Source organism: Aeromonas sp. 1HA1 (genome assembly GCF_029237385.1).
Classification (GTDB): domain Bacteria; phylum Pseudomonadota; class Gammaproteobacteria; order Enterobacterales; family Aeromonadaceae; genus Aeromonas; species Aeromonas popoffii.
This window is the reverse complement of sequence record NZ_JAACGC010000037.1, coordinates 1-42081: the sequence shown is the minus strand read 5'-3', so window position 1 is coordinate 42081 and position 42081 is coordinate 1. Positions and strand designations below refer to the sequence as shown.

Sequence of the window (42081 nt, the reverse complement as noted above, 5' to 3'; positions counted from 1 at the left end):
GGCCGCACGATGAAGAGCAAAAGTTAGCATGATCGTTACCATGTTCGGGAGTCACATAGGAGATCAGATCCTGGAAATCGGGAAAAGTGCCAATCAGTTCACAATATTTGTGTATAAGAGTCAGGTGCATAACAAGAGCTGCGCATAACAAAACGAGCAGACGAGATATCCCATTGGACACGAAGCTGGCGCGCAGGCGCTGGCAAGTACAAAAACAGAGGTCACAAGAATGAGCGATGAAAAGCTGAAAGACCCGTCCCGCCGCAATCTGATCAAGGGTGTTGGCGTGGTCGCCACCATTGGCGTGCTGGCCGGTGCCACCGGTCGGGTGGTGGGCAAAGAGGTGCTGACCCACGACACCGAGCCTGACAAGGGCTATCGGGAGACCCCCCATGTTCACGACTTTTATCGCACCCTGCGCGGCACCGACTGAGCCGGATCAGTGCCGAACATAGCGAAGGAGAATTCATGAAACTGACAAAACGTGCCGAGCCGGTCAAGGCGAGCGAGCAGGGCCACTTGCAAGGCTGTTTGCAGAATAATGGGGCCGCTTGCGGCCAGGGGCTGACCCGCCGCGCCTTTATGGTCAACTCCGGTCTGGTGGCCGGTGGCGCCGTGGCCGCCGGTTGGCTGGCCCCTGCTATGATGTAGCGGGCCGAGGCCAAAACCGTGGCGGCCGAGGTGCCGGTCGAGGTGAAGCGCACCATCTGCTCCCACTGCTCGGTGGGCTGCGGCGTCTATGCCGAGGTGCAGAACGGCGTCTGGACCGGTCAGGAGCCAGCGTTTGATCACCCCTTCAACCTCGGCGGTCACTGCGCCAAGGGGGCGGCCCTGCGCGAGCATGGCCACGGCGAGCGTCGCCTCAAGTACCCGATGAAGCTGGTGGGTGGCAAGTGGCAGCGCATCAGCTGGGATCAGGCCATCGAAGAGGTGGGCAATGAAGTGCTGCGCCTGCGCAAGGAGTCCGGCCCTGACAGCGTCTACTGGCTCGGCTCTGCCAAGCACTCCAACGAGCAGGCCTACCTGTTTCGCAAGATGGCGTCGCTCTGGGGCACCAACAACGTGGATCACCAGGCGCGCATCTGCCACTCCACCACGGTCGCTGGCGTAGCCAACACCTGGGGCTACGGCGCCATGACCAACAGCCTGAACGACATGCACAACAGCAAGTCGATCATGTTTATCGGCTCCAACCCGGCGGAGGCCCACCCGGTCGCCATGCAGCACATCCTGCTGGCGAAAGAGCGCAACGGCTGCAAGATCCTGGTGGTCGACCCGCGCCGCACCCGCACTGCCGCCAAGGCGGACATGTATCTCTCACTGCGTCCGGGCACCGACGTCGCCTTTATCTGGGGCATGCTCTGGCACATCTTCAAGCACGGCTGGGAAGACAAGGAGTTCATCCGCACCCGTGTCTACGGCATGGATGAGGTGCAAAAAGAGGTGGCGCGCTGGACTCCGGCCGAAGTGGAGCGGGTGACCGGCCTTAACGAACAGCAGGTCCATGGCGCTGCCAAGCTGCTGGCCGACAACCGCCCCGGCTGCGTGGTCTGGTGCATGGGCGGCACCCAGCACACCACAGGCAACAACAACACCCGCGCTTACTGCATCCTCGAACTGGCCCTCGGCAACGTGGGCAAGAGCGGGGCGGGCACCAACATCTTCCGCGGTCACGACAACGTGCAGGGAGCCACCGACTTTGGCGTCACCTCCGACTCCCTGCCCGGATACTACGGGCTGGAAGAGGGCTCCTGGAAGCACTGGGCCCGGGTGTGGGGTGTCGATTACGAGTGGATCAAGGCCCGTTTCGACAACAAGGCCTACAACGGCAAGTTGCCGATGAACAATAACGGCATTCCGGTCTCCCGCTGGGTGGATGGGGTGCTGGAGAACGCTGATCTCATCGAGCAGGGCTCCAATATCCGCGCCATGTTCTACTGGGGCCATGCGGTCAACTCCCAGACCCGCGGCCCGGAAATGAAGAAGGCGATGCAAAAGCTCGACATGATGGTGATTGTCGACCCGTACCCCACCGTCGCCTCGGTGATGAACGATCGCACCGATGGCGTCTACCTGCTGCCGGCCACCACCCAGTTCGAGACCTATGGTTCCGTCACCGCCACCAACCGCTCCATGCAGTGGCGCGACAAGGTGATAGAACCCCTGTTCGAATCCAAGGTCGACCACGAGATCATGTATCTGCTGAGCAAGAAGCTCGGCTTTGCCGATGAGCTCTTCAAGCACATCAAGGTGGAGAACAACCAGCCACTGCTGGAAGACATCACCCGCGAATACAACCGCGGCATGTGGAGTGTGGGCTACACCGGCCAGAGCCCGGAGCGGCTCAAGGCGCACCAGCAGAACTGGCACACCTTCCACAAGACCAACCTCAAGGCCGAGGGCGGCCCGGTCAGTGGCGAAGTGTATGGTCTGCCCTGGCCCTGCTGGGGTACCCCGGAGATGAAGCATCCCGGCAGCCACATCCTCTACGACACCAGTATTCCGGTCTCGGAAGGGGGCGGCGGTTTCCGTGCCCGTTTCGGCATCGAGTATCAGGGCGTCTCGCTGCTCGCCGAAGACTCCTGGCCCAAGGGGAGTGAGGTGGAAGACGGCTATCCCGAGATCACTGCCGACCTGATGAAGCAGCTCGGCTGGTGGGATGAGCTGACCGAGGCCGAGAAGAAGGAGGCCGAGGGCAAGAACTGGAAGACCGATCTCTCCGGCGGTATCCAGCGGGTCGCCATCAAGCACGGCTTCGTTCCCTACGGTAACGCCAAGGCGCGCTGCGTGGTGTGGACCTTCCCGGATCAGGTGCCCAAGCACCGCGAGCCGCTCTATACCCCGCGCCGCGACTTGCTGGCTGACTACGCCACTTGGCCTGATTCGAAGAGCCTGTGGCGCTTGCCGACCCAGTACGCCTCGGTGCAGGAGAAGGATGTCAGCAAGGAGTTCCCGATCATCCTCACCTCCGGCCGTCTGGTCGAATACGAGGGAGGCGGCGACGAGACCCGCTCCAACCCCTGGCTCGCCGAGTTGCAGCAGGAGATGTTCGTCGAGATCAACCCGGCGGATGCCAACGATGTCGGCGTGCAGGATGGTCAGGATGTGTGGGTCGAGGGGCCGGAAGGGGGCCGGGTCAAGGTGAAGGCGCTGGTGACCCCGCGGGTCAAGCCGGGGCTCGCCTTTATGCCGTTCCACTTCGGCGGCCACTTCGAGGGCAAGGATCTGCGATCCAAATATCCGGAAGGGTCTGACCCTTATGTGCTGGGTGAATCGGTCAACATAGTCACCACCTATGGTTATGACCCTGTCACCCAGATGCAGGAGACCAAGGTCACCCTGTGCCGTTTTCGCAAAGTAGGAGCTTAGATTTCATGGCCAGAATGAAATTCATGTGTGACACCAAGCGCTGCATCGAGTGCAACGGCTGTGTGACGGCGTGCAAGAACGAGAACGATGATGCCCTCGAGTGGGGCATCCAGCGTCGCCGGGTGGTGACCCTCAACGACGGCCTGCCGGGCGAGATCTCCATCTCCGTCGCCTGCATGCACTGCACCGACGCCCCCTGCATGGCGGTCTGCCCGGCCGACTGCTTCTATCACACCGACGACGGCATAGTGCTGCACAACAAGGATCTCTGCATCGGTTGTGGCTACTGCCTGTTTGCCTGCCCGTTCGGGGCGCCCCAGTTCCCGAAAACCGCCGCCTTCGGCGATCGGGGCAAGATGGACAAGTGCACCTTCTGCGCCGGTGGCCCGGAAGAGGATCACAGCGAGGCGGAGCGCCAGAAGTACGGAGCCAACCGCATCGCCGAGGGCAAGCTGCCGATGTGTGCCGAGCTCTGCTCCACCAAGGCGCTGCTGGCGGGGGATGCACAGGTGATCTCCGACATCTTCCGCGAGCGGGTCGCCTATCGCGGGGCCAAGGATGCGGCATGGGGTAACGGCGATGAGCTGTTCCATGATGCCAGCAAGGCGGGCAAGGGAGGGGCAGCATGAAAACCTGGCTAATGGCCCTGTTTGCTGCCCTGCTGCTGGTGAGTACCGCAAGTTTCGCCGATGCCGAGCAAGAGGCGGTCGGCTTTGCTGGCGCCGATTACTGGCGGGCGGTGAAGGATGGGCAGGAGGGGGTGACCACCTCCCGCTCGCCGGAGCACGGGGTGCTGATCTCGGTGCCGGGTCAGCTCTGGTTCGAGGTGAAGACCAAGTGGGTGTCACCGCTCGGCGCTATCGCCATTTTTGGATCCTTGGCCATGTGTGGCCTGATGTACCTGGTCGTGGGGCAGACCAAGCTCTCCAAACCGCGCACCGGGCGCAAGCTCAAGCGCTGGAGCAGGCTGGATCGGGCGCTGCACTGGACTACGGCGGCCATGTTTCTGACCTTGTCCGGGTCGGGGCTGGCCATCATCTACGGCAAGTATTTTATCAAGCCGGTGGTGAGCCTCGGGGTGTGGGAGAACTGGATCTGGTTTGCCAAGGTGTTCCACAACTACGTGGGGCCGCTCTTCTTCCTCTGCCTGATGGGGGTGCTCATCAAGTGGTTCCGCCACAACATCGTCAATATGGTGGATGTGCAGTGGTTCATGAAGTTTGGCGGCATGCTCGGCAAGCACAAGGGGAGTCACCCTTCGGCGGGCTTCTCCAACGGCGGCGAGAAGGCGATCTTCTGGCTGCTAATCTGGTTTGGCGGCATTGTGGTGGCGACCGGGCTGTTCCTTGATTTCCCCATCTTCGGCCAGCTGCGCCGCCAGATGGAGTGGGCCAGCTTTATCCACATCGTCGGTGCGCTGATCCTCATCTGCGGCTTTATCTTCCATATCTACATGGGCCTGTTCCAGCTGGAAGGGGCGCTGGAGGGGATGGTGACCGGCGAGGTGGACGAGACCTGGGCCAAGGAGCACCACGACCTCTGGTATGAAGAGGTAAAGCATCAGCTCGATGAGCCCAAGGTGGGCAAGTCCGGCTGAGACGTGATGAAGGGATGAAACATGAAAGGACGCCGAGGCGTCCTTTTTTATTGTCTGTTCCTGATTGTCTCGTCAACGCAAGCCTCTTTACAGGGGCGGCTGCAGGGGGAGCCTGATCTGGTATGTCAGCCCCTGGCCGGGCGGGCTGGTGACGGTCAGTTGGCCGTGCAGGTTGTTCTCCACCAGATTGTGGATGCGGCAGGCGCTCAGGCCGCAGTGGCTGGTGCTGCCGCGCAGGGTGGTGAAGAAGGGTTCGAACAGGCGGGGCAGCTGTTCGGCCGTCATGCCGGGGCCCGAGTCCCGATAGGTCAGCAGCAGCTCGTTGCCGCTTTGCGCTATGTTCAGGCCCAAGCTGTGTGGCCCAGGCCCCTTGAAGGCGTGCTCCATGCTGTTCTTGATGAGTTCATGCACCAGATCGAGAAACAGCGACTCGGGGGCGATCCTCGTTGTTAGCACTGATGAAGAGGACGGGCAGGCACCACTGGCCCGGCAACTGCTTGATGCGGCGGCACGCTTCATAACCATTCATCACCGGCATGTTGATGTCCATCAACACCAGTGCGGGAGGGGACCGGGTGGCCGCATCCAGCGCCTGCTGTCCATCGGTCGCCTCGCGCACCGGGTAACCCGCCTCTTCCAGCAGGCAGCGCAATATGTAGCGGTTGGATGCCATGTCATCGACGATCAGGATATCACTCATAGTGCGGCTTCCCGGAATAGGGGGGAGAGAACCCCTGCTGTGGGTTTGCTGTTGAGCATAGTTGTCCGCCATATTCATTGCGTTGACAACCCTTTGGCATCGTCAAATCGTGTGGTTTTTTACGCAGGGGCGAGCAACAGTAAGGGCGGTTTCGTTTATTAACGAGGAGAACAAGGATGAAGAGAACATTGCTGGTAGCCATCTGTTCATTTGGTCTGCTGGGGGGGAATGGCATCCGGGGTCGTGCAGGCGGCCGATGACATCAAGACCCAGCAGGTGCAGTTCAAGAAAGGGGAGTCCGGTGCCATCATTAAGGGTACGATCCAGGGGCATGAGACGCTGGACTACACACTGACCGCCAACAAGGGCCAGAGCATGGCGGTGACCCTGACGGGAAAATCGAGCACCTATTTCAATATCTTGCCACCAGGCAGCACGGGGGAGGCGATATTTATCGGTTCCAGCGAGGGCAACAATTTCCAGGCAAACCTGCCAGCCAAGGGGACCTACACCATTCGGGTCTACCAAATGGGCGCTGCCGAAACCAGCAAGGCCAAGCATGCCTTCAAATTGGAGGTGAACATCAGCGATTGAGTCTTTAACTGCCATGGGAATGAACACACGGTGGCTGCGGTCGCCGTGTTTGTTTCAGGTTGTACTCCGGCTCTGCGCCCGGCCTGATCATGTTTTTGGCCGCAGGGTATGCCCGAGCTCACAAAACGAAACAACCAAACGTCATATGATTGATTTCATTATGAGTCTTGCTCTCCTGCCGAACGGCAATTTCACGTAAATCAAAGAGAACGACTATGGCTACCGGACAATATCTGCTGTGGAAAGATGCACAGGGACAGGATTTTCGCCCCGTTGCACTGACTGGCACTGATCTGCTCAACGATCGCAACCTCAACAAGGGCACAGCCTTCACCGAACAGGAGCGCGCCGACTTCGAGCTCGACGGCCTGTTGCCTCCTCAGGTTCAAACCTTTGAGGCCCAGCTGGATCGGGTCTATCAGGGCTTCTTGAGCGCCTGCAGCGACATCGAGAAGTACCAGAACCTGCGTGCCCTGCAAGATCGCAATGAAACGCTGTTTTATGCCCTGCTATCGCGGCACGTGGAAGAGATGACCCCCATCATCTACACCCCGACCGTCGGCAAGGCGTGTCAGGAGTTCAGCCACCGCTATCAGAAGGCGCGCGGTCTTTACATCACCCCGAAAAACGTCGATGACATGGGCTCACTGGCCCGTCAGCTGGATGCAAAATCGGTGCGCATCATAGTGGTGACCGACAGCCAGGGCATCCTGGGGATAGGTGACCAGGGGGTGGGTGGCATGGGGATCCCCATCGGCAAGCTCTCCCTCTATACCCTGGCGGCCGGTATCCACCCCGCCTGCTGCCTGCCGATCGCCCTTGATGTAGGGACCGACAATCAGGCCCTGCTGGATGATCCCATGTATCTGGGTCAGCCTCACAAGCGCATCCGTGGCAAGGAGTATGACGACTTCATCGACAAGTTCGTGGCCGGAGTCAAGCGCCACTTCCCGAACGCCGTGCTGCAGTGGGAAGACTTCAGCAAGTCCAACGCCTTCAACAATCTCTCCCGCTACCAGCAATCCCTGCCGTCGTTCAACGACGATATTCAGGGCACGGGCGCCGTGGTACTGGCCGGTATCATAGGGGCGGTCAAGGTCAAGGGGGAGACTCTGGGTCAGCAGAACTATCTGGTCTATGGCGCTGGCGCCGGCGGGGTAGGGGTTGCAGATCAGATCTGTGCGGGCATGATCCGCGAGGGTCTGGACCCGCAGGCGGCCCGCGATCGTATCTATATCCTGGATACCCAGGGGCTGGTGTGTGACAACCGCGATGGCCTTGACGAGTACAAGCGTCGTTACGCCAAGCCGGGTCTGCTGCTGGCTGGCTGGGATACCGAAGTGCCCGGCAGGGCCAACCTGACCAACGTGCTGCGCCATGTGCCCATCACAGTGCTGCTCGGCACCAGCGGTGCCGGTGGCGCCTTCAAGGAGGAGCACGTGCAACTGATGCAAAAGCACTGTGCCCGTCCCATGGTGTTCCCGCTCTCCAACCCGACTGCCAACTGTGAAGCATTGCCGGAAGACATCTACCGCTGGAGCCAGGGCAAGGCCATCGTCGCCACCGGTAGCCCGTTCAAGGACGTGACCTTCGATGGCAAGGATTACCGCATTGGCCAGGGCAACAACGTCTTTATCTTCCCCGGGGTGGGGCTGGCCGCCATCGTCAGCCAGCTGAGCGAGATCAGCCCGGATATCTTCACCACGGCCGCCTTTGCGCTGGCCGAGTGCGTGAACGAGGTGGATCTGGCACAAGGTTCCGTCTATCCGCGGATCCGCGAGCTGCGCAACATCTCGGTGCACGTGGCGACCTCCGTGCTGAAAGACATAGTGCGCAAGGATCCATCCCACCCGCTGATCGGGCAGGATCTGCAGCAGCATATCCTGAGCCACATGTGGGAACCGCTCTACCTGCCTTATCGCCGGGTATGACGGCCGAAAGCGTGAGATGAAAGGGGGTGGCCGTCAGGCCACCCCCTTTTTTCGTCAGCTGCGCAGCGGCAGCCAGTGCCCATCCTTGCTGCGGCAGGCGGTATCTTCCCACTGCTGGCTTTCCTGGCCTATATAGAGCTGCTCGCGATAGTCGCGACACCAGAGGCCATTGGGGTGGCGGAAGGTGCGCAGCGGCGTGACACTGCCACTGTGACGGTTAGCGGCATTGAACCAGGTGAGGCTCTGCCCTTTGGGGCGGGTTTGCAGCGCCTCTGCCAGCGCCTGATTGGCCAATACCACATCGGCCTTGTCCATCTGGTGGTAAAGCGGTGGGCTGTCGACCGTCGCGCAGCCAGTGAGGCCGAGCAGGAAAAGTGGTAACAGATAACGCATTATGGTTGCCCCTGTTCACGAAAACTGCGGTTGAGCAGAGCACGCTCCTGCTCATCGGTAAGCACTTGCTTACGATCATCGATGGTGCCATCGCCCCGCAGCTTGTTGCCGTTGGCATCGACGGTATCCACACCGTTATCATCAATGGTGCCGTCGCCCCGTAGCTTGTTGCCGTTGGCATCGACGGCATCCACACCGTTATCATCAATGGTGCCGTCGCCCCGCAGCTTGTTGCCGTTGGCATCGACGGCGTCCACACCGTTGTCGTCGATGGTGCCGTCGCCCCGCAGCTTGTTGCCGTTGGCATCGACGGCATCCACACCGTTGTCGTCGATGGTGCCGTCGCCCCGCAGCTTGTTGCCGCTGGCATCGACTGCGTCCACACCGTTATCATCGATGGTGCCGTCGCCCCGCAGCTTGTTGCCGTTGGCATCGACGGCATCCACACCGTTGTCGTCGAGGCCGTTGCCAAGGCCGCGTCCACCAGCATGATGATCCCCTCCGGCGTGACGATCTCCTCCGGCGTGTTCACCGCCGCCATTGTCATCACTACCCTGGCTACCCCCGTCGCTGCCGCCACTGTTGTCGCTGCCGCCACTGTTGTCGCTACCGCCACTGTTGTCGCTGCCACCACTGTTGTCGCTGCCGCCACTGTTGTCGCTGCCGCCACTGTTGTCGCTGCCGCCACTGTTGTCGCTGCCGCCACTGCTGTCGCTACCGCCACTGCTGTCGCTGCCGCCACTGCTGTCGCTACCGCCCCCATTCCCGCCACTACCGCTGCTGCCATCGCCATCCTTGTTGTGAACGATCAGCGAGTTGGCTATATAGCTGTGGCTGCCATCGAGGATCAGGTTGAACAGTGCCGTGGTGGGCGGGCTGTCAATCCAGTAGAGCGATTCCACCAGCAGCTCGCTCGGTTGGGGAGCCAGCGCCAGATTGCCTGCACTGGCAGCGGCTGCTGGCCAGCCCAGCAGGCGCATGCCGGTAAAGAGTGGCAACACGGCCAGGGCCGGGTTCTCGGTACGGGTCATGGCGGGCGAGATGGCCGCCCAGCCGCGAGAGGTCAAGAAGGGGTGTTCCGCCGTGAAGAAGGGAGCCAGTTGGTTGATTCCGTAGAGCTTGCGCTCCCCCAACAGCACGCGCTCGATAGCCAGGATCCGGTTGAGATGACCATGTTGATCCAGCACACATTCACCGGCTTGCAACGTCTCTATGGGGCGTTCGCTGCCGTCGGCCATGACGATCCGGGTACCGGCAATGAAGCAGGACTTGGCATAGGCCTGATTCATTTGCCACTCGTTGTGGGTGAAATCATAACTGAATGGGGTAGCAAACAGGGCCAATGCGATGGCCGATCCCACCAGTAATTTGCGCTGGCTGGGTTTGAAAGAGGGCAGTGTCATGGGGGACTCCTTGTCCGGCTGGGTTCACGCAATCAAGTATAGAGTGACCCTATGGCGGAGCAGGGGTGAGTCCTTGACAAACAAAGTAGCGTGGAAAAACGATTGGCGTCTGCCATAAAAGTGCGTAAAATCGCATACTCGATGCTTGTAGCAACGAATCCCGCCCAAAAAGCCAGTTTCACGCCCTCCCCAAGCAGTAAAAGGTAACGAATGACGCCAAGTGGCCCATTTAACACCTTGAAAACGTCTTGTGATAACTGAAAAGTGTTAAATATCCCTGTCGGTTATCAAAAAATTAAGGACATCCATGTTTTCCTTAGTCAAGCAAAGTGTCGCCGGGCTGCAAATCCTGTTTGTCGCCTTCGGTGCCATGGTTCTGGTGCCCCTGCTCACCGGACTGAACCCCTCCATGGCCCTGCTTGGCGCCGGTGTGGGAACCCTGTTGTTCCAGCTCTGCACTCGCCGCCAGGTGCCGATTTTCCTCGGTTCCAGCTTTGCCTTCATCGCCCCCATCATTTACGCCACCCAGACCTGGGGACTGCCATCCACTATGTTTGGCTTGATTGCCGCCGGTTTTATGTACTTCATCCTGGCCGCACTCATTCGCGTGCGGGGCATGGGCTTTGTGAACAAGTTGCTGCCGCCCGTGGTGATTGGCCCCGTGATCATGGTGATCGGCCTGTCGGTCGCTCAGGTTGCCTGCAACATGGCGATGGGCCGTGCCGGTGGAGAACAGGTGGTGCCTGCCACGACGGCGTTGGCGTTGGCGGGCATCTCGCTGGCGGTGACCCTGATTGCGGCCGTGTTCTGCAAGGGCTGGATCAAGCTCATCCCCATCCTGTGCGGTGTGATTGCAGGTTATGTCGCGGCCGTGCTGATGGGGCAGGTGAACTTCGATGGTCTGGTCAACACACCCTGGCTGGCGCTGCCTCACTTCGAAACCCCGGAGATCAACTGGGCCGCAGCGCTGTTCATGCTGCCGGTGGCCATCGCCCCCTGTATCGAACATATTGGCGGCGTGCTCGCCATCGGTGGCGTGACCGGGCAGGACTACACCAAGAACCCGGGTCTGCACCGTACCCTGGCCGGTGACGGCATTGGCGTCTGCTTTGCCGGTTTCATCGGTGGCCCACCCGTGACCACTTACGCCGAAGTGACCGGTGCCGTGATGATCACCCGCAACTTCAACCCTGTCACCATGACCTGGGCTGCCGTGTTTGCCATCATTCTGGCCTTCTTCGGCAAGTTCAATGCCCTGCTGACCTCCATCCCCATGCCGGTGATGGGCGGTATCATGCTGCTGCTGTTCGGCTCCATCGCAGCCATCGGTCTCAAGACGCTGGTGGAATCCAAGGTGGATCTGGGGCTGGCCCGTAACATCGCCATCGTGGCCGTGACCCTGACGGTCGGTGTCGGCGCGCTGGAGATGAAGATAGGTGACTTCGCCCTGGCCGGTGTCGGCCTGGCATCGGTTGCCGCCATACTGCTCAACCTGATCCTGCCTGCCAGCACCGAAGAGGGAGCCATGGAGAGCGCCAAGGACTAAGCAAAGATTGCTGTCAGTCAAATCGTGAGGCCACCCCCGGGTGGCCTCACTCATTTCAACGGATTTCTCGACGTCACTCGCACAAGGCCAGCACCCGCACCCACATGGCCCCGTCGCCTACCGGATGGCGTGTGAGCAGCGTCAGCTCACCGCTGCCCGGGTCTATGCGGTGCACGGCAAGTTGGTGGGAAGCTTGCCCGGCCGCCAGCAGATAGCGGCCGCTGTGATCGATGGCAAAGCCGCGAGGCATGGTCTCTGTCGGGAAGTGGGACCGCAGGGTCAGGCTGCCATCCTGCGCAGCTATGCCAAACAGGGTCAGCAGGCTGCTGGCTCGTTCGCAGCTGTAAAGAAAACGGCCATCCGGTGTGACATGCAGATCCGCCCCCCAGCGCTCTCCCTGATATCCCGCTGGCAGCATGTCCAGGCTCTGTTGCAGATGGATATGGCCATCGGCCTGCCTGTGGTAGCGGTTGATGGTGCAATCGAGCTCGTTCAGGCAGTAGATATCGCCATTGACGGGGTGCAGCGTCAGGTGCCTTGGCCCGGCACCGCTGACGGTATGCAGATCCCCCAGCGGATGGGGCGCCAGCCGCCCCTTGTCGTTCAGGGTGAAGCGGCGGATGGCATCTTCCGTGAGACAGGCGACCATAACCTCCTGCTCGCCCTGCTCATCTGCGCCCAGCAGAGTGGCCGAGTGGGCGGCCTGCAAGCCATCTAGCTGCTGATGGGGCGCTTCTACCCGGCCGCCACTACCGATGGGGGAGACGGTGACATGGTTGAAGGCGTAGGAAGCCGCCAGCAGGAAGCGGCCGCTGGCATCGATGGCGGTGTGCGAGGCACTGCCCGCCAGCGGCGCCGAGCCCTGTTCGCTGAGCCGGCCATCCAAGCCAATCCGGTAGCTGATGACTGCAAAGTCGGGTCGCACGGCGGCATAGAGCCAGCGCCTGTCGGGACTTATCACCAGCGGTTGTACCTGACCCGGCGTGCTCACCAGCTGCAAGAGTTGCATCTCTCCCGTGTCGGCCAGGGCAAACACATGGATCTGCTGGCTGCCGGGGCTGGCGACATAAACGACCTGCTGCATCTGATATCAACTCCTTGTCATGGGTAACGGCAGGCCAATTTTATCTCCATCCTTCGGGGTTTTGCTTACTCTTTTGCCCGGGCCGGGCACACCACCTGATGGGCCTTCAGGCGATAGCTCGCCATCTGCGGGTAGCGGAAGAAGCCCACTTCCCACGGTTTTTTCTGCAAAAACGCGGCGTGAACGGCTTCGAGGAGGGGATGATCCTGTGGGATCTGGTAGGCATCGGCGGTGATGATGGTGTCATTCCATTTGGTGGCCAAACCGGGCCCGCGAGTCGCTGGCGAAATGGCAGCGGCCGTCATGCGTGAGCCGTTGGGATTTGAAGGTCTCGGGGAAGGGGATGAAGAAGCGGTTAGCGTTATCCGAGGATAGAAAGAACCGCGCGTGGTGTGCGACTGTGACCGGTCACGGGGGACCTACACCCCTATCCGATTCTCGCCTCGCCATCACACAACCGCCAACCCGGTTCTGGCAGGTTGATCCCGGACCATAAAAAAGGCCCCGTCACGGGGCCTTAGGGAGTGGTTGTCGTCCGGCATCAGGCGGGCTGCTGGCCCGGCAGGGCATCGGAGTTGGGCTCCACCTTCAGCTCTTCACCCTTCATGTTCTTGATGTAGACATCCATCTGGTTGAACGCGATCTCGATGCCGTTCGCCTTGAACAGGGCGTCTATCTTACGGTTCAACTCGTCCACCGTCGGGTTGCGATCGCTGAGCTCACTCACGAAGAAGCGCAGCTCATGTTCCAGGGTGCTGGGACCGAAGGTGAGGAAGTAGACGATGGGAGCCGGATCCTTCAGCACGCGGCTGTTCTCGTCGGCCGCCTGTTTGAGCAGGGTGCGGGTCAGCTCCAGATCCGAGCCGTAAGCCACCCCCACCCGTACGATTACCCGGGTGACTGTGTCACTCAGCGACCAGTTGATCAGTCGCTCGGTCATCAGCACCTTATTGGGGATGATCACCTCTTTACGGTCGAAGTCGGTGATGGTGGTAGAGCGGATACGGATCTTGGAGACGGTGCCGGAGAAGGTACCAATGGTGACAGTGTCACCAATCCGCACCGGACGCTCGAACAGTATGATGATGCCGGAGATGAAGTTACCGATGATTTCACCCAAGCCAAAACCGATACCGACGGTCAGACCTGCAGCCATCCATTGTAGTTTTTCCCACTGCATGCCGAGCATGGAGAGCGCCGTCAGGGTACCTATCCCGATGAGCAGATAGTTGAGCATGGTGGTAATGGCGTAGACAGTGCCTTGGGCCAGGCTCAACTTGGAGAGCACCAGCACTTCCAGCAGACCTGGCAGGTTACGAGCCAGTGACCAGATTGCCCCCAGCATGAAGATAGCGGTCAGAGCGTCGCTCAGGCTGATCGGGAAGAGCACGGCATTTGCACCGGTCCCTTCACTGCGGTACCACAGCACCATGCTGTCGAGGTAGGAGAAGACCGCCACCAGATCAGACCAGAGCCAGTAGAAGGCGACACCGAATACCAGCAGCAACACAGTGCGGGTCAAGCGCAGGGATTGCTGGCTGACCTCTTCCAGATCCATGGGCTGCTCTTCGATGGACTCGCCACCTTCTGCATCTTCCACCGATCTGTGTTCACGCTTGGCGACGGCGCGGCGGTAGGCCAGGCGACGGGCCGCCAGCTCCAGACCACGCAGTGAGGTGCGATAGACCAGGCGCCAGATGATCAGCAGGTAGAAGGACTCCACCAGACGGCCAGTCAGTTTCAGCGCCGTGTAGTAGTAGCCCAGTCCGACCAGCACCATCAGTGCCACCGGCGCCAGCGCCAGGGCGCCCGCGGTGATCGACTGTTGCAAGCTGCCCTCGCCCTTGATAATGGCGCGAGAGATGGGGAACACCAGATAGGTGGTTAGGCCCAGCAGCAGCAGGGTCAGCGCCTGGCCGATAACATCGTTGCCCAGCGACGAGGGCTCTACGACCGCCTTGGTAGAGAGCATGATGAGTGGCAGCAGCGGCAGCCACAGGTAGCGCATGCTGGTGCGCTTGGCCTGCAACACGGCCTTCGGAATGCGGAAGTGCGATTCGGCAATGCCACCCGGGCGCATCACCGTCAGATAGACGCTGAACACCAGATAACCGAGGGCGAGGTTGAGGGTGATCTGGAAAATCAGTTTGGGACTGAGCAGGCCACAGTAAGCGAGCCAAAGACCGGCCGCCAGTATGAACAGGCTACCCGGCAGGCGCTGCAGCACGGTATAGAGCAGAGCGCGCGGGGTATGCCACTGGCTGTCTTGGCGGAAGCGACCAAGGTCTTTGGTGATCTTCTTCTCGCGCTCAATCAGGGTCGGGCGCCGCCATACCAGCAGACCGCCGATCAGCAGTAGCGGAAAGGCCAGCAGGGAGACCCCCAGCAGCTTGGCACGCCAGCTTTGCCAGTCCGGCTTCAGCACCCAGTCAGAGGCTTGCTTGTAGGCCAGGGCTGGCCAGTTGATGAACCACTTCATGTCGATGGGTTTGTTACTGCTGACCCAGAAGATGTGTTGCTGCAGGGTAAATTCGATGGAAGCGTAGATCCGTGCCAGCTGCTGCTGGGTCAGTTGCAGGCTGATGGCGTTGGTCAGCTGACTGTCGAGTTGACGGTTGAGCTGGTCGAGCAGGTTGATGCGGGTGTCGAGCAGGGTGGCGAGGCTGGCTCTGTCCTCTGCACTGACCGGCTCTCTGCTGTTGGCGATCAGGTTGTCCAGATATTGGTTTTTCTGAAACAGTTGATCACGTTGCTGACTCAGTTCGAACTGGGCCAGATGCAGGTCGGCGATCTGCTCTTCCAGATTTTTGACCAGAGTGGAAGGGGCGGACTCCAGCTGTTGGTAGAGCTGATAGAGGATGCGGGAGAGCAGCAGGTTGCCCTTGAGCATCTGTACCTGTTCGTTCAGGTTGCGCTCTGTCTGGGTGCCGCGTTCCAGCCAGCTCTTGGCTTGCAGGTTCTTCTGCACCAGTTTGTTGAGATTGGCGGTGGCGCTGACCAGTTGCTGGCTGAGCTGATGGTTGAGTTCCTGCTCTTTTTGTACCAGTGGGTTATCGTCGATGGCGACCAGTTCGCCGGTTTGTTCGGCCGTTTTTTCGGTATCGCCCAGACGTTTGGCACTGCTCTGTTCTTGCAGCAGTTGCAGCTTTCTCTCCTCGTTGGCGAGGCGGGCATTCTGGTAGTCCCGTTGCTTGACCGCCAGATCCTGCATGCTGGTGCGGTTATCCAGCTGTTGTTGCAGGTTGGCAAGTTGCAGCTCCAGCAAGGCCAGTTCCGCGCCCAGCTTCATCTTCTCTGCGCTGCTCACCCCGTCACCTGCGTTGAGGCGGGTACGGATCTTCTGGCTGTCCTGGTAAGCGCGGCTCATGTTGGCCTGTGCGCGCTCCGGCAGGGTCTGCAGGCTGGTCAGCTGGCTGCTGATGGTGCCGAGGGCCTCCTGGGCATTCTGCATGTTGGCCACGACATCTGGCTGGCGACTCTCCAGCTCGCTCAGGCTCATACGGGCGTATTCGCTCGTGATCTGCTCGTCGCTCTTGTTCTGGGCCAGGGCATCGAGTTTGGCGCTGATATCCCTGAGCTCGCCGGGCAGCGCGCGAATGCGTTGGGCCTGGCTCTTGGCCTTGGCCTGCTCCTTCTCGATACTGTCGAGCAGGCTGAGGGTCTCGGTCAGAAACTTCTGGTCTGTCTGTTGGCTGACGGTGAGGGTATCTGACTTGCCGATGGCATCGAGCGCACGCTGTACGCTGGCCCGTTGGGGCAGCTCTTGCGCCATGGCTTGCGGTACGCAGAGGCTGATGAATATGCAGAGCAGCGGCAACAGGGTGGCCGAGGCTCTTTTAAAACGTGTTGAGAGCATAAAACTTCCGGGTTATTACGCGATATTTGGGACATTTCCCATTTGAATTCAATCCGCGTGGATTCTAACACCGGGCTTGCACGGGAAGCAGGGGGACAGATAAAAAAAACGGCGCCCGCAGGCGCCGTTTCATCGGTTCAGTACGAATTAGAGTACGTGAACGGAGGCGGTGTTGGTGGTGCCGCTCGGTACCAGGGCACCGGAGACCATGACGACCACGTCACCCTTCAGACCCATGCCGCTGGCCAGTGCCGCTTCTTTACCGATGTGATAGAAATCGTCGGTAGAGGCGATGCTGTCAACCACGTGAGCAACCACACCCTTGGTCAGAACCAGCTGGGCAGCGGTCTTCTTGTTGGTGGTGATGGCCAGGATCCAGGCTTGCGGGAAGTACTTACGAATGGCCTTGGCAGACTTGCCGCCTTCGGTGGCAACCACGATCAGCGGGGCATCCAGCTTCTCGGAGGTCTCGACCGCGCCTTTACATACGGCTTCGGTGATGCGCAGCTTGTTGCTGTCGTTGGCAGCAGACAGGTTGGACGGCATCACGGCGTCGGTACGCTCGCAGATGGTGGCCATGATGGTCACGGCTTCCAGCGGGTACTTGCCCTTGGCGGACTCACCGGACAGCATGACTGCGTCGGTACCGTCCAGGATGGCGTTGGCTACGTCGCCGGCTTCAGCGCGGGTCGGACGCGGGTTCTTGATCATGGAATCCAGCATCTGGGTGGCGGTGATGACCACTTTACGTGCCTTGTTGCACTTGGTGATGATCATCTTCTGGGCGAAGATCACTTCTTCAACCGGAATTTCCACGCCCATGTCGCCACGCGCAACCATGATGCCGTCGGAGACCGCCAGGATCTCGTCGAAGTTATCCAGGCCTTCCTGGTTTTCGATCTTGGAGATGATCTGGATGTTCTCGCCACCGTGGGCTTTCAGGTGCTCACGGATTTCCAGCACGTCTTCTTTCTTGCGAATGAAGGACGCCGCAACGAAATCAACGCCTTGCTCGCAGCCGAAGATGAGGTCGCGCTTGTCTTTCTCGGCCAGGGCCGGCAGCTTGATGGAGACGCCCGGCAGGTTGATGCCCTTGTTCTCGCCCAGATCACCGTTGTTCAGCACTTTACAGATGACTTCACGCTCGGTGATTTCGATCACGTCCAGGCCGATCAGGCCGTCATCCACCAGGATGCGGTTGCCGACGCGCAGGTCGTTGGCGAAACCGGCATAGGTCACGGCCACTTTGTCTTTGTTGCCAACCACGGTCTGGTCGGTGGTGAAGGTGAACGTCTGGCCAGCGACCAGGGCAACGTCGTTGCCGCCTTCCAGTTTGATGGTACGGATTTCCGGACCCTTGGTGTCGAGCAGGATGGCTGCATGCTTGCCGGTTTCGGCCATGACAGCGCGCAGGTTGCTGATACGACCGCCGTGCTCGGCGTAGTCGCCGTGGGAGAAGTTCAGGCGCATGACGTTCATGCCAGCATCCAGCATTTTAGCCAGCATTTCTTTAGATTCGGTCTTGGGGCCGATGGTGCAGACGATTTTGGTCTTTTTCATGTCAGTCTTCATGGTTAAGGAGTTTCCGCCGTGCAATATACACCAGTTTTTGGATACTTTTTATGATCCAGAAACAACGTTTTGACCAGATAACGTTTTCTTTTCAAGGATAACGTTTTCCTCCCGGCTACTTTTTAGGGCATAAATTAACTGGTCCGCGCAGATTTGGCATAAATGTTGCCATATGTATCCAGGCGCCGGCCCGCCTCATCAGATGTGGTAAAATGACGATCCCATCCTGTCATCAAGCCGTCATCAGTCCCGACAAGAATAGACCCGGTGACGGAACATGAGAGCCCCAAGATGACGCCCTATCTGTTGATACTTTCCCTTGCCCTGCTGGTCATGCCGGCACTGCCTGCCGCCTGCTGGCCGGACGATCCTGCCCCCCGGGCTGCCAGTGCCCTTGAGCTTATCGAATTGAAGCAGATGCTGGCCGCCAGCGAACCCGGCCTCTCCCGTGACGCCTAGCGGCAATTGCGCCAGGACAGCCTGCTCGGCTGGCAACAAAGGCCGCACTGAACGGGGGCTGTTAACAAGAGAAGGGAGGCCAAGCCTCCCTCTTGTTATCCTGTTTTCAACGGCGCCTTGCTCAGTTGATCTTGCCCATCTCGATGGCGAAGCTGGTGGCCAGCTGGGCAAACTTGAGGGCGTGGCCGGCGGAGGCGTCCGAATTTTTCAGGGTATCCTGCGCGGTGTGGATATTGGGGTTGTAGTCGTTGAAGCGCGACTCGAACGGCATGGCGGCGGGATAGCCCTGATTGTGCCAGGAGGCGTGATCCGAGCAGCCGTAGCCACAGCTGTCGTAGCCATAGCTGATCTGCGGCAGGTAGGCATCGAGCAACTGGGCGAGATAGCCAGTCAGTCCCTTGTCCGTGTAATCGGTCATGAAGACGATGTCCTCGGCCGAGCCCTGGTAGTTGGTCATGTCCAGCTGCAGCGCGGCCAGTACCTTGGTGTTGGCTGCCTTGTAGCGGCTGGCGATGTCCTTGGATCCGCGCAAGCCCACCTCTTCTGCCGCATAGCCGATAAATTGCAGGGTGCGTTCCGGCTGGCGCCCCTGCTCGGCGATGACTCTCAGCACTTCGGTCAGCGTGGCGATGCCGGAGGCGTCATCGTCGGCCCCGGGGGCCAGGGTGCGGCTGTTGGGGGCCGAGCCTGCGGTGGAGTCGAGATGACCGCCAATCACCACCACTTCATCCGGATAGCGACTGCCCTTGAGGGTCAGCACCACGGATTGCTGCGGGTAGCCGCTGTGCTTGACCCGGATGACGCTGGCCCAGGGCAGGGGGGCGCCCAGGCTCTGCCACTGGCTGGCCACCCAGTCGGCGGATTGCACCCCTGTGGTGGTGGTGTAGTAGCGGTTGCGCCAGCTGGCGAGCTTGCTGATGGTGCCGACAATGTTGCCCTGATCCAGATAGGGCAGCAGTCGGTTGATACTGGCACTCTGGGTCAGCGGCGGCGGGCTGAACAGGTTTTGTGTGAGGGGCTGGGCCATGCTCTGCAAGGCGTCGGCCAGGGTGCTGTGCACCACATAACCACCGCAGCGCTGATGACCTTCGTGCATCAGGTGGGAGAGGGTGCCGAGCTCGCTCGCCTCGATCTGCGCCAGCTGGACGGGGGCGCCGCTGGCACTGAACAGGGGGGCCAGCTTGGCCTTGACTTGCTTGAGTTCGACGCCGCTGTCGGCACCGATCGTGATCCAGACGGGGTCGGCGGCCTGCACGGCGAGGGGCAGCAGGGGGAGCAAGAGGGCGGTCAGCAAGGGTTTCATATCGGATCCTTCCGGGTTGAGTGACAGGTGAATACCATGAATGGGTGTCATAAGACGACCAACTCAGTCTAGTCAGGGGATCGCACGCCGGATCTGCCCATCTGGCGGGTTTCCCCATCCGGTGGGGGTCGCTGCAGGATCTGCTGTTTAGCTGGGGGTTGGTCAGTGCTTTGTGCTGATGAGAGGGGGAGTGGCAGTCTGGTCGCCGTGCCGTGGTCATTGTGTCCCGGCTGGGGGGCTGACGCAGGGACCCAAAGTGTGCCATGTCGGCCATGTTGTGCCGGGATGGCCGGATTGATCAGGCCGGCCCGGGCGATGGCCTAACCAGGCTCGCTGCCGTTGGGGGCGGCCACAAGCACCAAGGCGACCCTCAGGTCGCCTTGGTGAAGAGACGCGGGCATTTATTGGCCCTTGGCAATCCCCTCGCGCCTCGGATCGGCGGCGCCGAACCAGCCGCCAGCATTGCGTTCGACCCCCTGCAGGCCCGAGGTCTGCTCGCTGAGTACCACTTCGTGGCCTCTCGCTCTCAATCCCTCTACCACACTCTCCGGTGTGCGTCCCGCTTCCAGCTCGGTGGGGCCGTTGCGGCTGCCGAAGTTGGGCAGGTTAATGGCTTGTTGCAGGTTCAGCCCCCAATCCTGGGTGCCGAGCAGCGTCTTGCCCACGTAGTTGATGATGGCGGAGCCCCCCGGGGAGCCCAGGCTCATTTCGATCTCGCCACTGTGCTTGTCAAACACCAGCACGGGGGACATGGAAGATCTCGGTCGTTTGCCGGGCGCCACCCGGTTCGCCACCGGCAGACCGGCGGCATCCACCGAGGTGAAGGAAAAATCGGTGAGCTGGTTGTTGAGCAGGTAGCCATTGACCATCAGCCGCGAACCGAAGCCATCCTCGATGGAACTGGTCATGGAGACCGCCATGCCGGCCTTGTCGACGATGGAGACGTGGCTGGTGGAGGGGAGCTCAGGGGTCGCATCCTTGCCGCGGGCCAGTGCCAGCGGCGGCGTACCGGGTTGGGCGACCCCCATGGATTGCTCACCGATAAGCTTGCCCCGCTCGGCCAGATAGCCCTTGTCCAGCAGCCCCTTCACCGGCACGCTGACAAAATCGCTGTCCGCCACGTACTGGTTGCGATCGGCGAAGGCAAGGCGCGCCGCCTCGCTGTAGAGGTGAATGGCATCGCTTGAGGCGGCCAGCCCCCCCTCAGGCGTCGTCACAGGCTTGAGGGCCGCCATGTTGCGGCTCTCCAGCATGCCGAAGATCTGGCCCAGCGCTATCGTGCCGGAGGAGGGGGTCGGGAAGCCGCAGATCTGGCTCTGACGATAGTCAAAGCAGAGGCCGTCCCGCAGCTTGGCACGATAGCTGGCCAGATCGGCCGCCGCCAGCACGCCCGGGTTGGTGGGATGCTGGCGCACCTTGGTCACCATGGCTTCCGCCAGGGGCCCCTGATAGAAGGCATCCGCCCCCTGTGTGGCCAGGGTCTTCAATACCTGGGCCAGCGCCGGGTTGGTGAGCGTGCTGCCGGCAGGCCTTGGCGTGCCATCCGGCAGATAGAAGTAGGCGCGGGCATCCGGGTCTTTGGCGAGATAGGGGTCTTTTGCCAGCAGAGTGGCGAGGCGAGGGCTGATCACAAAGCCCTGTTCAGCCAGGGTGATGGCGGGCTCGAACAGCGTGGCCCAGGGCAGCTTGCCATAGCGCTGATGGGCCAGCGCCAGTGCCCGCACCGTGCCCGGCGCCCCGACAGAGCGGCCACCCACCACGCCGTCGTAGAAAGCCATGGGCTTGCCATCCTTCATGAACAGCTGATCCGTGGCGGCGGCGGGTGCAGTTTCGCGACCATCCACCGCCACGACCTGGCTGCCATCCCACACCAGCAGCAGGGAGCCACCGCCGATACCGGAGGATTGCGGCTCCACCAGAGTCAGTACCAGTTGCACCGCGATGGCGGCGTCCACGGCGCTGCCACCCGCCTGGATGATCTGGTAGCCCGCATCCACCGCCAGCGGGTTGGCGGCCGCCACCATGAAGTCATTGCCCTGCCAGCCCTGTTTGTCGGTCCAGCCGCTGGCGGCTTCCGGGGCGATCAGGGTTTGGGGAGGCGGGGCATAGTGAAAGCCTTTGTCACTGGCACAACCGGCCAGCAGGGCGAGGGCAACGGCGAGGCCCAGGGGTTTGAGCAACATGACACTCTCCTTGTCTGTTTTATGAGCGCGAAGGGGGACTATGTCACGATTGGCGCTGGTTGCTCAAGTTATTGAACAGGATCAATACCTTACTCATCTATCAATAGAGGTTACCCTCCGTAGAAACAAAAAAACTGCCCGAAGGCAGTTTTTACAATGTTCATGGCCGTTGCCAGTGACCCATGCAAGCGAGCTTAGATGGACTGCTCTTCGCCACCCAGGGCGGCAAACAGCGCCGGGATGAACTGGGCCAGTTCGGCGGTCACCAGGGCGAAATCCGCATCCAGACGGGCGGCGGGATCTTCGCTGGTGACGTCGTCGTTCTGCTCGCGCAGCTCTTCGCTGAATTTCAGGCGCTTGATGGAGAGGTCGTCCCCCAGCACGAAGCTCAGGGTCTCGCCCCAGTTGAGGGCCAGCTTGGTCACCAGCTTGTCATTGGCCAGATGGTTCTTGATTTCATCCGTCATCAGATCCTGCTGCTTGCAGCGAATGATGCCGCCGTGCTCCATGGCACTGCGCAGCTCGGCTTCATCTTCCAGCGCGAAGGCGGCGGGCAGATTGCCCTCGCTCAGCCACTCGGTCATGGTGATCTCGGGCGGGTTCTTGAGGGCCACCGGCACCACCGGCAGGGTACCGATGCTTTTGCGCAGCAGCGCCAGCAGATCGTCCGCCTTCTTGGCGGAGCCTGCGTCCACCACCATCAGATTGTCGGCCGGATTGATCCAAGCGAAGGTCTGGCTGGTACGACTGAAGGCACGGGGCAGCAGGGTGTGGAGTATCTCCTCCTTCAGCGCTTCCTTCTCTTTCTTTTTGAGGGCGCGGCCCTGCTCGAATTCGATCGCTTCTACCTTCTCCGCCAGCATCTCCTTGACCACGGAACCTGGCAGCATCTTCTCTTCCTTGCGGGCGCAGAGCAGGATGTGGCCGGAGGCGGAGTGGGTCAGGGTCGAGCCGAATTTGCCAAGGGGCTTGACCCAACCGAACCGGGAGATGTCCTGACTGCCACAAGGGGTGAAGGCACAGGCCTCGAGCTGGGTTTCCAGCTGATCCACTGTCAGGTCAAAGGGGCGGGTAAAGCGATAAATCTGCAGGTTTTTAAACCACATGGCGTCCTCGGTCTCATAGATTGTCCGGCGGGCATTGTACTAGAGAGGCGCTTTGTGATCAGCCAATCATTCTCGCTAAATAAAGGGCGATCGAGTTCACAGGGAGTCATATTCGCCCCAATCCTGTCATCAAACTCTCCTAGACTGCGAGTGTTCAGATTGTTAACAAGGATGCAAATATGTTGAGGCCGAGTCGGTCCGAGGACATGGATGAGATCGTCGAAATCTGGTTGCTGGCCTCCCTGCAGGCCCACGATTTCGTTGATGCCTCCTGCTGGTGGCAGGCCCAGGAAGATCTGCGCACCCGTTATCTCGAGCGGGCCCGTATCTGGGTCTTCGAGGAGCGCGGCGAGCTGCTCGGCTTCATGGCACTGGCGGATGATTACCTCGCGGCCCTGTTTGTGCGCCCTGACCGCCAGGGGCGCGGCGTTGGCCATGCCCTGTTGCAGGAGGCCAAGTTGCAGGGAGCCAGGCTGCATGCGCGGGTGTTTGTGGAGAACGAACAGGCGGTGCGCTTCTACCGCCGCCGCGGCTTCGTGATAGAGCGGGAGGAGTTTGATCCCCTCACCGGTCATCCCCAGTACAAGATGTGCTGCGAGTCCGCCTGATCTGACGCCACCGGCCTGTTTTGCTTGAAAAAAGGGTGGCGTATCCTCATCTTGTCTCCATTGGGTGCCGTGGGCACCTCTCCCCCATTTCGAGCCGTTTTCTCATGAAGATCCTGCATACCGCCGACTGGCACCTTGGCCACCAACTCCATGGTCATGAACGCCGCTTTGAACACGACGTTTTTCTCGACTGGTTGACCGACACCCTCAAGCAGCGTCAGATCGACGCCCTGCTGGTGGCGGGCGATCTGTTCGATACCGCCAATCCCCCCGCGAGCGCCTGGCAGCAGCTCTATCGCTTCCTGGCGAGACTGCGGGCCGAGATGCCCCGCCTCAACATGGTACTGATCGGCGGCAATCACGACTCACCCTCCAAGCTGGATGCGCCCCACGAGCTGCTGCGGGCCTTTGATCTGCATCTGGTGGGCAGCATCAGCCGGGATAGTGATGGCAAGCTTGAGACCGAACGCCTGCTGGTACCGCTGCAAGACAGGGAAGGCAAGCTGGTCGCCTGGTGCGCTGCCGTCCCCTTCCTGCGCAGTAGCGACCTGCGGGTGGAGCCGTTGGCAGAGGGGCAGGATCGGCTGATTGAGGGGGTTCGCCAGGTCTATGAGGAGGTGTTGAGTGCCGGGCGGGCGCGCTGCGAGCCCGATCAGGCGCTGATCGCCATGGGCCACGCCTATCTGGCGGCGGGCCAGCTCTCCGAGCTCTCCGAGCGGCGGGTGCTCGGCGGTAACCAGCATGCCCTGCCAGCCGACATCTTCGCCGCTGCCGACTACACGGCGCTCGGGCACCTGCATCTGGCCCAGAGCCCGGCCGAAGGGGTGCACTACAGCGGTTCGCCGTTGCCGCTCTCGCTCGCTGAGGCCAACTATAACCATCAGGTGCTGGAAGTGACCTTTGCGGGGGGGAAACTGGCCGGGGTGGAGCGGATCCCGGTACCCCGCGCGGTGGAGATGATCCGGCTGCCCGAGAGCGAACTGGAGGGGGCGATCCAGGCCATCGAGGCGCTAACGCTACCTGCTTGCCAACAAGAAGCCCAGCCCTTCCTCGAAGTGCGACTATTGTTGCCTAAACCCGAGGCCCGCATCCGCGAGCGCATTCTGGCGGCGCTGGTGGGCAAACCCGTGCGTCTGGCTCGCATCAGCACCCGTTATCTGGGATCCGGGCAGGGGCTGGCCGATGGCTCCCATCAGCGCAGGCTGGATGAGCTCTCCCCCACAGAGGTGTTCAGACTCTGCTATCAGCGTCAGTTTGACGGTGAACCCGAGGCCGAGCTGGTGGCCTCGTTTGAAGAGATATTGCAACAGGTGAAGGAGTCCGGCATATGAAGATCCTGTCCCTTCGGGGTGAAAACCTGGCCAGTCTGACCGGGCTCTTCACCATCGACTTTACCAAGGGGGCGCTTGGCGCCGCCGGTCTGTTTGCCATCACCGGCAACACGGGCGCGGGCAAGAGCACCCTGCTCGATGCCATCTGTCTGGCGCTGTACGACGAGATGCCGCGCTTCATCGCCAATCGCAAGCACGTGGCCGAGGTGGGCCGAGCGGATGACGAGGAGAAGCTCAAGGCCAATGACGTGCGCGGCATCCTCAGCCGTGGCCACGCCAGCGGCTGTGCCGAGGTGCAGTTTCGCGGCTGTGATGGCCGGATCTGGCTGGCGCGCTGGGCGGTGCGGCGGGCCCGTAATCGCTCGGAGGGGCGCTTTCAGGCTCAGGAACGCAGCCTGACTGACGTGGCGAGCGGGCAGGTTTTCTCCGGCAGCAAGCGGGAGCTGCAGGATCGCATCGATGAGCTGGTGGGGCTCTCCTGGGAGCAATTTCGCCGCGCCGTGATCCTGCCTCAGGGGGAGTTTGCCGCGTTTCTCAAGGCGAGTGCCGACGAGCGCTCCGCCCTGCTCGAACGCATGACTGGCACCGAGCTTTACTCCGTTATCTCCATCCAGACCCATGAGCGGGCGCGGGAGGAGCAGCAAAAATTGGCCGCCATCGGGCAACGGCTCGGCGACGTGGCACTGATGGACGAGGCGACCCGCGAGCAGTGGGTCGCCCGGCAGTTGGGCTGCTCCACCGGTCTCAAGCACGAGCAGCAGCAACGCCAGCTGTTGCAGGACTTGCGCGATCTCAACGATCGCATCGCCGCCCAGCTGCTGGCCTGTCAGGAGGGGCAGGCGGCCCTGGCTGCCGCAGAAGCGGCTCACGCCCTGGCCGCTCCCGAGCGGGAGGAGTTTACCCGCGCCGAGCAGGCCCAGGTGGCCCGCGCCGATCACGACGAGCTGGCGCGTCTTACCCTGGAAGTGCAGCAGCAGGAGCAGCTTATCGGCCAGTTGGGGCCTGAATTGGCACAGGTTGAACTGGCGCAGCAGCAGGTCGCGCTGCGCGAGCAGCACCTGCTGGCCGACAAGATAGCCGCCGAGCGTGAATGGGGGGCGTTGCAACCCGAGCTCAAGCGGGCGCAGGAGCTCGATACCCGCATCAGGGAGAAGGGCAGCCAGTTGCAGGACGTCCAGCAGCAGGGGGCGCAGGCGCGTACCTTGCAACTGGCACTGCAGCAGGAGTGGCAACAGCAGGCGAGCCGGGTGCAGGCACTCGAGGCACGGCGCCAGCAATGGGCACGCTGGCTGGATGAGCGCAAGGCGCTGGCGCCGCTGGCGCGGCAGTGGCAACCCTTGCTGGCGGCCATGCAGGATTGGGCAGAGGGTCGGGATCAGCTGCAACATCTGCAGCAGAGCCGTGAGCACAAGGGCCATGCCCTGCGCGATCTCAACAGCCGGCTGGAGCAGGGTCAGCAGGAGCGGGACGGCTGGCAGCAGGAGCGCACACGGCTGCAACAGCAGCATGATCAGTTGCAGGCGCAGGAGTGGGATGGTCAGGTTGCCAAGGCGCAGGAGCAGCGGCAGGCCCAGACCGAGCAGCTGGCGCGGGTGCAGCAACTGCTGGAGCTGGCGGAGGCGGGCCGCAATCACAGCGAGCAACAGGAGCGCTTGTTGCAAGAGATGGCGCTGCTCGAGCAGCATCTGCACCGGCTGGCCGGTCAGCGCGATGAGCTGGTGCCGGCGCTGGAACGGCTTGCCACCCAGCGTGGCGAGGCGCGCCATGCCCTGGAGCAGGCCCGCGCCGTGGCCAGCTTCGAGCAGTATCGTCACGTGCTGAGCGATGGCTCCCCCTGCCCGCTCTGCGGCGCCGAGGAGCACCCCTATCGCCAGAGCCAGCCGCAGGTGGCTGGCATACTGGCCCAGCTGGCCGATCGAGCCAGTCAGCTGGAGCTCGAGTGGGAGCGGCTCAATCACCAATATATTCAGGGGGAGAGCGAACGGGTTGAACTGGCCCGTCAGCTTGTCGCCAGCCAGCAGCGCCAGCCGGAGCTTGAGGCGAGATCCGAACAGCTGACCCAGCGCTGGTTGCAACTGGGCGGCAATACCCTGTTGGGGCACGGGCTGCCACTACGTCAGAGTCCGGCGGAGTGGGCAGATCTGCTGGCGCATCTCTTGGCACAGGGAGAGACTCTGGAGCTGGGTCTGGTGGCCGGACAGCGACAGCTGCAACAGGCCCAGCAAGGCCAGCAGATGTTGATGGGGCTGCGCAATCAGCTGACCCAGTTGACGGCCCGTCATCAGCAGTTCGAACAGCAGTGGCAGGAGGCCGAGCGGCAGAAGATCGCGTGGGAGGCCGAGCTAAAAGCGCTGGCCGAGCAGGAGGTCGCGCTGCGCCAGCGCCTGGTGCAGGGGGAAGCGCGACTCGATGAACAGATGGGGGCCGAACCCTGGCGCCAGTGGCTCGGCAGCCGGCAGTGGCTCGAATGGCAGCAGACCTGCGAGGCCTATTTGCAGGGACAGCGCGAGTGGGAGCAGTTGGGCAGCGAACTTGCGAGCCTGACGCCGGGCGTGAGCGCGCAGGAGGCTCGGGTGCAGAGCCAGAACGAGTTGCTGCACAAGCTGGAGCGCGACTACAAAGAGGCCGAGTTGCAGCGCCAGGGGTTGCTCGCCAGCCGCGAGGCCTGTCTGGGAGGGCGCGTCATCGCCGAGGTCGAAGGCGAATGGCAACAGCGACTGTTGCATGCCGCCAGCCAGCTCGAGGAGGCGGTGGCCGCGTTGCGGATGGCCAGGGAGAAGCAGACCGAGCTCAAGGCCAGGCTGGCTCACCTTGAGCAGGACAAGCTGGTGAGCAGCCGTCGCCGGCGCGAGGTGCTGGGCCGCTGGGCGGCGCACGCCACTACCCTGGGCATTGCCGAGTATGATCTGCGACGGCTGCTGGCGATGGGTCCGGATGAGCTCAAGTCTCGCCGGGTCGCCTTGCAGCATCTGGACGACGCCCTGGCCGAGGCTCGCACCCGGCTGGCCGAACGCCAGCGGGCGCTGGCGTTGGAGGAGGCCAAGCTGGCGCGTTATCGCGAGCATCATGGCGAATTGACCGCCCTCTCTGTGCAGGAGCTTGGTCTGCGCCTGGGGGCCAGCGAGGCCCATTGCCGCGAGCTGGAAGAGCAACTGTTTCAGTGCAAGAGCACCCTGGCCCAGGCCGAGGCGGCTGCCCTCAAGGCGGGCTCCTTGCAAGAGGAGCTGAGCCGCCAGCAGGCGGTGGCGGATCACTGGCAGCAGCTGTCCGAGCTTATCGGCTCCGCCAGCGGCGCCAAGCTGCGCACCTTCGCCCAGAGCCTCACCCTGGAGCGCCTGCTGCTGGAGGCCAATGCCCAGCTCGGCGAGCTGTCGCCGCGCTATCGACTGGAGCGGGTACCCGGCACGGATCTGGCGCTGCAGGTGGTGGATCTCGATATGGGAGATGAGGTGCGATCGGTGGACTCCCTCTCCGGCGGCGAAAGCTTCCTGGTGTCGCTGGCGCTGGCGCTGGCCCTCTCCAGCCTCTCGTCGCATCAGACCCAGATCGAGTCGCTGTTTATTGACGAGGGCTTCGGTACCCTGGATCCGGACAGCCTGGATCTTGCGCTATCCAGCCTGGACTCGCTGCAGGCGGCCGGTCGCCAGATAGGCGTCATCTCCCATGTGCAGACCCTGGTGGAGCGGATCGGCGTGCAAATTCGGGTAGACGCTCTGGGCGGCGGCGAAAGCCGGGTGGTGCTGCCCTGAATCCTGACTCACTCCGTTGAGGGACTGCGGCCCCGCCAGATGGCGGGGCTTTTTTGTTTCAGAGTTTTCGCAATATGGTCGCTTGATCTAGGTCCATGCCCGCATATTGCGGGAAAAGAGATAACCAGGGGTCATGACCCCGGTCTTGAATCCATGCACCCGCAAGAGGGAATGGTCAATGACGGTTGTACCTGAAAGGGTCTTATGTCGCATCGCAATGCGAAAACGAGGTGATGCGCTTTATGTCATCTGGTTCTGCTGGGGCCTGGCGTTGCTGCTCTATGTGTTGGGATCTGCATATTACAAATTACCCGTAGTGCCGCTGTTAGTGATGGCGCTGATGTTAATGGTGGAGAAAGTCAGAATGTTTGGACGAAAGCGCAATGAGTCTGTATCTGCGGTATCGGGTGTGGCAATGACAGTGATTGCACAGGGAGCCAGATTCACGGGTGAGCTGCAAGTGGAAGGCAATCTGGATGTGCATGGGCAGTTCATCGGAACCTTATTGGTCAGCGGGGGAACAGTTCGCATCATGGAGGGGGGCCGCGTTGAGGGAGAGGTGACCGCCGCCCATGTCACCATCAATGGCACCCTGGATGGCACTTGCGCATCGACGGAGGTGGAGATCCTCGAAAGTGGCAAGATGAAGGGGACCTTCAAAGGTGGCAGCCTTTCCATTCGAAAGGGAGGCCAGTTCATCGGGCAATCCCAAGCTCAGGAAGATAGCAACGCTGTCTCTGGCCAGAGCAAGGGGAACGTGAAGAAGTTGCAACCCGAGGGGAAACCCAAGGCCATTGATGTGCCGGAGGTGGCGGCAAAACAGGCGTAAAAAGGGGCGCCAGCGCGCCCCTCGTTGTTTAACTGCGGCGCTTGGGCAGCATATTGGTCAGTGTGTTGTCCTTGAGCACATGGTGGTGATAGATGGCGGCAACGGCGTGCAGGGCGATAAGGGCATAGCCTATGTTGGCCAGCGTCTCGTGCAGCTCCTTTATCGTTCCCCTCAAGCCATCATTAGGCGCGAGCAGGGCGGGCAGTTCGAACCCGAAGAAAGGGATGGGTTTACCGCCCACGCTCAGCAGCAGCCAGCCCAGCAGCGGGGTGAGGATCAGAAAACCGTACAGTGCAAGATGGGCGAGTTGAGCCAGCTTGTGCATCAGAGGGGATTGCTCGGGCACTATGCGGGGTGAGGGGCCGCTGAAACGCACCAGCAGCCGTGCCACGACCAGCGCCAGGATCAGCAAGCCCACCATGAAGTGAAACTCCTTCATCAGGTCGCGCCCGGCCGAGCCCCTGGGAAAGATGTCCCTGAATTCCATCAGGGCGTAGACGGCAATCATCAGCAGCAGGGTCAGCCAGTGCAGGCCGATACTCAGACTGCCATAACGTTGTTCGGTATTTTTCAACATGTTCATGTCCTTCTCGGGGAGCTCATTGCATCACTTTTTTATCCATCCGGGCTCGCTTCCTGTACCCGGACCTCTTTGCATCCAACCCCATGTTACAAGCCCTGTTCGACAAAACTTTGATCTCGATAACTTTTTAACATTTTACTCTCAGCTCTCAGGCGGTGCCTGGCCAGGCACCCCTCTGCGCGAGGCTATGCTCCTCGTAACGGCGGTGCGGATGAAGGTCTGGTCATGAAACATCTTGGGTTGGGAGCTGCGCAGCTGTTCATATTGGGCGCCATTCTGCTTGGCGTGGCTGGCAGTGGCAGCGATCGTCTCTTTGCGGCAGAGCCTGAACATCCATCGCACTTTTCCGCCTATCTGGGGCTGTTGCCGGGGCTCATCGATTCCGATGGGAGCGGTCCCTTCATCGATCTGGTCAAGGCCATAGCCGCGCTGGATGACGGGGTCGAGGTGAGCGTGATGGTTTACCCCATGTCGCGTGCGACGCGCAGCGTGGTGGTGGGAGCGACCGCTGTCAGTGACCCTGTGCGATATCGCTCACTTCAAGCAGGCCAACGTTGCCGGGCAGAGCCTGTATAACCTGTTGCTGGTGGCTGATCGGGCCCTTAATCAGGCCAAGGCACAGGGGCGTAACCGGGTGGGTTTACACACCTGGCAGGCGTCAATGGTCAGCATGGCCCCATAAAAAAACCGAAGCGCTTGGCTTCGGTTTTTCGTTGCTGTCACTGGCAATAGCCAGAGCGCATTATTTCTTGATGCGGATCACCGGGGTCTCGCCCACAGTCACTGCACCGGTCATCTTGATCAGCTCTTTGATCTCGTCCATGTTGGAGATGACAACCGGCGTCAGGGTAGACTTGGCCTTCGCTTCCAGAATAGCCAGATCGAACTCGATGATGGTATCACCGCGCTTGACCTTTTGACCTTCCTGAGCGATGCGCTTGAAGCCTTCACCTTTCAGTTCAACGGTGTCGATACCGAAGTGAACGAACAGCTCGATACCTGAGTCGGATTCCAGCGAGAACGCATGGTTGGTCTCGAAGATCTTGCCGATGGTGCCATCGCACGGCGCAACCATCTTGTTGCCAGCCGGCTTGATGGCGATACCGTCGCCGACGATCTTCTCGGCGAAGACAACGTCAGGCACATCTTCGATCGGCACGATTTCCCCTGACAGCGGGGCAAAAATTTCGATGCCGCCGGTATCAGAGCTATCATCGGAAACCAGTTTCTTCAGTTTATCAAACAGACCCATATTAAAAGCTCCTAGAGATGATTGTCGCTGTTTGCAGCCGATCTTAGCAGACTGCCTTCTGCTTAATAAAGTTATCTACACAGGCTTCGATTTCGGCGGCAGTTGCATAGCTCAATGCCTGGTCAGCCATTGCCTTCACATCTTCGAAGTTGGTGTTACGGATAAGCTTCTTGATACGCGGTACAGAGATGGAGCTCATGGAGAACTCATCCAGACCCATACCCAGCAGCAGCAGTGTGGCGCGTTCGTCACCAGCCAGCTCACCACACATACCGGTCCACTTGCCATTGTCATGGGAAGCGTCGATAACCATCTTGATCAGCGTCAGGACGGAGGGTGACAGCGGGTTGTACATGGCGGAGATCATCTCGTTACCACGGTCGACAGCCAGGGTGTACTGGGTCAGGTCGTTGGTACCGATACTGAAGAAATCCACTTCTTTAGCCAGATGATGAGCCATCACGGCAGCAGCCGGAGTCTCGATCATGATACCCACTTCGATGGATTCATCAAAGGCTTTGCCTTCGGTGCGCAGTTCGGCTTTCAGCGTCTCTACGGTGGCTTTCAGGCTACGGAACTCTTCGACAGAGATGATCATCGGGAACATGATGCGCAGTTTGCCGAAGGCAGACGCACGCAGTATGGCCCGCAGCTGAGCGTTCATGATGTCTTCGCGATCGAAGAAAATACGCACGGCACGCCAGCCCAGGAAGGGGTTCATCTCTTTCGGGAAATTCATATAAGGCAGTTCTTTGTCGCCGCCAATGTCCATAGTACGGACGATGATCGGCTGATCCGGCATGGCCGCTGCCACTTCTTTATAGGCTTTGAACTGCTCGTCTTCGGTCGGCAGCGCGTCACGGTCCATGAACAGGAACTCGGTACGGTACAGACCCACGCCTTCGGCGCCATTGCGGATGGCACCTTCGGTATCCTTGACGGTACCTATGTTGGCGCACACTTCGACCTGATGACCATCTAGCGTGATGGCAGGCAGGTCTTTCAGCTTGGCCAGCTCGTCCTTCTCGGCCTGGAACTGGGCCTGGAACTGTTTGGCTTCCGTCAGCTGCTCGGCGGTCGGGTTGATGATGATCTGGTTGTTGATCGCATCCAGTACCAGCATGTCACCGTTCTTGACACGCTCGGTGATGTCATTGGTGCCCACGATGGCAGGCAGCTCGAGTGAGCGGGCCATAATGGAAGTGTGAGAGGTACGGCCACCGATATCGGTAACGAAACCCAGCACATATTTCAGGTTGATCTGAGCGGTTTCAGACGGGGTCAGGTCTTTGGCGACCAGGATGACCTCTTCGTCGATGGTGCTCAGGTTGACAACGGCGATACCCAGCACGTTTTTTACCAGACGGGTGCCGATGTCACGGAAGTCGGTGGCGCGCTCGCGCAGGTAGGGATCGTCCAGATCGGCCATCATCTTGGCGTATTGCTCGATGACTTCGTAGACGGCCTTATCAGCGGTGGCCTTGTTGTCTTTGATGAAGGATCTGATATCCCCTTCCAGCTCCTCATCTTCGAGCAGCATGATGTGGCCTTCGAAGATGGCCTCTTTTTCCTCACCGAAGGTACGACCAGCCATCGTTTTGATGGCTTCCAGCTGGACAGCTGACTTGGTGCGGGCTTCGAGGAAGCGGTTGATCTCGGCGTCAATCTGGTCAGCAGAAATCTTGCCCTGATTGATAACGATTTCATCTTCTTTAAGAAGAAGCGCCTTACCGAATGCGATACCGGGGGACGCAAGAATGCCAGATATCATAATCCTTCCTATTAAAACGACTGTGGGGGAGGAATAAAGCTGGATTACTCCAGCTCGTCCATCAGGGCAACCAGCTTCTCAACGGCTTTCTGAGCGTCCGGGCCATCGGCCTGGATGGTCACGTTGGTGCCTTTGGTCAGGCCCAGGGTCTGCAACTTGAACAGGCTCTTGGCGCTGGCAGATTTGCCACCGGAGACCACAGTGATCTCGCTTTGGAATTCTTTGGCTTCTTTCACGAACTGAGCTGCCGGACGGGTGTGCAGACCGTTTTCAGCAGTGATAACAACAGACTTCTCGTACATGGTTTCACCCCATATTATTGATATTTTTTGGAGAGATGGATGCTTTTGACGCTTCCTTATCTCACCGTGTCAGTATGGATATGTTGTAAAGTAACGAAATCAGACCTGCAATGGTTTAATCCAGGTCAATTTTCTGTGCAGTATTCGGTGTCTGCCTAAACTCTTTTTCGTTATCGCGCTACAAGCCGCATAAATACTGGCTTGAAATTATTTTTTAACGAAAAATAACACTTTGTTACTTTGTGATACCTAGTCGGCAAATACCTCGTGACGCCGCACAGGATATGAGATTTATCACAGAATGTCTGCTTTTTTTGTCGTCCGCCAGCTTGTTATTTTACCCCAAAAAATAAGGGACCGAGTGGCGCTACCACCTGCTCAGTCTAGCTCATAAAAAAACGGCGCTCCTGGGAGCGCCGTTGTTCTGAAAGAATGCGATCACCTACTGCAGCAGTTCTTGCTCGCTGAACACCCCGGCAAACAGGGCGCTGGAGAGGTAACGTTCGGCGGCGCTCGGCAGTATGACGACGATTGTCTTGTCGGCAAATTCCGGCAACTCGGCCAGACGGGCGGCGGCCACGACGGCAGCCCCCGAGCTTATCCCGGCCAGGATCCCTTCCTCTTCCATCAGGCGACGGGCCATCTCGATGGCATCATCGCTGCTTACCTGTTCGACACGGTCCAGCAGGGTCAGGTCCAGGTTGCCCGGAATGAAACCGGCGCCAATGCCCTGGATCTTGTGAGGACCCGGCTTGATTTCAAGACCGGCCAGACGCTGGCTAATCACGGGTGACTCGCTCGGCTCGACGGCCACCGAGACCACGGCCTTGCCCTTGGTCTGTTTCAGATAGCGGGAGACACCGGTAATGGTGCCACCAGTGCCGACGCCTGCCACGAACACATCCACCTGACCATCGGTGGCATCCCAGATCTCGGGTCCCGTGGTCTTTTCGTGGATTTCCGGGTTGGCGGGGTTTTCAAACTGTTGCAGCAGGACATATTTGCCCGGCTCGGATTCGAGGATCTCGTTGGCCTTGGCGATGGCGCCTTTCATGCCCAGCGGGCCTTCGGTCAGCACCAGATTGGCGCCGAGCGCCTTGAGCAGCTTGCGGCGCTCCAGGCTCATGGTGGCGGGCATGGTCAGGGTGATGGGATAACCGCGAGCGGCGGCCACGAAAGCCAGAGCAATACCCGTGTTACCGCTGGTGGGCTCGATGATCTCCTTGCCCTTGGTCAGAACGCCGCGTTTCTCGGCATCCCAGATCAGGTTGGCGCCGATGCGGCACTTGACGCTGAAGCTCGGGTTACGGCTCTCAATCTTGGCCAGTACGCGGCCCTTGGTAACACGGTTGAGTCGAACCAGCGGGGTGTGACCTATGGTCTGGCTGTTGTCCTCAAAAATTTTGCTCATGGTGCTATCCCTGTTTGTTACGGCGATGAAACAAGATTACCCTGTGGTTTCTGAATGAGAAGTGACGATTTGTTATAACAATATGTTATTACAAGATATAGAGCTTATTCTTTCTTACTGAGGCCTCAGTCTCCAAAAGGTCTCTTGTCGTCAAAGGAATGGACGTTATGGGATTTGCAGGAAGCGATCGCTATCTCGCCTCAGAGGCGCTAAAGATGGCGGTCAATGCGGCAATAGTGCTGGAAAAACCGTTACTTATCAAAGGTGAACCCGGCACAGGCAAGACGGAGCTGGCCGAAGCTGTGGCCAGCTCGCTCGGTACCCAGCTGATCGCCTGGCACATCAAATCCACCACCAAGGCCCAGCAGGGGTTGTATGAGTACGATGCTGTGGCGCGGCTGCGTGACTCCCAGCTTGGCGATCCGCGAGTGGGGGAGATCAGTCACTACATTCGCCAGGGCAAGCTGTGGCAAGCCTTCACCGCCGAGCAGCGGCCCGTGCTGCTCATCGACGAAATCGACAAGGCGGACATCGAATTTCCCAACGACTTGCTGCTGGAGCTGGATCGGATGGAGTTCGATGTCTACGAGACGGGCGAGCGAGTCAAAGCCCGCCAGCGTCCCGTGGTCATCATCACCTCCAACAATGAAAAAGAGTTGCCGGACGCCTTCCTGCGCCGCTGCTTCTTTCACTACATCCGCTTCCCCGACAAGGCCGAGATGCAGGCCATCGTCAATCTGCACTATCCGAACCTGAAAGCGGCGCTGCTGGACGAGGCCATGGCGCTCTTCTTCGAGTTGCGCGAAGTGGATGGGCTGCGCAAAAAGCCCTCCACCTCCGAGCTGTTGGACTGGATCCGGCTGCTGCTGGCCGACGACATCTCCCCCGAGGCGATGCGCACCCGCGCGCCTGGCAAGCTGGTGCCTGCCCTCTACGGCGCTCTGCTCAAGACCGAACAGGACTTGCATCTGTTTGAAAAGCTGGCCTTTCTGGCGCGTCGCGGCAGCTAACTCATGCTGATCGATTTTTTTACCCACCTGCGCCGCCACAAGCTTCCGTGCAGCCTGCGCGAACTGCTGGACTTGCACGCAGCGCTGGCCGCCCTGCTGGTCACTCTCGATATGGATGCGTTCTACCAGCTCGCCCGCTGCCTGCTGGTGAAAGACGAGGCCCATTACGATCGCTTCGATCGCGCCTTTGCCGACTATTACGATGGCCTGCAGGCCACGCCCCTGTTGCCAGAGACCCTGCCGGATGAGTGGTTGCGCAAGGAGTTTGAACGGCTGCTGAGCCCGGAAGAAAAAGCGCTGCTGCAATCCCTTGGCGGGTTCGACAAGCTGCTGGAAACCCTCAATCAGCGCTTGAGCGAACAGAAAGGTCGCCACGCCGGCGGCAACAAATGGGTGGGCACGGGAGGCAGCAGCCCGTTCGGCCACGGTGGTGTTCACCCCGAAGGGATCCGCATGGGGGGAGAGAGCCAGCACGGCAAGGCGGCCAAGGTGTGGGAGGCGCGTCACTATCGCAACTTCAGCGACGACTCGCCGCTGGGGCAGCGTGCCATTCAGCTGGCGTTGCGCAAGCTCAGGCGCTGGGTGCGCCAGGGCAACCCGGACGAACTGGATCTCGACGACACCATCCAGAGCACGGCCCGGCAGGGCTGGCTCGATGTGAAGTTGAGGCCGGCACGCCACAACGGCGTCAAGTTGCTGGTCTTTTTCGATGTGGGGGGCTCCATGGATCTCCACGTGGCCGAGGTGCAGCGGCTCTTCTCGGCGCTGCGCCACGAGTTCAAGCATCTGGCGTACTTCTATTTTCACAACTGTCTCTACGACTTCGTCTGGCAAGACAACAACCGCCGGGCCGAGGAGCGTTTTGATACCTTGCGGCTGCTGCGCACCTACGGCAGCGACTACAGGGTGATTGTGGTGGGGGATGCCAAGATGGGCCCCTATGAGATCACCTGGCCCGGTGGCAGTGTCGAGCAGTGGAACGAGGAGGCGGGTCAGGTGTGGCTCGCCCGCCTGCAGCAGCACTTTCCCAAGCTGGTGTGGCTCAACCCGGTTCCGAGGCGGGAGTGGCTCTGGCATCCCTCCATCAAGTTAATGAATGAACTGGTTGGCGGGCGCATGCATCCGCTGACCCTGGCCGGTCTCGCCGCGGCGATCGATCAGCTGTAATGACCTCTCTACCCTAAAAAGCCAACAAGCCGGGAACGCACCCGGCCAGGAGCAAAGATGACTTCTATCGTGATCAGTGGATCAGGCCTGTATACCCCGCCTTTTGCCGTCAGCAACGAAGCGCTGGTGGCTGCCTTCAACCAGTATGTGGATCTCTACAACGAGGAGAACGCCTCCGCTATCGATGCGGGCCAGCTGTCTGCCAAGCAGCATTCGAGCTGCGAATTCATCGAGAAGGCCTCCGGCATCAAGAGCCGCTATCTGGTGAGCAAGGAAGGGGTGCTGGATCCCGACATCATGCAGCCGCTGCTGGCGGAGCGAGCCGATGACAAACCCTCCATCATGGTGGAGATGGCAGTGGCCGCCGCCGAGCAGGCGTTGATCGCCGCCGGCCGCGAGCCGGGAGAGATAGATCTGGTCATCGTCGCCGCCTCCAACATGCCGCGCCCCTATCCGGCGCTGGCCATCGAGTTGCAGCACTACCTGGGGGCGGGCGGTATGGCCTTTGACATGAACGTGGCCTGCTCGTCTGCCACCTTTGGCATCAAGGCGGCAGCCGACATGCTGGCGGCGGGTAGCGCCAAACTGGCGCTGGTGGTGAACCCGGAGATCTGCTCGGGGCACCTCAACTTTCGTGACAGGGATAGCCACTTTATCTTCGGCGATGCCTGTACCGCCGTGCTGCTGGAGCGGGAAGAAGGGTGCAAGGTCAGCAACCCCTGGCAACTGGTGGCCAGCAAGCTGGTGACCCAGTACTCCAACAACATTCGCAACAACTTTGGCTTCCTGAACCGGCTCAGCCCGCGCACCCGTTATGGTGATGACAAGCTGTTCTGCCAGCAGGGGCGCAAGGTGTTCAGGGAAGTGCTGCCGCTGGTGTGCGATCAGATAGCCGGCCAGCTTGATGAGCAGGGTTGGCCGGCGGATACCCTGAGCCGGCTCTGGCTGCATCAGGCCAACCTCACCATGAACCAGTTCATCGGTCGCAAGCTGCTGGGGCACGATGCCAGCCAGCAAGAGGCGCCGGTCATTCTCGACAGTTACGGCAACACCAGCTCGGCGGGTTCCATTATCGCGTTCCATCTGTACAATCGCGACCTGCCTGCAGGGGCTCGCGGCGTGCTCTGCTCGTTTGGCGCTGGCTATTCGATAGGGAGTCTGCTGCTGCGGCGTCTGTGAGGGGCGGGGGCATATCCCTGCCGTCATTACCAAAAACAGCGGTCAGGGTGGAATCATGCAGAAAATCACGGGGCGCTGCGCCCTGCACTATGGGGTGACACTGCCACTCTTTTGCCTCTACGGGTTGCAGGTCTCGTTTCAGGAGAGCCTGACCCTGCCCCAGTTGCTGGGGCCCACCCTGCTGGTCTTCACCCTCATGTTTGCCGTGCGCCATTGGGTGTTGTGCCGACAGGTCCTGCCCGGCAGCGGGCTCAGCAGCTTCGGGCTGGAGGTGGGCTTCTACCTGCTGGGGGCGCTGCTGCTTTCGGGCTACAGCGGCCTCATGCTTGATCTCCCGCTGTCGAGCCACCTCAAGATCCTGCTGGGGATGACGACCCTGGGCTTTCTGGTGGCCGCGGATCTGTCGCTGGCGCGGGACTGGAACCTGGCCAAACAGCGGGAGCATCAGGGCTCGCTGGTGCTGACCCGGCCGCTGGCCATGCCGGTTTCCCGCAAGTTCTCTCTGTTTACCTTCACCACGCTCGTGCTGCTGGGGGGCGTCTTATTCCTGCTGTTCAACAAGGATCTGGAGCGGCTGGCGACGGTGGACAGAAGCCTGTCGCGGCTCGATGTCCAGCAATACATCTTGCTGGAAATTGCCTTCGTGATGGGGGTGACCTTCTGTTACCTCTGGCTCATCATTCGTGGCTATGGCCGCAATCTGACCCTCTTCCTAGAGCACCAGATGCGTACCATGGCACAGGTGCAATGCGGCGATCTGGATGCGCGGGTGCCGGTCACCCGGGATGACGAATTCGGCCTGATCGCCGCCAGCACCAACCAGATGATCGGCGAGCTGAAGGCGCGCCGCGACGAGCTCAACCTGACCCGGGACGTGGCCATCCTCGGCCTCGCCTCGCTGGCGGAGACCCGTGACAACGAGACAGGTGCCCACATCATCCGCACCCAGCACTATGTCAAGGTGCTGGCCGAACACCTGAGCCGCCACGACGCCGAGCGTTATCCCCTCGACGACGCCACCATAGACCTGCTGTTCAAGTCGGCGCCGCTGCACGACGTGGGCAAGGTGGGCATTCCCGATGCGATCCTGCTCAAGTCGGGCAAGCTGACCGACGAAGAGTTCGCCATCATGAAGCGCCATCCCCAGATAGGGGCCGATGCACTCGCCAGCGCCGAGGCCGAGCTCGGCTCCAACTCCTTCCTGCGGCTGGCGCGGGAGATCTCCCTCACCCACCACGAGAAGTGGGATGGCAGTGGTTATCCGGCTGGCTTGGCCGGGGAGTGCATCCCGATTTCGGGCCGCTTGATGGCGGTGGCGGATGTCTACGATGCCCTCATCTCGAAACGGGTCTACAAGCATGCCTTCACCCACGAAGAGGCGAAAGCCATCATAGTGCAGGGGCGCGGCAGCCATTTCGATCCCGGGATGGTCGATGCCTTCCTCGCTTGCGAGGGGGCCTTCAGGCAGATTGCTGCCGAGCACCGGGATCAGGCGTGATAAAAGCAGGGTGGCCTGTCCATGCCGCTGCAGCAGGGTAGACACAGGGCGTCCGTCACTTAGTCACCATCCAGGTCTGATTTTACCGGCCCGCATCGCTCTAAACGGGAACATGCTGCGGTCACCCGATGACGACCTCTCCCTTTGCTGGATGCAAGGGAATGGAAGGGATGGAAGAGGATGTAAAGGGATCGAAGAGGATGACAGGTTGTCGCGAGTCCGGCGCAAGGCGCGGGGCGTCTTCGATAGAGCGCACGACATGGACTATGTCGGCCTGTGCTTTAGCGGGACAGCGCCGAGCCAATATCACCCATGGAAGACAATCCCCCAGGGACATGGCCCGCCCGCACTCGCGTAAACCCCACATACCTTGGCCGCATGTCACTCACACTTAGCGAGGCACCCGCTGCCGCGCGGATCTTGCTGCGGTTCGTCAACCCTGCCTAATAGCATGAGCTGATATGCACGATGCTATGCATTTAGCCATCACCAGAGCGACCGACAAGCCCGCAGAGGGCAACAAGGAAGTATTAAGCGAGCAAGCGAAGCGGGGTTTGGCGAGCGTAGCGAGGAGCCCTTAAGCGGAGTTCTGGCAATAACTGTACGATAGGGGTACTAGACTCTCATTTGTTAGGTGAATTAGAAGCACCTTTAGGCGTTTGGACCAGCAGGTTCACATAGAAAGTGTTCGCTAGCTTACACATTTAATAATTACCGATTGAGCCCCGCATTCAAACGAAGTAATCTCGTTAAAATTATTAATGAACTAATCTATTGTGCTTTACGAGATAAATATGGACGAAGATAACGTTAAGCGTTTGCTACAAAGTTTTTTTACCCAAACACCATTGGTGATAATCGGTTCCGGTCTATCTTTGGGGGAAGGTGTGTCTGGCATGTGGCAACTGTCGCAGCATTTAAAAGTAAAAATACCAAACTTAGTAAGCGGTGTGGAACTGGACGAGTGGCTTGGAATTGAGCTCGATATTGATGCAGGCGTAATGTTTGAAGATGCGATGTCAAAGCTTAATCAAAACAGCATGCTGGTTCCGCACATAATAAATGAAACTGCATCTTTGCTATGTGAGGATGAACGGAAAATATTCAAAGACGTACTTACAAGAAAGAAAGTTCTTCAGTTGGAATCTCTTATTAAACATCTTTCACACAACCAAAACGAAATTATTTTCGTCACGCCAAATTACGACCGGTTGATTGAGCTAGCATGTGAGATGCGGGGAGTGGAAATTCTAACTGGATTCAATGGGGTGTATTACTCCCCACATAACCCAGTGGATGAAAAGGATAAGGTAACGGTTATTGAACAGCGAAAAACGCATGGTGCAAGGCCTGCGGTTTCAGTAAAAAAGAAACTCCATGCGCATGTATTAAAGCCTCATGGGGGACTTGATTGGTATGAAGATAATGGTCGCGTATTCAAATCCCAAGTAAAAATAGCCGCCAAAAGACTAATGATTACGCCAGGCACTAGTAAATTTAGGGCCGGATATCAACACCCCTTTGATTATCATAGGGAACGTGCCAATGCATTTATTAAAAGTGCTCAATCTATTTTAATAATTGGTTATGGATTTAATGATGAACAACTCGAAACGCATTTGAAAAACAGACTAATTACTGGAACAAAGGCGTTATTAATAACCAAGGATATAAGTCCGAATGCGGAAAAATTATGCCGTGGAATGAGTAATGTAATGACAATATCTGCATTGCAGGGAGATGATAGCAAAACAGTGGTTTGCATTGATAACACTGAAACAGTCCATGATGGAATGTGGTGGGTTTTAGGGATTTTTATAAAGGAGGTTTTGGAATGACTGAAGTTAAAAATATCATATCAACCGATATGGATGATTATATTGGTCGTGTTGTTAGCGTAGATACCAATCGAGCTTTAATTATTGCTGAATCACCTGAAATAATACAAAAGCTAACAGTATCAGATCTAGTCGCCATATCTGGAAATACGCCACAAGAATATTTGATAGGTTTGATTGAAAAAGTAAAAAGAACTTTGGGGTCGACAGTAAATGATATTGGTCTGATTGATGATGCGGAAGAGGATGCAGAGATATCTAATGATGTTGGGTATGATATCATCCAGGTGGCACTAATTGGGACTAATTGGGACTTATTGGGAGGTGTTAGGTCTGTCTCTTGATCAGATCTTGATCCCCGAAGCCATCATCTCTTTGGCGGCAATAAAGCCGTCCAGTTTACTTTGCAGTGTTTGCCAGCCTTCCCAGAGTGAGCTCCAGCCTGCAATCCCTGTTC

Annotated in this window: 34 protein-coding genes and 1 pseudogene; 19 read left to right on the top strand and 16 right to left on the bottom strand. The window is 59.7% G+C overall.

All coding sequences use genetic code 11. The features are described 5' to 3' along the window. Positions 1 to 229 precede the first annotated feature (229 nt). From GWQ22_RS12770 to GWQ22_RS12755, 4 genes and pseudogenes are all read left to right on the top strand, one after another. A complete protein-coding gene (locus tag GWQ22_RS12770) occupies positions 230 to 433 on the top strand; it encodes a transcriptional initiation protein Tat (RefSeq protein ID WP_021229865.1) in 204 nt (67 codons plus the stop codon). Positions 434 to 468: 35 nt separating this feature from the next. Further along, positions 469 to 3369: pseudogene (locus GWQ22_RS12765) on the top strand (formate dehydrogenase subunit alpha). A gap of 5 nt (positions 3370 to 3374) precedes the next feature. Then, positions 3375 to 3998, top strand: coding sequence for a formate dehydrogenase FDH3 subunit beta (gene fdh3B, locus GWQ22_RS12760; RefSeq protein ID WP_275930528.1), 624 nt, complete (start codon positions 3375 to 3377; stop codon positions 3996 to 3998). After that, entirely contained in the window at positions 3995 to 4966 is a 972-nt protein-coding gene (locus tag GWQ22_RS12755) for a formate dehydrogenase subunit gamma (RefSeq protein WP_275930527.1), read from the top strand. Before fdh3B ends, GWQ22_RS12755 begins: the two co-directional genes overlap by 4 nt. A gap of 87 nt (positions 4967 to 5053) precedes the next feature. Here GWQ22_RS12755 and GWQ22_RS12750 read toward each other — a convergent pair whose 3' ends face one another. Together GWQ22_RS12750 and GWQ22_RS12745 are read right to left on the bottom strand one after the other, a co-directional pair. After that, the gene (locus GWQ22_RS12750) at positions 5054 to 5422 is read right to left on the bottom strand and encodes an ATP-binding protein (protein ID WP_275930526.1); all 369 of its coding nucleotides are present in this window, start codon (positions 5420 to 5422) and stop codon (positions 5054 to 5056) included. Then, positions 5370 to 5666, bottom strand: a complete 297-nt coding sequence (locus GWQ22_RS12745) for a response regulator (RefSeq protein WP_249126769.1) — start codon at positions 5664 to 5666, stop codon at positions 5370 to 5372. Before GWQ22_RS12745 ends, GWQ22_RS12750 begins: the two co-directional genes overlap by 53 nt. 228 nt (positions 5667 to 5894) lie before the next feature. Between GWQ22_RS12745 and GWQ22_RS12740 the strand changes: the two genes are divergently transcribed. Continuing rightward, positions 5895 to 6260, top strand: a complete 366-nt coding sequence (locus tag GWQ22_RS12740) for a DNA breaking-rejoining protein (protein ID WP_275930525.1) — start codon at positions 5895 to 5897, stop codon at positions 6258 to 6260. 215 nt (positions 6261 to 6475) lie between these two features. Continuing rightward, positions 6476 to 8191 carry an NAD-dependent malic enzyme gene (locus GWQ22_RS12735; protein WP_275930524.1) on the top strand — a complete coding sequence of 572 codons (1716 nt, stop codon included), beginning with the start codon at positions 6476 to 6478 and terminating at the stop codon, positions 8189 to 8191. Positions 8192 to 8245: 54 nt separating this feature from the next. On the opposite strand, the gene GWQ22_RS12730 is transcribed toward GWQ22_RS12735, so the two are convergent. Continuing rightward, a complete protein-coding gene (locus tag GWQ22_RS12730; protein WP_042035171.1) occupies positions 8246 to 8587 on the bottom strand; it encodes an RT0821/Lpp0805 family surface protein in 342 nt (113 codons plus the stop codon). Then, complete coding sequence (locus GWQ22_RS12725; RefSeq protein ID WP_275930523.1) at positions 8584 to 9987, bottom strand: hypothetical protein; 1404 nt, start codon at positions 9985 to 9987, stop codon at positions 8584 to 8586. Before GWQ22_RS12725 ends, GWQ22_RS12730 begins: the two co-directional genes overlap by 4 nt. Positions 9988 to 10294: 307 nt before the next feature. Here GWQ22_RS12725 and GWQ22_RS12720 point away from each other — a divergent pair, with 307 nt between their 5' ends. Then, on the top strand, positions 10295 to 11533 hold the full coding sequence (locus GWQ22_RS12720) for a uracil-xanthine permease family protein (RefSeq protein WP_212514384.1): 1239 nt from the start codon (positions 10295 to 10297) through the stop codon (positions 11531 to 11533). A gap of 73 nt (positions 11534 to 11606) precedes the next feature. Here the strand turns inward: GWQ22_RS12720 and GWQ22_RS12715 are convergent, their stop codons facing one another. From GWQ22_RS12715 to pykF, 4 genes are all read right to left on the bottom strand, one after another. Then, the gene (locus tag GWQ22_RS12715) at positions 11607 to 12617 is read right to left on the bottom strand and encodes a beta-propeller fold lactonase family protein (RefSeq protein WP_275930522.1); all 1011 of its coding nucleotides are present in this window, start codon (positions 12615 to 12617) and stop codon (positions 11607 to 11609) included. A 65-nt stretch (positions 12618 to 12682) separates the two neighbouring features. Beyond that, the gene (locus tag GWQ22_RS12710; protein WP_249126772.1) at positions 12683 to 12922 is read right to left on the bottom strand and encodes a hypothetical protein; all 240 of its coding nucleotides are present in this window, start codon (positions 12920 to 12922) and stop codon (positions 12683 to 12685) included. Between the two features lie 236 nt (positions 12923 to 13158). After that, positions 13159 to 16473, bottom strand: a complete 3315-nt coding sequence (gene mscK, locus GWQ22_RS12705; protein ID WP_275930521.1) for a mechanosensitive channel MscK — start codon at positions 16471 to 16473, stop codon at positions 13159 to 13161. Between the two features lie 147 nt (positions 16474 to 16620). Then, complete coding sequence (gene pykF, locus GWQ22_RS12700) at positions 16621 to 18033, bottom strand: pyruvate kinase PykF (RefSeq protein WP_042035179.1); 1413 nt, start codon at positions 18031 to 18033, stop codon at positions 16621 to 16623. A gap of 303 nt (positions 18034 to 18336) precedes the next feature. On the opposite strand from pykF, the gene GWQ22_RS12695 reads away from it, so the two are divergent. Further along, positions 18337 to 18504 carry a hypothetical protein gene (locus tag GWQ22_RS12695; RefSeq protein ID WP_275930520.1) on the top strand — a complete coding sequence of 56 codons (168 nt, stop codon included), beginning with the start codon at positions 18337 to 18339 and terminating at the stop codon, positions 18502 to 18504. 121 nt (positions 18505 to 18625) lie between these two features. Here the strand turns inward: GWQ22_RS12695 and GWQ22_RS12690 are convergent, their stop codons facing one another. The 3 genes from GWQ22_RS12690 to rdgC form a co-directional block, all read right to left on the bottom strand. Beyond that, complete coding sequence (locus GWQ22_RS12690) at positions 18626 to 19807, bottom strand: M28 family metallopeptidase (RefSeq protein WP_275930519.1); 1182 nt, start codon at positions 19805 to 19807, stop codon at positions 18626 to 18628. Between the two features lie 401 nt (positions 19808 to 20208). Beyond that, positions 20209 to 21990 carry a gamma-glutamyltransferase gene (ggt, locus tag GWQ22_RS12685; RefSeq protein ID WP_275930518.1) on the bottom strand — a complete coding sequence of 594 codons (1782 nt, stop codon included), beginning with the start codon at positions 21988 to 21990 and terminating at the stop codon, positions 20209 to 20211. 194 nt (positions 21991 to 22184) lie between these two features. Then, entirely contained in the window at positions 22185 to 23096 is a 912-nt protein-coding gene (gene rdgC, locus GWQ22_RS12680) for a recombination-associated protein RdgC (protein WP_212514362.1), read from the bottom strand. A gap of 179 nt (positions 23097 to 23275) precedes the next feature. Here rdgC and GWQ22_RS12675 point away from each other — a divergent pair, with 179 nt between their 5' ends. From GWQ22_RS12675 to GWQ22_RS12660, 4 genes are all read left to right on the top strand, one after another. Beyond that, positions 23276 to 23704 carry a GNAT family N-acetyltransferase gene (locus GWQ22_RS12675; RefSeq protein WP_212514361.1) on the top strand — a complete coding sequence of 143 codons (429 nt, stop codon included), beginning with the start codon at positions 23276 to 23278 and terminating at the stop codon, positions 23702 to 23704. 104 nt (positions 23705 to 23808) lie between these two features. Continuing rightward, complete coding sequence (locus tag GWQ22_RS12670) at positions 23809 to 25035, top strand: exonuclease SbcCD subunit D C-terminal domain-containing protein (RefSeq protein ID WP_275930517.1); 1227 nt, start codon at positions 23809 to 23811, stop codon at positions 25033 to 25035. Beyond that, a complete protein-coding gene (locus GWQ22_RS12665) occupies positions 25032 to 28784 on the top strand; it encodes an AAA family ATPase (RefSeq protein ID WP_275930516.1) in 3753 nt (1250 codons plus the stop codon). The genes GWQ22_RS12670 and GWQ22_RS12665 overlap by 4 nt, the downstream gene beginning before the upstream one ends. A gap of 178 nt (positions 28785 to 28962) precedes the next feature. Next, positions 28963 to 29613: a polymer-forming cytoskeletal protein gene (locus tag GWQ22_RS12660; RefSeq protein WP_042036327.1), complete on the top strand. Its 651-nt coding sequence runs from the start codon at positions 28963 to 28965 to the stop codon at positions 29611 to 29613. A 28-nt stretch (positions 29614 to 29641) separates the two neighbouring features. Here GWQ22_RS12660 and GWQ22_RS12655 read toward each other — a convergent pair whose 3' ends face one another. After that, positions 29642 to 30190, bottom strand: coding sequence for a cytochrome b (locus tag GWQ22_RS12655; protein WP_275930515.1), 549 nt, complete (start codon positions 30188 to 30190; stop codon positions 29642 to 29644). Positions 30191 to 30421: 231 nt separating this feature from the next. On the opposite strand from GWQ22_RS12655, the gene GWQ22_RS12650 reads away from it, so the two are divergent. Then, entirely contained in the window at positions 30422 to 30772 is a 351-nt protein-coding gene (locus tag GWQ22_RS12650) for a hypothetical protein (RefSeq protein WP_249126759.1), read from the top strand. Positions 30773 to 30938: 166 nt separating this feature from the next. On the opposite strand, the gene crr is transcribed toward GWQ22_RS12650, so the two are convergent. From crr to cysK, 4 genes are all read right to left on the bottom strand, one after another. After that, the gene (gene crr, locus GWQ22_RS12645; protein WP_042871003.1) at positions 30939 to 31448 is read right to left on the bottom strand and encodes a PTS glucose transporter subunit IIA; all 510 of its coding nucleotides are present in this window, start codon (positions 31446 to 31448) and stop codon (positions 30939 to 30941) included. 43 nt (positions 31449 to 31491) lie between these two features. After that, complete coding sequence (gene ptsI, locus GWQ22_RS12640; RefSeq protein ID WP_108536303.1) at positions 31492 to 33219, bottom strand: phosphoenolpyruvate-protein phosphotransferase PtsI; 1728 nt, start codon at positions 33217 to 33219, stop codon at positions 31492 to 31494. A 44-nt stretch (positions 33220 to 33263) separates the two neighbouring features. Beyond that, a complete protein-coding gene (locus tag GWQ22_RS12635; RefSeq protein WP_005303128.1) occupies positions 33264 to 33521 on the bottom strand; it encodes an HPr family phosphocarrier protein in 258 nt (85 codons plus the stop codon). 442 nt (positions 33522 to 33963) lie between these two features. After that, positions 33964 to 34932, bottom strand: a complete 969-nt coding sequence (cysK, locus tag GWQ22_RS12630; protein ID WP_042036320.1) for a cysteine synthase A — start codon at positions 34930 to 34932, stop codon at positions 33964 to 33966. Between the two features lie 167 nt (positions 34933 to 35099). Between cysK and GWQ22_RS12625 the strand changes: the two genes are divergently transcribed. The 6 genes from GWQ22_RS12625 (at position 35100) to GWQ22_RS12600 (ending at position 41968) form a co-directional block, all read left to right on the top strand. Then, on the top strand, positions 35100 to 35942 hold the full coding sequence (locus tag GWQ22_RS12625; protein ID WP_042036319.1) for a MoxR family ATPase: 843 nt from the start codon (positions 35100 to 35102) through the stop codon (positions 35940 to 35942). A 3-nt stretch (positions 35943 to 35945) separates the two neighbouring features. Continuing rightward, positions 35946 to 37109: a VWA domain-containing protein gene (locus GWQ22_RS12620; RefSeq protein WP_275930514.1), complete on the top strand. Its 1164-nt coding sequence runs from the start codon at positions 35946 to 35948 to the stop codon at positions 37107 to 37109. Between the two features lie 57 nt (positions 37110 to 37166). After that, positions 37167 to 38288, top strand: a complete 1122-nt coding sequence (locus tag GWQ22_RS12615; RefSeq protein ID WP_275930513.1) for a beta-ketoacyl-ACP synthase III — start codon at positions 37167 to 37169, stop codon at positions 38286 to 38288. Positions 38289 to 38343: 55 nt separating this feature from the next. After that, positions 38344 to 39786 carry an HD domain-containing phosphohydrolase gene (locus GWQ22_RS12610; protein ID WP_275930512.1) on the top strand — a complete coding sequence of 481 codons (1443 nt, stop codon included), beginning with the start codon at positions 38344 to 38346 and terminating at the stop codon, positions 39784 to 39786. Between the two features lie 794 nt (positions 39787 to 40580). Continuing rightward, a complete protein-coding gene (locus GWQ22_RS12605) occupies positions 40581 to 41624 on the top strand; it encodes an SIR2 family protein (protein ID WP_275930511.1) in 1044 nt (347 codons plus the stop codon). Then, positions 41621 to 41968: a hypothetical protein gene (locus GWQ22_RS12600; protein WP_275930510.1), complete on the top strand. Its 348-nt coding sequence runs from the start codon at positions 41621 to 41623 to the stop codon at positions 41966 to 41968. The genes GWQ22_RS12605 and GWQ22_RS12600 overlap by 4 nt, the downstream gene beginning before the upstream one ends. Positions 41969 to 42081 lie beyond the last annotated feature (113 nt).

Coding starts and splice junctions, on each gene's coding strand:
- GWQ22_RS12770 (WP_021229865.1), top strand. CDS start 230: ATGAGCGATGAAAAGCTGAAAGACCCGTCCCGCCGCAATCTGATCAAG.
- fdh3B (WP_275930528.1), top strand. CDS start 3,375: ATGGCCAGAATGAAATTCATGTGTGACACCAAGCGCTGCATCGAGTGC.
- GWQ22_RS12755 (WP_275930527.1), top strand. CDS start 3,995: ATGAAAACCTGGCTAATGGCCCTGTTTGCTGCCCTGCTGCTGGTGAGT.
- GWQ22_RS12745 (WP_249126769.1), bottom strand. CDS start 5,666: ATGAGTGATATCCTGATCGTCGATGACATGGCATCCAACCGCTACATA.
- GWQ22_RS12740 (WP_275930525.1), top strand. CDS start 5,895: ATGGCATCCGGGGTCGTGCAGGCGGCCGATGACATCAAGACCCAGCAG.
- GWQ22_RS12735 (WP_275930524.1), top strand. CDS start 6,476: ATGGCTACCGGACAATATCTGCTGTGGAAAGATGCACAGGGACAGGAT.
- GWQ22_RS12725 (WP_275930523.1), bottom strand. CDS start 9,987: ATGACACTGCCCTCTTTCAAACCCAGCCAGCGCAAATTACTGGTGGGA.
- GWQ22_RS12720 (WP_212514384.1), top strand. CDS start 10,295: ATGTTTTCCTTAGTCAAGCAAAGTGTCGCCGGGCTGCAAATCCTGTTT.
- GWQ22_RS12715 (WP_275930522.1), bottom strand. CDS start 12,617: ATGCAGCAGGTCGTTTATGTCGCCAGCCCCGGCAGCCAGCAGATCCAT.
- GWQ22_RS12710 (WP_249126772.1), bottom strand. CDS start 12,922: ATGACGGCCGCTGCCATTTCGCCAGCGACTCGCGGGCCCGGTTTGGCC.
- mscK (WP_275930521.1), bottom strand. CDS start 16,473: ATGCTCTCAACACGTTTTAAAAGAGCCTCGGCCACCCTGTTGCCGCTG.
- pykF (WP_042035179.1), bottom strand. CDS start 18,033: ATGAAAAAGACCAAAATCGTCTGCACCATCGGCCCCAAGACCGAATCT.
- GWQ22_RS12695 (WP_275930520.1), top strand. CDS start 18,337: ATGACGCCCTATCTGTTGATACTTTCCCTTGCCCTGCTGGTCATGCCG.
- GWQ22_RS12690 (WP_275930519.1), bottom strand. CDS start 19,807: ATGAAACCCTTGCTGACCGCCCTCTTGCTCCCCCTGCTGCCCCTCGCC.
- ggt (WP_275930518.1), bottom strand. CDS start 21,990: ATGTTGCTCAAACCCCTGGGCCTCGCCGTTGCCCTCGCCCTGCTGGCC.
- rdgC (WP_212514362.1), bottom strand. CDS start 23,096: ATGTGGTTTAAAAACCTGCAGATTTATCGCTTTACCCGCCCCTTTGAC.
- GWQ22_RS12675 (WP_212514361.1), top strand. CDS start 23,276: ATGTTGAGGCCGAGTCGGTCCGAGGACATGGATGAGATCGTCGAAATC.
- GWQ22_RS12670 (WP_275930517.1), top strand. CDS start 23,809: ATGAAGATCCTGCATACCGCCGACTGGCACCTTGGCCACCAACTCCAT.
- GWQ22_RS12665 (WP_275930516.1), top strand. CDS start 25,032: ATGAAGATCCTGTCCCTTCGGGGTGAAAACCTGGCCAGTCTGACCGGG.
- GWQ22_RS12660 (WP_042036327.1), top strand. CDS start 28,963: ATGACGGTTGTACCTGAAAGGGTCTTATGTCGCATCGCAATGCGAAAA.
- GWQ22_RS12655 (WP_275930515.1), bottom strand. CDS start 30,190: ATGTTGAAAAATACCGAACAACGTTATGGCAGTCTGAGTATCGGCCTG.
- GWQ22_RS12650 (WP_249126759.1), top strand. CDS start 30,422: ATGAAACATCTTGGGTTGGGAGCTGCGCAGCTGTTCATATTGGGCGCC.
- crr (WP_042871003.1), bottom strand. CDS start 31,448: ATGGGTCTGTTTGATAAACTGAAGAAACTGGTTTCCGATGATAGCTCT.
- ptsI (WP_108536303.1), bottom strand. CDS start 33,219: ATGATATCTGGCATTCTTGCGTCCCCCGGTATCGCATTCGGTAAGGCG.
- GWQ22_RS12635 (WP_005303128.1), bottom strand. CDS start 33,521: ATGTACGAGAAGTCTGTTGTTATCACTGCTGAAAACGGTCTGCACACC.
- cysK (WP_042036320.1), bottom strand. CDS start 34,932: ATGAGCAAAATTTTTGAGGACAACAGCCAGACCATAGGTCACACCCCG.
- GWQ22_RS12625 (WP_042036319.1), top strand. CDS start 35,100: ATGGGATTTGCAGGAAGCGATCGCTATCTCGCCTCAGAGGCGCTAAAG.
- GWQ22_RS12620 (WP_275930514.1), top strand. CDS start 35,946: ATGCTGATCGATTTTTTTACCCACCTGCGCCGCCACAAGCTTCCGTGC.
- GWQ22_RS12615 (WP_275930513.1), top strand. CDS start 37,167: ATGACTTCTATCGTGATCAGTGGATCAGGCCTGTATACCCCGCCTTTT.
- GWQ22_RS12610 (WP_275930512.1), top strand. CDS start 38,344: ATGCAGAAAATCACGGGGCGCTGCGCCCTGCACTATGGGGTGACACTG.
- GWQ22_RS12605 (WP_275930511.1), top strand. CDS start 40,581: ATGGACGAAGATAACGTTAAGCGTTTGCTACAAAGTTTTTTTACCCAA.
- GWQ22_RS12600 (WP_275930510.1), top strand. CDS start 41,621: ATGACTGAAGTTAAAAATATCATATCAACCGATATGGATGATTATATT.